Raw genomic sequence first — 55,031 nt, 5'->3', positions numbered from 1 at the left:
TCCACCTTCCAGCGCGCAAAAATTGACCGCGAGAGCCGAAACTTCGCGCCAGCGATTCTTGCAATCTGGAAAACCTCATCCGCCCGAGCAGTGGCATCAAAGGGGGATTCGAGATCCTTATGTCATGGAACTGTAGCACAAAAAGCGCGCATTTCAAAGCGCGGCGATTGCCACCTGCTTGACGCCCCCGGCATTCCGGGGCGCTTTGTCGCAGTCTTGCCGAAAAGTTACCGTTAGGTCAAGCGCCGCGGAGTGCGAATCGCGAACCTGCCCGGATCAGTCGCCTGCACCCGGTTTTTCCGAGAAGTACTTCTCAAGCTTGCCGGTCTCGCCGTCATATTTCTCGGCATCCGGCATCGGGTCTTTCTTCTGGGTGATAACCGGCCAGAGTTCCGAGTATTTCCGGTTGAACTCGACCCATTCATCCATGCCCGGCTCGGTATCGGGGCGGATCGCATCCGCAGGGCATTCCGGTTCGCAAACGCCGCAGTCGATGCATTCGTCGGGGTGAATCACCAGCGTGTTCTCACCCTCGTAGAAGCAGTCCACCGGGCAAACTTCGACGCAGTCGGTGTATTTGCAGGCGATGCAGTTATCGGTGACGACATAGGTCATGGGACAACCCCGGCTTGGAACGGTTTTGGGTTTCCTATCCGGGCTGGCGCGATCAATCAAGACATCGCGCGGCGGTAAGTCCCGGATGCGGCGATCTGGCCCGGTTTCAGGATGGCTGTTCGCCTGCTGCGTCCTCAGGCGAAACGCGGGTTTCACCGATTTCAACGTAGAGCGCCTGCGCCTCGCTCGCCGGCCCACGTCGCGCACCGCAGGCAAGGATGCGCAGCACGCGCGGATGGCCGCCAAAGGCGAAGGTCAGCACATCGCCCTCGCCCACCGCGCGGCCCGGCTTGTCGATGCGCTGGCCGTTCACGCGGACGCGCCCGGCCTGCACCATCTCGCTCGCCAGCCCGCGCGTCTTGCAGAAACGCGCGTGCCAGAGCCATTTGTCGATACGGATGCGCTCTTGCGCGTGGGTCACTTCTTGTCCTTGAGCGCCGCCAGCACGGCGAAGGGGTTGTCCGGATCAATCGGCTTTTCCTTGCGCGGCGGACGGGCCTCGAAGGCGCGCGGGCCCTCATTGTGCGGCTTGCCGCCCTTGCCCTTGGCGGGCTTGCCACGCGGCTTGCCGCCCTTGTTGCGCTCGGTCCGCTCACCACCCTTGCCCTCGGGGCGTGCAGGGCGTGCGCCGCGCGGACGCGGGGCCCAGGTAAAGGTGTAGAACACTTCGGTTTCGGCTTCGGCCGGAGCACCCTCGTCACTCGGGGTCGGCTCGGCTGCCGGGGCCTCGGGCGCCTCGGCCCCCTCGGTGGCAGCCGCTTCTTCCGGCGCCGGAGCGACCGGGCGCTGCTTCTCGCGTTCGCCCTTTTCAGCCTTATACCCAAGGCCCTGCATCAGGTCCGCGAATTGCTCAAGCGTCATGCCCGTGATCGAGAGCATATCCGGATTGGCCTCAAAGCCGCCCCGGCTGTCCTGCCCGCGCATCAGATCGGCGAGCCGTTCGAGCATGTCGATCCGGATCGCACGCGCGCCCGCCGGGCGATAGCCCGACAGCAGATAGGTCGCGGCGGGGATCGCCTCGATATTGGGGATCGTCACCAGACCGGGCGGCGGGCTTTCAGGGAATTCATCGGCCCCGTCCCAAAGCGAGGCCAGCACCAGCCGCAGGCGGGTCGGCGCGGGCTTCAGGAGTGCCGGCATGAAAATCGTGTATTGGCCAAAGCGCACACCATGCTTGCGCAGGCTACCGCGCGACTCCTGATCGAGGTCCTTGACCTCGGCGGCGACTTTCTCGCGCGCCACGATGCCCAGCTCTTCGACCAGGCGGAACGCAAAACCGCGCGCAAGACCCGTCAGCGCCTCGTCCCGGCCCATCGCCAGAAGCGGCTCGAACAGGGTCGCAACCTTGCGGTCGATGAAATGCTGCAAACGGCGTTTGACCTTCTCGGCCACATCCGCACCCGCCTCTTCGTCGACGAACGCCTCGACCGTGGGCTTGAGCGCATCGGCGCCCTTCACCAGCTTGCCGACAGCGATCTCACCCCACATCAGGCCACCCTGCTCGGTGAAGTCCATCTCGGTATCGGGCGCGTTGTAGAACCGGTCGGCCCGGAGGTTGAACTCGGGGCGCAGCGCCTCATAGGCCGCGCGCGCCAGCATTTTCGCCTCATCGGGCGAGCTGGTGCCGTCCTGTTGAAAACGGAACCCATCCAGACGGCCGGCGAATTCGCCCTCGACCATCACCTCACCCTTGTCGTTCACCTCGGCCACGAGGGTCTCCTTCTGCTTGAGCCGGCGCAACAGCACAGAGGTGCGCCGGTCCACAAATCGTTGGGTCAGAGCGCTGTGCAACGCATCCGACAGGCGGTCTTCTACCGCGCGCGTCTCTCCGCGCCAATGGCTTTCGTCATCGACCCAGCCCTTGCGCTGCGCCACATAGGTCCATGTGCGGATAAATGCCAATCTTTTGGACAGGGCGTCGATCCCGCCATGGGTCTTGTCGATCCGGGCGATCTGCCCCGCCAGCCAGTCACTTGGCACACCTTTACCCGCCTGCAGGAACCCGAAGATCCGCGCCAGAAGGGTCGCATGTTCAGCCTCGGAAATCGAGCGGAAATCGGGAATACGGCAGACATCCCACAGCAGGCGAACGTCGGAGGGATGGCGCACGCGGTCGATGATCTCCGGTATCTCCGAGAGCGTCTTGAGCGCGCGCAGGTCATCGGCCTCGCGCCCACGGGTCAGCCATTCGTTTTGCGGATTTTCTTCGAGCGACCGGATCAGCCGATGCATCGTGCCGAATTCAAGACGGCTGTTGCGCCATTGCAGGCGCTGGATTGGGGCAAAGCGGTGCCCCTCGATGGCGTCGATCACCTCTTGCGGGAGCGGGCGCGCCTCGCCGGTGACGCCAAAAGTGCCGTCCTGCGTGTGGCGGCCCGCGCGGCCTGCAATTTGCGCCAGCTCATGCGGGAAGAGCGCCCGCATCCGGCGCCCGTCGAATTTGGCCGTAGCGCCAAAGGCCACGTGCTCGATATCGAGGTTGAGCCCCATCCCGATGGCATCGGTGGCGACGAGATAATCGACATCGCCATTTTGATACATCTCGACCTGCGCGTTGCGTGTGCGCGGGCTGAGCGCCCCCATGACAACCGCGCATCCGCCCTTCTGGCGGCGGATCAGCTCGGCAACGGCATACACATTATCAACAGAAAACCCGACAATCGCACTGCGCGGAGGCATCCGGCTTGTCTTTTTCGAACCTGCATAGCGCAGTTCCGAAAACCGGTCGCGGCGGGTGAACTGCACCTTCGGCACCAGCGCGTTGATCGCCCCGCGCATCGTGTCCGAGCCCAGAAACAGCGTCTCATGAAGCCCGCGCGCCGACAGAAGCCGCTCGGTAAAAACGTGCCCGCGCTCGGGATCGGCACAAAGCTGGATCTCGTCCAAGGCGACGAAATCCGCGCCGATGGCATCGGGCATCGCCTCGGTGGTGCAGACCCAATATTGCGTGCGTTCCGGGACGATGCGTTCCTCCCCGGTCACGAGCGCGACGACGCTCGGCCCCCGAAGCGCGACAATCCGGTCATAGACCTCGCGCGCCAAGAGCCGCAGCGGCAAGCCGATCACGCCGGTGCGATGCGCCAGCATCCGTTCGATCGCGTAATGCGTCTTGCCGGTATTGGTCGGCCCCAAAACGGCCGTGATCCGCCCCTCTGCCATGCCGCCTGCCCTTGTTTTCCGGTCCGCGCCCGGACCTCAGATCGCCGTTCCCGCCAGCGTGGTTTCCAGCCGCGCAATCGCGTCTTTCACATCCTGCTGGTGCGGGTTCAAGGCAAAAGAGGCACGGAAGGCGTCGAGCGCTTCATCCTCGCGGCCCATTTCGTCAAGGATCATCCCCAACCCGGCCAGAGCGCCCCAATGGCGCGGCTCCAGGGTGAGCACACGGGCAATATCCGCCATCGAGGGCCCGTAAAGACCGGCGGCAAAATAGGCGGTCGCGCGCGCGTTCCACCCTTCGGCAAAATCAGGCGCGTGATCGGTCAGCGCGGTTAGATGCTCAATCGCGGCGTCGTAATCGCCCTCGTCGAGCGCGTCCTGCCCGCGCTTGAGCAGCAGGTCCATCCCCGGAGAGCCCGAGCGAGACCAAGCCCGGCGGATATCCGACTCGGCGCGCGCCCAGCCCTCGTAGTCAGGATCGGCCAGTTCCTCGAAATAGCGCTCGAGCCCGGCTGTCTCCGCCTGCGCGGTCCCATGGGCCAGCGTGCCCATCAGAATGGACAGAAGAAATGCCGTGACGGCACATTTGTTTATCGCCGGAGCCTCGCGCATAACTAAACTGTAACGCATGTGCCGGAGAAAGCGAGAGCCCGGCCATCACAATCGGAGGAACTCATGAGCGAAGTCATCGAAAAGGCCGTTGCCGCCCTGTCCGCGAAAATGCCGAACGGCTTTTCGTCCACCGCGAAATTCGTGATCGAAGACGAGGGCAGCATCATCGTCGATGAAAACGGCGTGCGGGCGGGCGACGACGATGCCGAGGTTACGCTGACCGCGAATGCCGAAACCTTCCAGGGCATGCTCGAAGGCGATGTGAACCCGACCGCCGCCTTCATGACCGGCAAACTCAAGGTGGACGGCTCGATGGGCCTGGCGATGCAGCTGGGCGCGGCGCTGGCCTGATGCGCGCAGCCCCGTTCCATGGCGACATGGCGCGTGGCCCCGAAGGGGGCGCGGCGATCTGGCTTCGAACGGAGGACGACAGACAACTCCGGCTCGGGCTCTGGCCCGGTCCGGACACTCCGCGCGGAACGGTGTTCATCCTGCCCGGGCGCAGCGAATATATAGAGAAATATGGCCCGGCCGCGACCCGCATGCAGGCCAGCGGCTATGCCAGCCTTGCCATCGACTGGCGCGGGCAAGGGCTTTCGGACCGGCTGCTGGATGACCCGGTCAAGGGGCACATCACCGATTATGCCGAATACCAGTGCGACCTGCGCGCCGTTCTCGATTATGCCCGCGCCCATGACCTGCCGCGCCCATGGCTGATGCTGGCCCACTCGATGGGCGGCGCGATCGGATTACGGCACCTGATGGGCACGCATGACTTCGCGGCCTGTGCCTTTTCCGCGCCGATGTGGGGCGTGCAGGTCCCGCGCGCGCTGCGCGGGATTCAACGTCAGATTGCCGACCGGGTCGACGGGCGCGCCATTGGTCGCAATTACGCGCCCGGCATGACCGCTGACACCTATGTCTATCGCGCGCCCTTTACCGACAACATGCTCACCCGCGATCCCGAAATGTGGGCCTTCATGATCGAACATCTGGCAAAAGAGCCAGGGCTGATCATCGCGGGCGCAACGCTGCAATGGGCGGCGGCCTCGATCCTCGTATGCGCGGAACTGGCGCAGATGCCCTCACCCGATCTGCCCTGCTATACCGGGATCGGCACGCATGAACGGATTGTCCTGCGCCCGCCGGTGATCGAGCGGATGGCCCGTTGGCCGCAAGGTCGGCTCGACGATATCGACGGGGCCGAGCACGAGCTGATGATGGAAATCGCGCCGGTGCGCGACCGCTTCTACGCTGGCTGCGCGGCGCTTTTCGAGCGCGTCACTCCGCAAGTCTGATCTGCGAAAATCCGTCCCGCAGCGCGTTCGACCAGGCTTCGGACATCCGCGCGAAATCCGGGTCCTTGGCTTCGATCCGCCGGCGGCTGGTGACCTGGCAGGCATCGCTCTCGATCACCGCAAGATCGAGCGGCATCCCGACCGACAGGTTGGAGCGCAGCGTCGAATCCATCGACAAAAGCACCGCCTTTTGCGCATCCTCCAGCGATGTATCCCGCGAGACGACCCGGTCGAGAATCGGCTTGCCGTATTTGTGCTCGCCGATCTGGAGGAAAGGCGTGTCCTCGGTCGCCTCGATGAAATTCCCCTCGGGATAGATCAGGAACATCCGCATCGCGCCGCCCTTGCGCTGCCCCGCGACGATCATCGACGCCGCGGTCGAGACCTTGGAGGCGTTCATCTTGTGGTCGATTTCCTGCCGCACGCCAGCAAGCGTGGCGCCGATGATTTCAGCCACCTGAAGCAATGTCGGCGCCAGCATGATCGAGCTTTGCGCGCTGGCCTCGGGGTCTTCGATCGCCTCGGTCAGCCGTGCGATGGTGGTTTGCGTCACCGAGAGCGAACCGGCGGTCAGAATGGTGATGACCCGCTCTCCCGGCTCCTCGAACGTGAACATCTTGCGATAGGTGGCAATGTTGTCGAGCCCCGCATTGGTGCGGGTATCCGACAGCAGGACCATCCCCGCATCCAGCAGCAACCCAACGCAATATGTCATCGCACCCTCTTGGCTCGGATCAACCGGCGCAGATTATTGCTGCACCGCGGCCAAGGCAACTGTGACATCAAGGTTCTCTTGCCCCGCGCCCAGCGCGATCCCCCGAATGGGGGCCGCGTCGCGCGCATCCATCCCCGACCCAAGCCGGATGTAGCGCTCATCCGGGCAGCAGCGATTGGCCGGATCGAAACCGACCCATCCCAACCCATCAAGATAGAGTTCAGCCCAGGCATGGGCCGCCTCATGCGGAGTGCCGTCCTCGGAGGCATAGAGATAACCCGAGACATAGCGCGCCGGGATGCCCTGCGCGCGGGCGGTGGCGATCAGCGCATGGGCATGATCCTGACAGACACCCTCCGCCAGCGCGAGCGCCTCGGCGGCGGTGGTATGGGCATGGGTCACACCGGGTCGGTAGGCGATGGCTTCGGCAATGGCGGCAGCCATCCGGTGCGCCGCATCGAGCGCCCCCCCGCTGCCCGCCAGCGCATCGGCTCCGATCTGGCGCAACGCATGATCGGCTTCGGTGGCGGCGGTGTCGCGCAGATAGGCCTCGGGGGCGATCATTTCGCGGTGACCGCGCAGCACACCGGCCAGATCCGCGGTCTCGACCTGCCCCTCGACGGTGACCACGACCTCGTTCAGCGGTCCACGCACCGACCAGCCTTCGACCTTGTCGCCCGCCCCATCGCGGAAACTCGCACCGCGCAACCCGTTTGCGACCTCGACCTGCCACGAGAGCACGTGCTGTCCCTCGAAGCGCGAAGGAAACAGGCGCAACGACTGCACAGCCGACCGCATCGGCATGTCGTAACGATAGATCGTCTTGTGCTGGACCGTCAGGAGCATCGCGCTTCTCCGCTCAGATAGCCGTCATGAACGAACGAGGAGACCACGCCAACCTCGCGGATGAACCGCGTAAGGAATTCATGCAGCCCCTCATTGAAAATGTCGCTCACACGGGTCTCGGCCAGATCACCGACGATCGCGCGGGCGCGCCGCTGGGCGGGGCCGGAATGGTGGTAGATGCGCCCAAGCGCATCGAGATGCGCCATCGCGGCCTCGGCCGAAGCGATGAGCGAGCGCGGGCTCTGGCGGTTCAGGATCAGGAAATCGGCGATCTTCGCCGCCGTGATCTCGCCGCCATAGGCCCAATGGAACGCCCGATGTGCCGAAAGAGCACGCAAGAGCGTCTGCCACTGGTAATTGTCCAGCTCCGAGCCGACCAGATCGACCGAGGGCAGCAGCACGAAGTATTTCACGTCGATCAGCCGCGCGGTGTTATCGGCCCGCTCCAGCGCCGATCCGAGATTGAGGAAATGGTAGCCGTCATTGCGCAGAAGCGTCGAATCCATCGCGCCGCGCACCATCGCGGTCTGGCGCACGACCCACTCCGTCAGTTCGGTCAACTCGATCTCGGAGCGCGGTTTGCGTTCCAGCGCGCGCAGCTCCTGATAGGCGGTGTTGAGCGCATCCCAGACCTGCCCGGTGAGGGCGGTCCGCACGATGCGGGCGTTCTCGCGGGCGCGTTCGAGACAGGACACGACCGAAGAGGGGTTGTCGCGGTCGAAGAACATGTAGCTCTCGATATTGCGCTGCACCGGGTCGCCATATTTGGCCTTGAACCCATCGGCCGTGCCCGACGCATGCAAGAGGCTCTCCCATTCGCTGCGATAGCCGTGGCCCGCCGAGGGGATCAGCGCGATCCGCGCCCCCACCTCAAGCAGCCGCGCCGTGGTTTCGGCGCGCTCCAGATAGCGCGCGATCCAGAACAGATTGTCAGCCGTCCGGCTCAGCATGTCATCACTCCGCCAGAACCCATGTATCCTTGACCCCCCCGCCCTGCGACGAGTTCACCACCAGCGACCCTTCGGTCAGCGCTACCCGCGTCAGCCCGCCGGGCACGAGCGAGACCTGCTCGCCGACCAGACAATAGGGCCGCAAATCGACATGACGCGGGGCGATCCCCTCCTCGACGAAGGTCGGCGTCGTCGAGAGCGCGAGCGTCGGCTGCGCGATATAGTTATCGGGGTCCATCTCGATCTTGGCGCGAAACGCCTCGATCTGATCCTTGGTGGATTTCGGCCCCACGAGCATCCCGTAACCGCCCGATCCATGGACCTCTTTCACGACCAGCTCACCCAGATTGTCGAGCACATATTTCAGGTCATCCGCCTTGCCGCATTGCCATGTCGGCACGTTTTGCAGGATCGGCTCCTCGTCCAGATAGAACCGCACCATCTCGGGCACGAAGGTATAGATCGCCTTGTCATCGGCAACGCCCGCGCCCGGCGCCGAAGCAATCGTCACCCCACCCGAGCGGTAGACATCCATCAGCCCCGGCACGCCCAGCATCGAATCCGGGCGGAAGCAGAGTGGATCGAGGAACGCATCGTCGATCCGTCGGTAGATCACATCGAGCTTCTTCGGGCCCTCGGTGGTGCGCATCCAGACAAACCCGCCCTCGACGAAAAGATCAGCGGCCTCGACCAGTTCGACGCCCATCAGATCGGCGAGGAAGCTGTGTTCGTAATAGGCCGAGTTGAAATGGCCCGGCGTGAGGATCGCGATGGTGGGCGCGCGGTCGCATTTCTCCGGCGCCACGCTGGCCAGCGTGCGGCGCAGCAATTCGGCATAGCCATCGACCGGTGCGATCCGGTTCTCGCGGAACAACTGCGGGAACATGCGCATCATGATCTCGCGGTTTTCGAGCATGTAGCTGACGCCCGACGGCGTGCGGCAGTTATCTTCCAGCACAAAGAACTCATCCGGCCCGGTGCGCACAAGATCGACGCCAACGATATGGCTGTAGATGCCCCGCGGCGGCGTGAAGCCGGACACCGCGTGCTCATAGGCCTCGTTCTGATAGACCAGCCGCGCCGGAATGCGGCCCGCACGCACGATCTCGCCACGCCCGTAGACATCGCGCAGGAAGGCGTTGAGCGCCCGCGCACGCTGCTTCACCCCGCGATCGAGTTTACGCCACTCATCCTGCGCAAAGACACGCGGAAACATATCGAAAGGAATGAGCCGGTCCGGGTCGCCGCCCTCGCCATAGACGGCAAAGGTGATTCCGATGCGGCGGAACAGCGCCTCGGCCTCGGCCTGTTTCATCTGCCGCAACTCGGCGGGCATGGACCGTATCCAGCTTTCCAGACCGGCATAAGGGGCGCGCACTGCGTCGCCCTCATACATCTCGTTGAAATACTGCGTCATCGCTGATGATTCCTCTCGCCTTGCTCAAAGGCTAGGCACCGCGCGGCGGAGTTGGAAGCGCAAGGGGAGCATAACGTGCGACACCAGAGGAATTTCGCACAAAAGTCGACCGTGCGCACATTTTTTAATCAACCTGTCATGACCGAACCCCGCCGCGCCGCAACCCGCCGCCCTTGCAACGCCCCCCTGCCTGCCCCTATCTCTGAAGCTCAACCGAAGAAGAGGATCTCATGCCCATTCGCCTGCCCCAGCCCGTTTTCGACGCCAACGCAACCGCCGGGGGATTTGGCGATCTGCCGGACTGGGATCTGAGCGATCTCTACACCGCCCCCGACGCGCCTGAATACGCGCGTGACATGACGTGGCTCGAGGAAGAATGCGCCCGCTTCGCCACCGATTACGAGGGCAAGCTGGCCACACTCGACGCGGCGGGCATGGGCGAGTGCATCCGCCGCTACGAGGCGATCGAGACCACGGCGGGCCGGATCATGTCCTATGCGGGCCTGCGCTACTATCAGAATACGGTCGATGCCGAACGCGCGCAATTCATGGCCAACGCGCAAGACAAGATCACCAATTTCACCACGCCGCTCGTGTTCTTCTCGCTCGAATTCAACCGGATCGAGGACGCGCATTATGAGGCGCTTTTCGCCGATGCGGCCATCGCGCGCTACAAGCCTGTCTTCGACCGGATGCGCGCGATGAAGCCGCACCAGCTCTCGGATGAGCTTGAGAAATTCCTGCACGATCAATCCGTTGTAGGGGCCGCCGCATGGAACCGCCTCTTTGACGAGACGACCGCCGCACTGGAATTCACCGTGCAGGGCGAGGTGTTGAACCTTGAAGCCACGACCACACTTTTGTCGGATCATGACCGCGCCCGCCGCGAGGCGGCCGCACATGAACTGGCCCGCGTCTTCCAGGACAAGATCAAGCTCTTCTCGCGCGTCCACAACACGCTCGCCAAAGAGAAAGAGGTCGAGGATCGCTGGCGCAAGATGCCGACCCCACAATATGGCCGGCACCTGTCGAACGATGTCGAACCCGAGGTCGTGGAGGCCCTGCGCAACGCCGTCGTCGCCGCCTATCCGCGCCTGTCGCATCGCTATTATGCGCTCAAGGCGAAATGGCTCGGCCTCGACAAGCTTCAGGTCTGGGACCGCAACGCGCCGCTGCCGACCGAAGCCCCGCGCACGATCCAGTGGGACGAGGCCCGCGACACGGTGATGACCGCCTACGCGGCCTTTGATCCGCGCATGGCCGAGATTGCCGAGCCGTTCTTCGACAAAGGCTGGATCGACGCGGGCGTGAAGCCGGGCAAGGCACCGGGCGCCTTTGCGCATCCTACGGTGACCACGGTCCACCCCTACGTGATGCTCAACTACCTCGGCAAACCGCGCGATGTGATGACCCTTGCGCATGAGCTGGGTCACGGCGTCCATCAGGTTCTGGCCGCAAAACAAGGCGAGATGCTGTCGTCCACGCCGCTGACGCTTGCCGAAACCGCATCCGTCTTTGGCGAGATGCTCACCTTCCGCAAGCTGCTGGAGGCCGCGAAAACCAAGGAAGAGCGCAAGACACTGTTGGCCGGCAAGGTCGAGGACATGATCAACACGGTCGTGCGCCAGATCGCCTTCTATGATTTCGAGTGCAAGCTCCACGCCGCGCGGCGCGAAGGCGAGCTGACCCCCGATCAGATCAACGAACTGTGGATGTCGGTGCAGGGCGAAAGCCTCGGCCCGGCCTTTGAATTCATGCCGGGTTACGAGACCTTCTGGGCCTATATCCCGCATTTCGTCCACTCGCCCTTCTACGTCTACGCCTATGCCTTCGGTGACGGGCTGGTGAACGCGCTCTACGCCGCCTATGAGGCCGCGCCTGAGGGCTTCCAGGACAAGTATTTCGCAATGCTGGAGGCGGGCGGCTCCAAACACCACAAGGCACTGCTCGCGCCCTTTGGCCTCGATGCCAGCGATCCGGCCTTCTGGGACAAGGGTCTGTCAATGATCGCGGGCTTCATCGACGAGCTGGAGGCGATGGAGGACTGATCCCTCCGCTGGATAGGATAAAGGGCGCGCCGGAACTCCCCCGCGCGCCCTTTTTCATGCGCCACAGCGCTTAGTCGAACAGATGCTCGACCTCGAACCGTGTCAGGCGCTGATGCGCGAGCGGCCCGAAGCCCGAGAGACCATGCATCTGCGGAAACAACCCCTCGAACAGCGAGAGCATCCGCGGGTCGATCATGCCCTCGATTCCTTCGCCGGGATGATAGCTCTCAACCTCTATCCCCATCACCCGGATCGCTGCCTGCCGTTCGAGCACGAGATGATAGGCACTCACCGGGGCTGCGGGCGTGACTTCGATCACGCTCACCCCATCCACAAAGGCGCGCGCCGGCACAAAGGCGGCATCCAGCCCGAATTGCCCTTGCAGGCGCGAGTCCCGCAGGCAGATCCGGGCACGCGGCCCCAGCACAAGATCGGGCATCGGACGCCCCGCCCCGAACGCGTCCGCGGTGATCCGCGTCAGAGTGACGGGTTTGTCGTCCGGCTCAGGCGAGTGACCAGGGTAGAGCGTCATAGAACCCACCCATGTCACAGCGACAAAGCTGCCATCGGCCACCAGCACACGCATACCCGGAACGACATCCTCGACCGCCACAGGCCCCATATCGCTTTGCAGCACCGCACCCCGCGCGAGAGCCGAAAATGCCTCTTCGAAAAGCGGTGTGGCCGGCGCGATTCGAACGGTCGAGTCGATGTCGCCATTGCGGCACAGCCACATCGCCTCATAGCGGCGCGTCAACGGCATGGAACGCGGCGGGCGACGGTCCGCCTCGGTGGGCAGATGGGGCGATTTGATCCGGGGCAACCTTGCGGGCAGCGGGGCCACGGTATCGGCCTCAGCGGGGGCAGAACCCACCGACGCGCGATGTAGATAGGACATGCGATCAGCCTTTCGGTCTGGTCACATCTGCAATGGCCCCCACCACGCGCAGACAGACACCCACAAGATGCCCGCATCAAAAGCGAAGGTCAAATTTTCAAAAGAAAATATAGGCTTATTGAGATCAATGCCCGACCAACCCCCATGATTGTTTCAGACCCCAGACCCATAATCGCGTTCTGCAATGCGAAAGCCACCGGGTGTGACGACTTACCGTCCGGAGATTCGGGGAATCATCTGGCCGGGGTTGGCAGCCCCCGGCCAAGTCCCTAGCCGCGCGCGCTCACTTGGGCGCGACGCGAAGGCTACGGACGATATTCGGAATGGATCAGGAAGCGCGCAGGGCGCGAGGCTTCTGGGCCTCTTCACGGCGCGCAATCGTTGCGGCGCGACGCGGACCGCGGGCCCAAGGCATCTGTACGTCGCATTTCGCGGCTTCGGCGATCACGTTGGTCATCCAGCGGCGGTTTTTCTTCGGGGTCATGGTCTGCTCCTGCCTAAAGGCGATTTCGGTTCGGGTCTGGCGCCCGTCTGACCCCTTTATCGCAACGCAATGCGGCACTGTTTTGGCAGATCGTTATTTTTCTGGAGCACCGTTTCGGAACGATTGTGACCGCGTCATTGTTTCCCAAACGGCTAAAATACGGGGATTGTGGGCGTCAACTTCGCGTTTCATTCATAATTGGGGCACAAACTGGGCACGGCAGATCGCAATCCCGCCCGAATCGCACGCGTGTGGCGCACACTCCGACTCAGAGCCGGATCACCGAGATCAGCCGACCGTAATCGGCCTCTTTCTGATGCGTGGTGCGGCGGTAGGAATAGAACCGGTCGGGGTCAGCATAGGTGCAGTGACGGATCCACTCCGCCGAGCCAACGCCAGCCTCGCGCAGACGATGCAGCCCGAAGGACGGAAGATCGAAGAGCGGCTTGTCATTCGGGCCTTGCGTGAAGAAACGCTGATAGTCCGGGTCCTCGACAGTGAATTGCTCCATGAAATCCCAGCCGACCTCATAGGCGCTCTGCGAGATGCAAGGTCCGATCACCGCCGCGATATTCGCGCGATCCGCGCCCAGCGCTTCCATCGCGTCGAGCGTGTTTTCCAGCACCCCGTCGAGCGCGCCCCGCCAACCCGCATGGGCCGCGCCAATCACGCCGGCCTCACGATCCGCAAACAGCACGGGCTGGCAATCGGCGGTGAGGATACTCAGCACCAGCCCCGGTGTGCGCGTCACCAGCGCATCCGCCTCGACGCGCCCCTCGAGCGGTGCATCGACCGTCACGACATCGGCGGAATGCGTCTGATACACGCCCACGAGCGCCTTGGGCTCCGAGTCCATCGCCGTTGCGACACGCTCGCGGTTGACGCTCACCGCCTCGGTCTGGTCGCTCGAACCATGCCCGCAATTCAGCCCAGCGAACACGCCAGAAGATGCCCCACCTCGCCGGGTGAAAAACCCGTGCCGCACGCCATCGAGCGCCGGAGAAGTCAGGATTTCGAGTGTCATCGGCATGATCGAACCCGTGGGTTAACTGGCGTCGAAGCCCGGCGGCAGCGGGGCATGTTCGGGGTAGATTGCGAGGCTTTTGAACAGGTGACCCATTTCTTCGGGATGGGTCAAGCGCCGATGCGCCGCGATATGAGATTGCAGGGCCTCACCGCTGAGCTTGCCCGCAAGCGCCTGCGCCCGCGCCGTGATTCCGAGCCGTTCCAGCACCACCCCTTGCGGCATGAGCGCCGACACCGCAGCCCCCGCGCTTTGGGCCGCCTGTGCCAGCGGCTCGAAATCGACATGGGCCGTGAGGTCCGCCTCGCCCGGATGGGCAAAGGGGTCTTCGGGCTGATGCCCGCGCAGCGCCTGAAACGTATCGCCAAGGCTGTGCCAGCCGCCATAATCGAAGATCAGCGCGACGCCGCCTGCGGCCGCGATCCGCCCACCGATCTGACCCGCGATCGGCGGGGCGGCCGGACAAATCTCGACGAAGCCACCATCCGGGGTGTCCAGCAGGCGGCCCTCCAGAGCGGCCAGCGCGGTCGGCGGCGCACGCCCCGGCACCAGCTTCCCCTCGACCAGACCGACCTGACGCTCGCACCACATCATGTCGATGCGCTCGAATTGCCGGATCGGCAGGGCGTCGAAGAACTCGTTCGCCACGACATAAAGCGGCCCGTCGGGCAGGGTCTCGATGCTGTCATGCCACTGCACCAGATGCCCCGATAGCCGCACTTCCTGAGCCGCGCCCAATGTGGGCGAGGCCTCGACCAGATGGATCTCCGCCGCGTCCAGCATCCCCGGAACGCCCCTCATCGCGCGCAGCATATCCGCCATCAACGTGCCGCGCCCCGGACCCAACTCCGCCAGCAAGAAATACGCGGGCCGCCCCTGATCGAGCCAGACCTGCGCAAGGCACAGCCCCAGCATCTCACCGAACATTTGACTGATTTCGGGGGCGGTGGTGAAGTCGCCCGCGTGCCCAAGCGGGTCGCGGGTCGTGTAATAGCCATGCGCGGGATGGAGCAGGCACTCGGCCATGTAATGGTCGAGCCGCATCGGCCCCTCGGACGCGATACGCCGCGCGAGGATATCGCCCAGCGGCGTCATATGCGTGCCCCTCGCAGCGCCCGGGCTGCGAACCAGATCCCTGCGGCAATCATCGGAAGCGACAGGATCTGCCCCATAGTCAGTCCGCCAGCACCGATCTGAAGCGCGTAGCCCATCGGATTATCAAGCGTAACGAATTGCGCATCCGCCTGCCGGAACAGCTCGACGAAAGCGCGCGACAAACCGTAGCCGATCAGGAATACACCGAGCAGCAGTCCCGGACGCCGCAATCCGCCCCGCGCAAGCAACACCCAAAGGATCGCGCCAAGAAGCAGTCCTTCCAGTCCCGCCTCATAAAGCTGCGAGGGGTGACGCGCGCAGGCACCGTCCACCTGCCCCGCGATGCCAAGACACATCTGCGCCTCGGGCACCGGGAAGATCACACCCCAAGGCGCGTCAGTCGGACGTCCCCAGAGTTCAGGCTTGATGAAATTGGCAATCCGTCCCAGCAAAAGCCCGATCGGCGCAACCAGCGCGAAGGCATCGGCAATCGCCAGCGGCGGGATCGCATTGCGGCGGGCAAACCAAAGCCCCGCCAGCACAACGCCCAGAAAACCACCATGGAAGGACATACCGCCCTCCCAGACCCTCAGGATCTCCAGCGGGTGCGACAGGTAATAGCCCGGCTGGTAGAACAGCACGAAGCCCAGCCGCCCGCCCAGGACGACGCCCACGATCACCGCCGTCAGCAAATCCTCGACCCGGCCCGGCTCCATTGGCGCCTGTCCGCCCCAAAGCGCAGGGCGCTTCATCAGGGCTACGATAATCCGCCAGCCCGCGATGAGCCCCGCAATATAGGCCAGCGCGTACCAGCGGATCGGCAGGTTCAGCACCGGGATCACAAAGGCATTCGGGTCGATATCGGGAAAGGGTATGGCCATGACGCTCCTCGTATCCGCGCGCAACACACATTGCGGCGCGGGCGAAGTCAACCTTGTCTCTGCCGCCCGCCCGGCCCATATAGGGCGAAACAGTTATTCCCGACCCGGAGGCCGCAGATGCAAGCGCCCAACAAATTTTTCGACGAGATGTCCAAGATCATGACCAATGCGATGGGCGTGGCGCAAGGTGCCAAGTCCGAAGCCGAAACCGCAATGAAATCTTGGATGGACCGCTGGCTGGCGGATCGCGACTTCGTCACCCGCGAGGAGTTCGACGCGGTCAAGGCGATGGCCCAGAAGGCCCGTGAGGAGAATGAGGCGCTGAAGGCCCGACTCGACGCGCTCGAAACCGAGGCTGCCCCGAAAAAGACGACCCGCGCGAAAAAAGACGCCTGATCGTCACGCTGCTCCAAATATCCCCGCCGGAGGCCTGCAACAGATATTGCGGGGGCCTCCGGCGGGGATATTTATTGGCAGACTGACAGATCAGTCGATCGGCACGGCCTTATGCAGCGCGCCGTTAGGCTTATAAAGACGCAGCTCGCCCTGATCGGTGAGCACAATCGTATAGTCGCGCGCGAAGGTGATCGCGGCGGGGGCCGCGCCTTCGGGGAGCGTGATCGCGTCGGGCAGCGCGGGCATCGGGGCTTGGCCCGGCAGGCGGATGACAAGGATCGCCACAATCGCTACAAGACCCGCAATCATCGTCGCGGTCAGCACCGTCACCAACAATTTGAGAAAGCGGATCTCGGGGACCGGGGTCTCGTCGGAAGGCATCATGTCGGACATGGAAGAGCGTATCCTTCGGGTGGTGATCGGGGAAAACCCGCCTGCCCGTCTTGATAAGGCCTTGGCGGCCCATGTGCCAGAGGAAGCGGCGCTGTCGCGCTCGCGCCTCGCCAAGCTGATCGCCGAAGGCTCGGTGCGCTGCAATGGTGCGCCGGTCACCGATCAAAAGTCCAAGGTTGCCGAAGGCGATGTGTTCGAGATCGAACTCGAAGCACCGCGCCCGGTCGAGACCGTCGCGCAAGACATCCCGCTGACCGTTCTGTGGGAGGACGAGGACCTGATCGTCATCGACAAGCCTGCGGGGATGGTCGTGCACCCTGCCCCCGGCACCAACGACGGCACGCTGGTCAACGCGCTTTTGCATCATTTCGGCGGCAATCTGTCTGGCATCGGCGGCGAGGCGCGCCCCGGTATCGTCCACCGCATCGACAAGGACACTTCGGGCCTCCTGGTTGTTGCGAAATCGGATCGCGCGCATCACGGGCTGGCCAAACAGTTCGAGAAACACACGGTGCATCGGCACTACCTAGCCGTCTGTCATGGCGTGCCGGACGCCGCCGACCCACGCCTGCGCGGCACCCGCGGTGTGAGCTTCGAGGCGGGCAATGTGCTCAAGGTCACCTCGCAACTCGCGCGGCATAAGACCGACCGCCAGCGTCAGGCGGTGATCTTCGATGGCGGGCGTCACGCGGTAACGCGCGCCCGCGTCGTCGAGGATTTCAACAGCGCGGCAGCCCTCATCGACTGCTGGCTGGAGACCGGGCGCACCCACCAGATCCGCGTCCACATGGCCCATGCCGGTCACGGGCTGATCGGCGATCAGACCTATGGCGGGCGGCGCAAGCTGCCGGCGAAACAGATTGGCGAGGCGGCGGCGCAGGCGGCGGCCAGCTTCCCGCGTCAGGCGCTCCATGCGGCAACGCTGGGCTTCGTGCATCCGGTGACCGGCGAGGAACTCTCCTTCTCGTCGCCCCTGCCCGATGACCTCGAAACGCTGATCGAGACGCTGCGCGCGGGATCGCCCAAAAGCTGAACCGTTTCGTTCAAAATTGCGTCAGCCGACCTTGTGCCGCGACGGAAAGCGCTTCATCATCCGTTCAGAACCCGTGTGCTAGGGAGTAGCGCCGAACCAAAGCGGGTCTGCCTGCGTTATGCTTGAAACGGACACAGGCAATCCCCATATCGCGCTGTCTCGATCAGGGAGAAAGGTCGACGATGACGAATTATACCAACCTGCCAGCCCCCAGTCCCGAACAGGGTCTGAACCGCTATTTGCAGGAAATCCGGAAGTTTCCGCTTCTGGAGCCGGAAGAAGAATACATGCTCGCCAAACGCTGGGTCGACCATCAGGACGCGGAAGCGGCGCATAAGATGGTGACCTCGCATCTGCGGCTCGCGGCCAAGATCGCCATGGGCTATCGCGGGTATGGCCTGCCTCAGGCCGAAGTGATCTCGGAGGCGAATGTCGGTCTCATGCAGGCCGTGAAGCGCTTCGATCCCGAAAAGGGTTTCCGCCTCGCAACCTATGCGATGTGGTGGATCCGCGCGGCCATCCAGGAATACATCCTGCGCTCGTGGAGCCTCGTGAAGCTCGGCACCACCTCGGCGCAGAAGAAGCTGTTCTTTAACCTGCGCAAGGCCAAGGCCAAGATCGGCGCCTACGAGGACGGGGATCTCCGCCCCGAGAACGTGGCACAGATCGCCAAGGACCTGAACGTCACCGAGGAAGAGGTCATCTCGATGAACCGGCGCCTGTCGGGCTCGGACGCCTCGCTCAACGCGCAGGTCGGCTCGGCCGATGGTGAAAGCGCCGCGCAATGGCAGGATTGGCTCGAGGACGAGGACGCGGATCAGGCCGAAGCCTACGCCGAGGCCGATGAGCTGGAGGCGCGGCGTGAGATGCTGCTCGCGGCGATGACGGTGCTCAACGACCGCGAAAAGGACATCCTGATGCAGCGCCGCCTGCGCGACGATCCGGTCACGCTCGAAGACCTGTCCTCGCAATATGGTGTCTCGCGCGAGCGCATCCGCCAGATCGAAGTGCGCGCCTTCGAAAAGCTGCAGGAAGAAATGCGCAAGCTTGCCAAGGAAAAGGGCATGACCATTCCGGCGTGACGCCACGCTGCGCAGACTGACACGCAGGCGGGTCCCGTTGGGGCCCGCCTTTTCATCTGAGCTTTCAAAACGCACCCCTTGCCCAAGCGCCGAGCCTGCCCCTATGGTAGCGCTCACACAAGGGAGGGCCCCATGAAACCGCTCAATTTCGGCATTCTCGGCGCGGCGAAATTCGCGCTCGAACATATGGGGCCCGCGATTCACGCCGCGAAAGGTGCGCGGCTCACAGCCCTTGCGACCAGCTCCGAGGAGAAGTTCGCAGCCTTCCAAAGCTTCGCCCCCGATCTGCGCCGCCACGACAGCTACGAAGCCCTGCTCGCCGATCCCGAGATCGAGATCGTCTACATCCCCCTGCCCAACGCGCTTCATATCGAATGGGCCAGCAAGGCTCTGGAAGCGGGCAAGCACGTGCTATGCGAAAAGCCGCTCGCGCTTAACGCTGCGGATATCGACCCGCTGATCGCGCTCCGCGACAAGACCGGTCTCTTCGCTGCCGAGGCCTATATGATCGTGCATCACCCGCAGTGGAAACAGGTCCGCAAATGGCTCGACGCGGGCGCGATCGGCACGCTGCGCCACGCTGATGTCGCCTTCAGCTTCAACAACCCCGACCCCGAGAACATCCGCAACCGACCCGAAACCGGCGGCGGCTCGATCCCTGATATCGGCGTCTATGCCTATTCCTCGGTGCGCTACGCCGCGCGGGCCGAGCCGACCAAGCTGCATTCGATCATCCACCGTGAGAACGGCGTGGACGTCTTCGCTCAAGTCATTGGCGAGATGCAGGGCCCCAAGGGCAGCTTCACCTATGGCGCGATGACCTCCACCCGCATCGCGCCGCGCCAGCAAGTCGTCTTCCAAGGCGATGCCGGGCTGATCCGTGTCGTGACCCCGTTCAACGCGGGCGTCTTCCGCGAGGCCGAGATTCAACTCGAACGCATGGGCGAACCGACACAGACCATCCGCTACCCGATGGCAAACCAATATGTCCTGCAAGTCGAAAACGTCGTCCGCACGATCCGCGAGGGCGCGCCCTACCCTTGGACGCTCGAAGACGCTCGCGCCGGGCAGGCCATGATCGATCAGGTCTTCGCCAGCGAGATCTGATCGTCAGTCTGCCGCAAATATCCTCGGGGGTGAATGGCCGCAGGCCAGAGGGTGCAGACAGCCCCCTGCCTAGCCTCAGGCCAGTTTGGCAAGACGCTCTTCAAGCACCTCGAACGGCACGCCCGGCTCATCCTTGGCGCAGCGGATCACCAGCGAGGTCTTGACGCTCGCCACATTCTCGGCGGCGGTCAGTTCACTGGTCAGGAAGCTCTGGAACGAGCTCAGATCGGGGGCCGCGCATTTCAGCACGAAGTCGATCTCGCCATTGAGCATGTGGCATTCACGGACGAGCGGCCAATTGCGGCAGCGCTCCTCAAAGGCCGAGAGATCGCTCTCGGCTTGGCTGTGCAGCCGAACCATGGCGAAAACCTTGACTTCGAAGCCCAGCTCGCGCGGGTTAACATCGGCATGATAGCCGCGAATATAACCCGCCTCCTCCAGCGTGCGCACCCGGCGCAAACAGGGCGGCGCGGAGATGCCTACGCGTTTGGCCAACTCGACATTGGTCATGCGACCGTCGGCTTGGAGCTCGGCCAAAATCTTGCGGTCGATTTCGTCAAGCTTGGTGCTGGCCATGTCATCCTCTCTGAACCTGTGGCGGAACTTACCCGCCACTGAGATCATGCGCAATAATATTTCGCCCAGCTTGCCGCAAGAGCAATTCTGCCGCGGACATGGGGGCTTCCCCCGCCGTTCCGCTCTGACTATATCGCTAGAGACAAATTCAGGAGGCGCGCCATGAGCGAGACGAAAAAGACCAAGGTTCTGATCATCGGGTCCGGACCCGCCGGCTACACGGCGGCTGTCTATTCTGCGCGCGCCATGCTTGAACCCGTTCTGGTGCAGGGCCTGCAACCGGGGGGCCAGCTCACCATCACCACCGAAGTCGAGAACTGGCCGGGCGAGACCCACGTTCAGGGCCCCGATCTCATGGTCAAGATGGAGGAGCACGCCCGCGCGATGGGCGCCGAGATCATCTCGGACTATATCAGCGCGCTCGACCTCTCGAAGCGCCCCTTCACCGCTCAGGGCGATTCGGGCACCGTTTATGAGGCCGATGCCGTGATCCTTGCGACCGGCGCACAGGCGCGCTGGCTCGGCCTGCCCTCCGAAGAGAAATTCAAAGGCTTCGGCGTCTCGGCCTGCGCGACCTGCGACGGGTTCTTCTACCGCGGCAAGGAAGTCGTCGTGATCGGCGGCGGCAATACCGCCGTCGAAGAGGCGCTGTTCCTGACCAACTTCGCCACCAAGGTCACGCTGATCCACCGCCGCGACAGCCTGCGCGCCGAAAAGATCATGCAGGACCGCCTGTTCAAGAACCCCAAGGTCGAAATCCTCTGGCACAACACGGTCGAGGAAGTGCTGGGCACCGAGGCACCGCTCGGTGTCACCGGCGTGCGTGCGAAGAACGTCAATACCGGCGAGGAAACCATCGTGCCTTGCGACGGTTTCTTCGTGGCGATCGGCCACGCGCCCGCCTCCGAACTGGTCAAGGATCAGCTCGAGCTGCATCACGGCAATTACGTCAAGGTCGAGCCGGGCACGACCCGCACCTCGATCCCCGGCGTCTTTGCTGCGGGCGACCTCACCGACCACGTCTATCGGCAGGCCGTCACCTCGGCGGGCATGGGCTGCATGGCCGCGCTCGACGCCGAACGTTGGCTGGCCGAACAGGACGACTGATCCCGGGACGGAGCCGGGGCGAACAGACGCCGCGGATTCTCCGGACATACAGGACAAAACCTTCACCAACCGCTCCGAGAGGCAAAAACTTGCCCAAGATAGATGCTGCGGCGCGGCATCATGGGCTTTTTTGGTCTGATTGACCGTGTTCTGCTTGAATTTCGACACATATGCGGGCTAAGCCGCCCCAAGCCCCCCTGGGGTGTATGGTAAAGCACGCAAAGAGTCAGGTTCCCGTTATGCCGCAAAGCAATCTCGCTCCCGTCCCGGAGCTGTATGTCTCTCATGAATCCGCCCTGAAACTGAAAGACGAGGCCGGCAACCTGCCCTCCTGGGACCTGACCCCGCGTCAGATCTGCGACCTCGAACTGCTGATGAATGGTGGCTTCAACCCGCTCAAGGGTTTCCTGAGCGAAGCCGATTACGACAATGTCGTCGAAAACATGCGCCTCGCCGATGGCGCGCTCTGGCCGATGCCGATCACGCTCGACGTGTCGGAGAAGTTCGCCGAAGGGCTTGAACCCGGCCAGGACATCGCGCTGCGCGATCAGGAAGGCGTCATCCTCGCGATCCTCTCGGTCACCGACAAATGGGTGCCGAACAAGGCCCGCGAAGCCGAGAAAGTGTTTGGCGCGGATGACCTCGCCCACCCGGCGGTGAACTATCTGCACAACGTGGCCGGCCCCGTCTATCTGGGTGGTCCGATCACCGGCATCCAGCAGCCTGTCCACTACGACTTCAAAGGCCGCCGCGACACCCCGAACGAGCTGCGCGCCTATTTCCGCAAGCTCGGCTGGCGCAAGGTCGTGGCGTTCCAGACCCGCAACCCGCTGCACCGCGCCCACCAGGAACTGACCTTCCGCGCCGCGCGCGAAGCCCAGGCCAACCTGCTGATCCACCCGGTCGTCGGCATGACCAAGCCGGGCGACGTCGACCACTTCACCCGCGTGCGCTGCTACGAGGCGGTGCTCGACAAATACCCGCAATCGACGACGACCATGTCGCTGCTGAACCTTGCGATGCGCATGGCTGGCCCGCGTGAGGCCGTCTGGCACGGGCTGATCCGCGCGAACCACGGCTGCACCCATTTCATCGTCGGCCGCGACCACGCAGGCCCGGGCAAGAACAGCCAAGGTCAGGATTTCTACGGCCCCTACGACGCGCAAGAGCTGTTCAAACAGCATGCGGACGAGATCGGCATCGAAATGGTGGACTTCAAGCACATGGTCTATGTGCAAGAGAAAGCCCAGTATTTCCCGGTTTCCGAGGTTCCCGAAGGCGACACCGTGCTCGATATCTCGGGCACCGAACTGCGCCGCCGCCTGCGCGAAGGTCTGGAGATCCCGGAATGGTTCTCCTTCCCCGAGGTGGTGCAGGAACTGCGCCGCACCTCGCCGCCGCGCGCCAAGCAGGGCTTCACCGTGTTCTTCACCGGCCTCTCCGGCTCGGGCAAATCGACCATCGCCAACGCGCTCATGGTCAAGCTGATGGAGATGGGTGGCCGCCCGGTGACGCTGCTCGATGGCGACGTCGTCCGCAAGCATCTGTCCTCGGAACTCGGCTTCTCGAAAGAGCACCGTGACATCAACATCAAGCGCATCGGCTATGTCGCCTCCGAGATCACCAAGAACGGCGGCATCGCGATCTGTGCGCCGATCGCGCCCTACACCGCGACCCGTCGTGCTGTGCGCGAGATGATCGAGGCCTATGGCGCCTTCGTCGAGGTCCATGTCGCAACCTCGATCGAGGAATGCGAAGCGCGTGACCGCAAGGGGCTCTACAAGCTCGCCCGCGAAGGCAAGATCAAAGAGTTCACCGGCATCTCGGACCCCTACGAGGCACCGACCGCGGCCGAGCTGGTCGTCGACACCAAGGACGTCGATGTCGACCACTGCGCCCATCAGGTGATCCTCAAGCTCGAGGCGATGGGGCTCATCAAGGCCTGATCGCACGACCGCGAAACAAGAACGCCCCGGAAAGGTCCGGGGCGTTTTCCATTTGTGGGATGGCTCTGCGATCGGTCAGTGCACGCTCACGGGCGCGAGATCATTCTGCCGGGCCAGCACAAAGGCCAGACCGCGATCCTTGACCAGCGCGAGCCGCTCGCCATTCGTGTCATGCACCGCATAGAGCCGGTCCACCCCACCCAGCTGCGACTGCAACTCCTCTGGCAGATCGGCCACCGCGACGGGGCGCACATAGACAATGCGCTCTTCGCCGGTTTCCGGCCCAAAATCATATTTCACATCCATGGTGTGCCTCCTTACCTGCGCCGGATCGGGATCGTCTGCACGACCGGATCGGGCTGCGCGCGTTTCAGGTCGATATGCAGCAAGCCGTTCTCAAGGCCCGCCCCCGCGACCTCTACGCCTTCGGCAAGCACGAAGCTGCGTTGAAAGGCGCGCGCCGCGATCCCGCGATGCAGGAACACCCGCTCGCCCGTTTCCTCGGCCTGCCGTCCCCGGATGACCAACGCACGGTCTTCCATAGTGATGGCCAGATCGCCCTCGGCGAAACCGGCCACCGCGAGCGTGATGCGGAAGGCATCGGACGCGGATTGTTCGATATTGTAAGGGGGATAGGCATCGGAGCCGGACTTGGCCGTCCGCTCGACAAGACGCTCCAACTGGTCAAAGCCCAGCAGGTAGGGATGTGCGCCAAAGCTCAATTTCGTCATCAGGCAAGCCCTTGATCTAAGCGACATTGCTCATATCGGGCCCCGACCATCGGCGGCCCGTTAACGCCAATATGGGAAGCCTGACTTCCCGCCGCAAGAGGTGCGCGCATCGGGCGCAGCGATGATTTTCCCCCCGCAAGGGCCCGATTTTGTTATATTCGTTTCATGCCGCCGCGACTCAGGCGGCCTGTCTTGAAATCGGAAGCCCGGATATGAACGCCCATATCGAAATGGACCCGGAAGAGGTGCTCCGTGTGAAACTCGAAGTCCTGCGCCGCGAGCACCGCGACCTCGACGAAGCGATCCATGCGCTGATGGAGGCCCGCCACCCCGATCAGTTGCGGCTGGTGCGGCTCAAGAAGCACAAACTCGTTCTCAAGGACGAGATCGCGCGGATTGAGGACAAGCTGACCCCCGACATCATCGCCTGAGCCACAGCGCCGCGCGTTTTGCCCAACACCACTTGCCGTTGCGGCCCGTGCGCCTATAGTGCGCGCTCCATTTGAAGGGGACGAAAATGGCCGTCAAAGTCGGAATCATCATGGGCAGCCAGTCGGATTGGCCGACGATGCGCGAAGCGGCCCTGATCCTGGAAGAGCTGGGCATTGCCTATGAGAAAAAGATCGTCTCGGCGCACCGCACGCCCGACCGGCTTTGGGACTACGGCAAGACGGCTGCGGATCGCGGGCTGCATGTGATCATCGCAGGCGCGGGCGGCGCGGCCCACCTTCCCGGAATGATGGCGTCGAAAACCCGTGTGCCGGTGATCGGCGTTCCGGTCCAGACCCGTGCGCTTTCCGGTGTGGACAGCCTCTATTCCATCGTGCAGATGCCCAAGGGCTTCCCGGTCGCCACCATGGCCATCGGTGCGGCAGGGGCGGCCAATGCGGGGCTGATGGCGGCGGGGATCCTTGCAATCTCCGACCCAGAGCTTGCGGCGCGTCTCGATGACTGGCGCGCGGCGCTTTCGGCCTCGATCCCGGATGAACCGCAGGATGAATGAGATGCTTAACCCCGGCGCGACGATCGGTATTCTGGGCGGTGGCCAGTTGGGCCGTATGCTCTCGGTCGCGGCTGCCCGCCTCGGTTTCAAGACCCATATCTTCGAACCCGGTGCGAACCCGCCCGCAGGCCATGTCGCAGAGCGCGTGATCACCGCCGCCTATGAGGACGAAGAGGCGCTGCGCCGCTTTGCCGACGGCGTCGATGTCATCACCTATGAGTTCGAGAACATCCCGACCTCGGCGCTCGACCTGCTAGAAAGCCTGCGCCCGATCCGCCCCAACCGCAAAGCGCTGGCGGTCAGTCAGGACCGGCTGGTCGAAAAGGCCTTTCTGAACGAACTGGGTCTGGCAACCGCACCCTTCGCGGCTGTGGATGACGCCACCGATCTGGCCGAGGCGATTGCCGAGATCGGCTGCCCCGCGATCCTCAAAACGCGCCGCTTCGGCTATGACGGCAAAGGCCAGGTACGTCTGAAAAGTGAAAGCGACGCGGAAACCGCGCTGGCCGACATGGCGGGCGCGCCCTCGATCCTCGAAAGGTTCGTGGATTTCACCGCCGAGATTTCCGTGATCGCGGCTCGCAACCCCTCGGGCGAAGTGGCCTGCTTCGATCCGGGCGAAAACGTGCATAAATCCGGCATTCTGCACACCACCACCGTGCCCGCGCGCATCACCGAGGCGCAACGCACGGATGCCGTCCTGATGGCTGCCAAGATCCTGAATAAGCTGGACTATATCGGCGTGATGGGCGTGGAGCTTTTCGTCACGCCGAAGGGGCTGATCGTCAACGAGATAGCGCCGCGTGTTCACAATTCCGGACATTGGACCCAAGCAGGCTGCACCGTCGATCAGTTTGAGCAGCATATCCGCGCCGTGGCGGGTTGGTCCTTGGGCGACGGCGCGCGTTATGCCGATGTCGAGATGCTGAACCTGATCGGCGACGATGTTGAAAAACTGCAAGATCTGGCGAAGCAGCCGCGCACGCAAATCCATCTTTACGGCAAGAGCGAAGCGAAGCCCGGTCGCAAGATGGGCCATGTGAACCGCGTCCTCTGAACTCGGATGGGGGGGGCACCGCCCCCCCCGGGCCTGCCCCGCGCCGCAGTATTTCGAGATTCAGGAAGGTCAGCCGCGCTTGAGCGAAAGCGCAATGCCGCCGAGTACCAGCGCCGCCGAAAGCCAGAACCGCGCCTCCGGAATTTCAGCAAGGATCACCGCCCCGCCCAGCGCAGCAATGATCGGCACGGAAAGCTGTGCGATGGCGGCGAGGCTTGCGGGGATCTGCGGTAGCACGCGATACCAGAGCGCATAGCCCAGCCCCGAAGTGATCGCGCCAGAGGCCAGCGCGGGCCAGATGCCCCAAGTCTCTCCCTGACCCTGATCCTGCGCAACCGCCAGCCAGATGAAGGCGAGAGGTGTTGCCAGCGCGAAGTTGAGCGCCGTGGCCGCCAGCGGGTCGCGGCTGCGACGACCGTTGAGTGAGTAAAGACCCCAGCCGATCCCGGCCAGCGCCATCAGGCCAAATCCGCGCGGGTCAATCGGCCCGCCACCCGCTGGCAAGAGGAGCAGCGCCAAGCCCGAGAGCGCCAGCCCCGCACCGATCCAGCGCCAGCGCGAGATCGGTTCGCGCATCACCAGCGCCCCGGCGAGCATCGTGATCTGCACAGAGCCAAACAATGTGAGCGCCCCCACGCCCGCGTCGATAAGCCCCGACGCAATCGAGAAGCCGAAGATATAGAGGAACAGCGTCGCCACCCCGACCCCGACGACCGAAGGCGCGAGCCGCAGGGTCTTGGCTCCCCGCAGCGCCAGCGTCAGCAGCAGAAGCACCGCCGCCCCCGAGCCAAGCCTAAGAACCGCCACATAGGCCGGCCCCAGCCCCGCCCCAAACACGGCCCAGCGGTTCAGGACCGAATTCGCCGCGAAGGCCACCATGACGAGAGCTGTGAGCAAAACCAGACGCATCCCGGCACAGTGACCGCCCCGCCAGTCCGGCGCAATCGCAACTTTGGTGGAATTCAGCGTGTGGTCAGCGCCTTGAACGCCGCGCCCCAGCTCATTTCTGGTACAAAGGCACCGCTGTCGAGGAAGGCGATGGTCTCCACGATCACGCGCGGGTCATTCATCATCCAGGTATGCGTCACCGGCAGCGTGATGTGGTCGCTCATCCCCGCGATCCGCGTATTCTCGACCGAGACCTTACCATCGTCCGTGCCTTCGATCATCGCCGAGGTGATCGGATTGACGGTCTGGTTCCCGGCAATCACCCCAAGGTCAAAAGTGACTTCAGGCAGTTGTGCCGGAATGTCCTCGGACGAGGTCCCAAGTCGCACACCCGCTGGGCCGTTGAACCACTCGAACCATGCCTGTTCACCAAAGATATCGACGATCTCCGAGCCGCCATTGGGCGGGGCCAGCATCACCACGCGTCCCATGCGTTCAGGATGGGACAGCGCCCAAAGCTGCACGAGAATGCCGCCCATCGAATGTGTCACGAAATCAATGCGGTCAACCTCGCCGCAGCTCGCGACGGCCGGGTCGATATAGCCCACAAGCGTGCCGAGCCCGGCCTCGGTCGAGGGATAGCCCGCGTTGATCACGGACCCGCCCCGTGCCTTCAGCGCGGTTTCCATCAACAGGAGGGAATTCGGCGAGCGGGCAAGCCCGTGCAACAGCACGGTGCAGTCGGCCTGCGCAGGCAGACCAGAGAGAAACAGGAAACCTAAAGCGCGCAACCACATGGCCGGAAGATAGCGCATCCTCCGGCCGGGGCCAGCGGCTTATTTCGTGGAATACATGCCTTCGTAGATCGGCGTCAGCGTGTCGGTCTCAAAGAGCGAACTGACAGAGGTGCCCGACCACGTATTCAAGATGGCCTGCGCAAACATCGGTGCGGTCGGCACGATGCGGATGTTCTTGCAGCCGAGCACGGCTTCGGTCGGCTGGATCGAGTCGGTGATGACCAGGGATTTCATGACCGAGTTGGAAATCCGCTCGACCGCCGGACCGGAGAGCACGCCATGGGTGATGTAGGAATGAACCTCGGTCGCGCCGTTCTCGATCAGCACCTCTGCCGCTTTGCACAGCGTGCCCGCGGTGTCGCAAATATCGTCGACGATGATACATTTCTTGCCGGTCACGTCCCCGATCACGGTCATGCCCGCGACCTCGCCCGCCTTCTCGCGGCGCTTATCGACGATGGCGAGGGGTGCATTGATCCGCTTGGCAAGCTCGCGTGCCCGCGCCACGCCGCCCACGTCGGGCGAAATGACCATGACGTCTTCGAGCTGCCCTTTGAAATGGTGCAGGATGTCGAGCGCGAAGACCGGGCTCGCATAGAGGTTATCCACCGGGATGTCGAAAAAGCCCTGGATCTGCGCCGCGTGCAGGTCGAGAGTCAGGATGCGGTCCACGCCCGCTTCGGTCAGAAGGTTCGCCACCAGCTTGGCCGAGATCGGCGTGCGGGCCTTGGCGCGACGATCCTGCCGCGCATAGCCGAAATAGGGGATCACGGCGGTGATGCGATCCGCCGAAGACCGGCGCAGCGCGTCGGTGATAATCAGCAGTTCCATCAGGTTGTCATTGGCCGGGTTCGAGGTCGGCTGGATCACATACATATCCTCGCCGCGCACGTTCTCGTAGACTTCGACGAAGATCTCCTGGTCGTTGAAGCGCTCGACGCGGGCATCGACCAGCCCCACCGACATGCCACGATGCATCGACATCCGCCGCGCGATGGCTTGGGCGAGCGGTTTGTTCGCGTTGCCGGAAATCAGTTTCGGTTCGGTCATGGCAGGCATCGGGCAGCTTCCTTGAGGGGGCGGGACGCAGCGTCCCGGAGGGATTCGCAAGATTGCACCCCGATTAGCACCGGGCTAGCGTGGTCGCAAACGTCACGCGCGCGCGAGGGGTGCCCAATGACCCATATTGATTACTTTTTCTCCGTTTTCTCGCCATGGACCTATCTGGCTGGGCTGCGGCTAGAGGAAATTGCTTCGCGGCACGGGGCCGAGGTGACTTACAAACCGCTCGACCTGATGGCGCTCTTTGACCGGACATCCGGGGTGCGCCCTGCACAGCGGCATCCGAACCGGATGACCTACCGGATGCAGGAATTGCAGCGTTGGGCCGCACATCTGGGCATGGAGATGAATTTCACCCCCACGATCTATCCGCCCAACCCGGCGCCTGCCTCTTACGCGATCATTGCCGCGCAAAAGGCCGGCGGCGGCGATGTCGGGGGCCTCGTGCATGGCATCGCCCGCGCACTCTGGGCCGAGGACAAAGACATTGCGCAGGACGAGGTGCTGCGCGCCTGTCTGGAGGCGAACGGTTTCGATCCGAACCTCGTGGCGACGGGCCTCTTCGACGGTGCCATCGCATACGAGAAAAACCTCGACGAGGCGGTGGAGCGCGGGGCCTTCGGCTCGCCCTTTTACATCGTGCGCGAAAGCGATCAGCGGTTCTGGGGACAAGACCGCCTGTCCTTCCTCGACGAACATCTCGGGAGCCTCTGATGCCGCTTGATACCCGCTTGGGCCAGGAGATTTTCTGGCAGCAGATCGGTCATGGCCCGCGCCCGGCGCTGGCGATCCATTGCACGCTCGGCGCGAGCCAGCTTTGGGCCCCGGTGCTGGAGCCGTTGGGCGATCAGATCACCGCGACGCTCTTCGATCAGCCCAATCACGGGCGGAGCGCCGGTTGGGACGCGACAGAGGCCGAGGCCGGAGCCTTCCAGCGCCTCGTGACGCAGATCGCTGCCAGCTTCATCGACCGCCCGGTGGACCTCTTGGGGCACAGCTTCGGCGCTTCGGTCGCGCTGCGGATCGCGGTCGCCGCCCCCGAAGCGGTGCGCAGCCTGACCCTTGTCGAGCCAGTGCTCTTCGCAGCCCTCCCCGACACCCATCCCGAATGGCAGGCCTTACGCGCAAAGCAGGACCATCTGGAACAGATGATCGCCGAGGGCAATCTGGAACGCGCCGCCGCCGCCTTCATGCATGACTGGGGCGCAGGCGCGCCATGGGAAACCCTGCCCGAGCATCAGCGCGCGCGGTTCATCCAGCAGATGCCGATGGTCGGCAATATTTCGAGCGCGAATTTCGAAGACCCCGGCGGCATCGCGCGCGAGGGGGGCATGGAGACGATCGACGCGCCGGTTCTGATCGTGCATGGCGACAGCTCGCCGCCGATCATGCCCCATGTCGCTGAAGCCATCGCCGCGCGCCTTCAGGATGTCGGCACAGCCTGTGTGCCGGGGGCGGGACATATGTTGCCCGTCACGCATCAGGCGCAACTGACGGAGCTGATCGCGCTTAATCTGGAACGCAGCTAGGCGCGCTCAGGTCAGCGGCGGGATGATGTAATCTTCCCAGTCTTCCTCGGGAATTTCCGCCTCGGAGACGGTCCAGCCGCGCACCGACTCGCCCGCCTCATGCACGCTCTCGTGCGAGCCGGAAATCAGGTAGTGCCATTCGGGCAGCTTCTCGCCATCGAAGCGCAGCCGATACGCGCAGGTCTCGGGCATCCAATAGGCGATGTCGTCGATATTGCGCGGGCTGAGGCTCACACATTCGGGGACATATTTGTGCCGGGTCTCGTATTTGAGACAACGGCACGCCTCGCCATCGAGCAGCTTGCACGCGACGCGGGTAAAGGCCAACTCGCCCGTATCCTCATATTCCAGCTTGTTGAGACAGCACTTCCCGCAGCCATCGCAAAGCGCCTCCCACTCGGCGGGCGTCAGCTCGGCAAGGGGCAATTCCCAGAATTTCGGACGCAGCGCGCTCATGCCGAGAGGATCTCACGCGCGCGGGCGCAATCCGCAGTCATCTGCGCGACCAGCGCGTCCAGCCCGTCGAATTTGCCCTCGGGGCGCAGATATTCGACCAGCGCGACGGACATGTGTTGCCCGTACAGATCGCCCTCGAAATCGAAGATATAGGTCTCGAGGCTCGGCTTGCGGCCATCGAACATCGGCGAGATACCCAGATTGGCCGCGCCGATATAGCTTCCGGCCTGCGGCCCCGTCAGGACATCGCATTTGACCGCGTAAACGCCCTGACGCGGCAGATGCAACCCGTCGAGCGCCATATTCGCGGTCGGGAACCCGAGTTCACGGCCCTTCTTGTGACCGTGCAGCACCTCGCCCTCAAGCCGGTGCAGGTGGCCCAGCATCGCCGCCGCATCGCCCGGGCGGCCTTCGGCCAGCGCGTTGCGGATCGCCGTCGAGGAAACCTCGACCCCTTCCACATGCAGAAGCGGCGCGATGGTGACGTCAAAGCCAAAGGCCTTGCCCATCTCGATCAGTTCCGCCGTGCCCGCCGCGCGTCCCTTGCCGAAACGGAAATCGCCGCCGACCGCGACATGGGCAACGCCCAATCCCTCGGCCAAAACCTCGCGGACGAATTGCTCCGGGTCCATCCCAGCCAGTTCCGCCCCAAAGGGCAGCTCATAAAGCTCCGCGACGCCCAGCTTCTCAAGCCGGTTGGCCCGTGCTTCGGGGTTCATCAGCCGGAAGGGCGGCGCGTCGGGTGCGAAATACTCCCGCGGGTGAGGCTCGAAGGTGATGATGCCCAAGGGCGCGCCATGCCCGCGCGCCAGATTGATCACCGATTGATGGCCCAGGTGCACCCCGTCGAAATTGCCCATGGCGACAGAGGCGCCTTTCGACGCCTCGGGCAGACCCTTCCAATGGGTATGGATGCGCATCCGATGATCCTCGCCGCACCGGCGAGGCCGCCGGTCAGTTCACGCCCGCGACGGCGCCAGAACCTGCGCCTCGCCCTTGATGACCACCGTATCGCCCACCGAGCACAGGGTTTCAAGGGTGACACGACGCCGCTTGGGGTCGACCTCAAGAACCTTCACCTCGGCCAGCACCTCATCGCCCGGACGCACCGGCGCGAGGAACTTGAGGCTCTGGCCCATATAGATCGTGCCATGGCCCGGAAGCTGCTCACCAATCACCGCCGAAATCAGCCCCGCACTCAGCATGCCATGCGCGATGCGGCCCTTGAACATGGTCGCACTGGCGTAGGCATCATCGAGATGCACCGGGTTCCGGTCCGTCGAGACCTGCGCGAACATCTCGATATCCTCGTCCGTGATGACCTTGCGCAGGCTGCGCACCATCCCGACTTCGAGATCCTCGACATAAATCGTGCCAACTTGCGGTGTATCAAGCGTCATGACTGATCCTGAACGATGTTTCGTGTTGCCGCGCGCTTAGCATGCACCGCGCCTGAATCGCAAGTGACCGCGCAACTTATTTGCCAAAAATGACCATAACGTCGCAATAAAGTTGCGAGGCCGTCGCGTGCCTTCAGCGCAGCCGCCCGATCGAATAGAGCGGGTCCTGCTGGCGGGCGGCCAGCCAACTGCGCAACAATTCGGCGTCAGGCGCGTCGATATCCGATCCGAACTGGTCATGCGCAAGCCCTCCGGTCACGAACAGCGTGTCGATCCCCTCACCCACGGCCCCCGAGATATCGGTGTTGATCCCATCGCCCACCGCCAGAATGCGCCCCTCATCCGCGCCACCCAGCGCGCTCAGCCGGCGCCGCGCGAGATCGTAGATCGGCGGGTGCGGCTTGCCGAAGTAGAGCGCCTCGCCCCCCATCTCTTCATAGAGCGCGGCCAGCGCTCCCGCGCAGTAGATACGGCGGTCGCCCAGATCGACGACGATATCGGGGTTGGCGCACAGCATCGGCAGGCCGCGCGTCTTGGCGGCAAGGAATTTCGGACGGTAATCCTCGGGCACTTCATTGATCTCATCGAACGGCCCGGTGCAGACGATGCCCTCGGCCTCGTCAAAGCTCACGCGCTCCACGTCGGCTTGCCCTTGCCATTCTTCCGGCACCTGCGTGAAGAACCCGTTGTCTTTCTCCGGCCCCAGATGCCAGACCTTGCGGCCCACAGCACCCGCGAACATCGCGTCCTGCGCCGCATCGCCCGAAGACACGATCAGGTCATAGGCATCCTGCGGCACGCCCATCTTGTCGAGCGTCGCCTTGACGAAAGGCGCGGGCCGCGGGGCGTTGGTCAAGAGAACCACGCGCCCACCCTTGGCCCGGAACGCCTGTAGCGCCGCTACCGCCTCGGGGAACGGCGCCACACCGTTATGCAGGCACCCCCACAAATCGCAGAACAACGCGTCATAAGGCGCGGAAATCTCGGCAAGCGAAGAGATGATCGTGGTCATGGCGGCTCCCTCGGATCGAAATGGCGGACACCCGCCCCGTCGCTTTATGTCGCCCCGGGCCGCGAAGCGCAACGGCCCGCCCCTTTCCTCAAACCCGAAATACGCCGGGGATGAATGGGTCCTGGCCCACAGGGCGGCAACGCCCCCCACGCCCCCCATAGAAAAAGGGGCGCGGGTTGCCCCACGCCCCTCGATCATTCAGGCGATCCCGGCTCAGGCCTTGAGGTTCGGGATGATCTGCTTCTTGCGCGACATGATGCCCGGCAGAACGACGGTATCGCCCGACACCGAGCAACCGAAGGACGCCTCGGCAATCTGCTTCACGGTGTCGTTCGGCACCAGCAAAGTCGCCTCTTCGTTCAGGATGTCGACCACGAAGAGCAGCACTTCATGTGCGCCATCTTCTTTCGCAACGCCCGGCATCGCCGCCATCAGCGCATCCTTGCGGTCGAGGATCATCTTCGGCGCAGTGGTTTCGAGAACCGAGACACGCAGATCGGTCGCGCCGACGGTGTATTCCTTGGAGTCCATGCGCAGCAGTTCGGCCTCGGAGAAGGCCGAGACATCCGACTTCGCCTCGAACATCGCGGTGGCAAGCTCACCCATATCGACGCCAAGATCCTTGGCCAGCGCTTCGCAAACGGCCTTGTCGTGATCGGTGGTGGTCGGCGAACGGAATTCCAGCGTGTCCGAGAGGATGCACGACAGCATCGCACCCTTGATACCGCGCGGCGCCTTGGCCACGTCATCGCCCATCAGGTCATACATGATGGTGGCGGTGCAGGCGAGCGGGCGGATGGTGATGTCGATCGGGCCCTTGGTCTCGAGACCGCCGACCAGCTTGTGGTGGTCGATAATCGCGGTGATGTCGGCGCCGTTGATCCCTGCGGGCAGTTCGGCGGGGTTGTTGGTGTCGACGATGACGACTTTCTCACCCTCGGACACGTCTGAGATGATCGCGGGCTTCGGCAGGTCCCAGTGCTTGAGAACGAAGGCGGCTTCGGTGTTGGGCTCACCCAGCAGCACGGCCTCGGCGGGCACGCCTTTGACTTCGTTCAGATACCACGCCCAGACAATCGGCGAGCCGGTGGAGTCGGTATCGGGGGCCTTGTGGCCGAGAACCTTGGTGGTCATGTCAAACCTCGGAAATTGCGGTAATTGCGGATTCCGGGCGCTTATAGGCCCAAGCGCGCCTGTTGTCATGCCCCTTTCGCGCTTGCAGAAAAGCGCCTCTCACTCCAGCGGACGAACCTCCCAGCCCCGCTCCGCCAAGAGGTTCAGCACGCCCTCCTCTCCCGGCATGTGAAGCGCGCCCGCCGCAACGACCAAAGGCCCCTCGGACGCCGCCTCCTCGATCACCGCAATCCACGCCCGATTGCGCGCGAGCACCAGCTCTTCCTCGGCCTCGGCACTCATCGCGTCGAACTCGGCCTCGGTGAACATCGCGCCCGCGTCGAGGCGACCGAAATACTGCCCTAACTCCCAGATCAGCTGGATATCTTCGTCGAAATAGCTCTCGACCATGGTGTGGGTCATGTCATCCCCGCGCGCCGCATTGACCAGCGACATGCGCAGCGCGATCAGTTCCTCTTCGGGCGTCATATCAAGGAACAGGTGAAACAGCGTGTCATAGGGCTCCAGCGCGCGCACCTGCACCCCCGCCCCAAGCGCCGCCTGCATCACCAACTTGTCGAGCCCAAGCTGCCCGGCTTGCAATTCCTGCATCACGCAGGGGCTGAAGGCGAGCATCATCGACAGGAACCAAGGCTGCATCTTGGCGGCGAGGAACGGCGGAAAGCCGCGCGCCTCGGCCGCCTGCGAGAGCGCCAGCCACTCAGCCTCGGTCAGACGCTCGGGCAATGTCGGCCCCGCCGTCTTGAACATCATGTCCGGTTGCGTCGTCATCGCGGATTGCAGCGCGGCCTCTTCCTCGGGACCGGCCTCGACCAACAGCGTCTGCGCCGAGCCGATCGCGGACTGCAACCGATCCAGCACCGCCTCGTGGCGCGAGTCGGGCAGATGCAGCGTCCCGACAAAGGTCACGACCTGATTGCCCTTCGTCGCTTGCCACAAGATCCCCCGCGCATAGGGCACGGCCTCGGCCTGCGCGCGCAGTGACGCGCTTTGATCCGGGGTCAACTCCGCACGCAGATCGGCCCCCACACATTCGGCCTGAAGCGAACCGGCAAGCCCGAGCACAGCGACAACGACAACTAAGAAACGAACGAACATGAAACCTCCGAGGCTTTGCCGCACAGTGCCACGCGCGCCGCTCCCGGTAAACACCGGCCCGCCCATGCTGCGCCGCAGCGAATTTTTCGCAAAATTTTCGCGGTTCCGGGTGTTGACACCTGCGGGGGGCAGTGACTAACTCCCCCGTCGTTAGCACTCACCCCATATGAGTGCTAAAACCCACAAACCTGGAACCTTAGGGAGTGACCCAGATGGCATTCAAACCGCTTCATGACCGTGTGCTGGTCAAGCGCGTCGAGAGCGAAGAAAAAACCAAGGGCGGCCTGATCATCCCCGATAGCGCCAAGGAAAAACCGGCAGAGGGCGAAGTCGTCGCCACCGGCGAAGGCGCACGCAAGGATTCGGGCGAGCTGATCGCACCGTCCGTCAAGGCGGGTGATCGCGTGCTCTTTGGCAAATGGTCGGGCACCGAAGTGACCCTCGACGGCCAAGAATACCTCATCATGAAAGAAAGCGACATCATGGGCATCATCGGCTGAGCCGATCCCCACTGACACGCTGAACTTCCAACGAAATACCAAGTCAGGAGCCAAAAATCATGGCAGCCAAGGACGTCAAATTCTCGACCGATGCCCGCGATCGCATGCTCAAGGGCGTGAACATCCTCGCCGATGCGGTCAAGGTCACGCTCGGCCCGAAAGGCCGCAACGTCGTCATCGAAAAATCCTTCGGCGCACCGCGCATCACCAAGGACGGTGTGTCGGTTGCGAAGGAGATCGAACTTTCGGACAAGTTCGAAAACATGGGCGCGCAAATGGTGAAAGAAGTCGCCTCGCGCACCAATGACGAGGCTGGCGACGGCACCACCACCGCGACCGTGCTCGCGCAAGCGATCGTCAAGGAAGGCATGAAAGCCGTGGCCGCGGGCATGAACCCGATGGACCTCAAGCGCGGCATCGACATGGCAACCACCAAAGTCGTCGAGGCCATCAAGGCCGCCGCCCGTCCGGTGAAAGACTCGGACGAAGTCGCCCAGGTCGGCACCATCTCGGCCAACGGCGAAGCCACCATCGGCCGCTTCATCGCAGACGCGATGCAGAAAGTCGGCAACGAGGGTGTCATCACCGTCGAAGAAAACAAAGGCATGGAAACCGAGGTTGAAGTCGTCGAAGGCATGCAATTCGACCGCGGCTACCTCTCGCCCTACTTCGTGACCAACCCCGACAAGATGGTCGCGGAACTCGAAGACTGCCTCATCCTGCTGCACGAGAAGAAACTCTCGTCGCTCCAGCCGATGGTCCCGCTGCTCGAGTCGGTCATCCAGTCGAACAAGCCGCTGCTGATCATCGCGGAAGACGTCGAAGGCGAAGCGCTCGCGACCCTCGTGGTCAACAAGCTGCGCGGCGGCCTGAAGATCGCAGCCGTGAAAGCACCGGGCTTCGGCGATCGCCGCAAGGCCATGCTGCAGGACATCGCGATCCTGACCGGCGGTCAGGTGATCTCGGAAGACCTCGGCATGAAGCTCGAAAACGTCGGCATGGACATGCTTGGCACCGCCAAGAAAGTTCAGATCACCAAAGAAAACACCACCATCGTGGACGGTGCCGGTGACAAGGCCGAGATCGAAGCGCGCGTCGCTCAGATCCGCACGCAGATCGAAGAAACCACCAGCGATTACGACCGCGAGAAGCTGCAAGAGCGTGTTGCGAAACTCGCAGGCGGCGTGGCCGTGATCCGCGTTGGCGGCATGACCGAGGTCGAAGTGAAAGAGCGCAAAGACCGTGTGGACGACGCTCTGAACGCAACCCGCGCCGCTGTCCAAGAGGGCATCGTCGTGGGCGGTGGCGTCGCTCTGGTGCAAGGCGGCAAGGCTCTGGCCGACCTGACCGGTGCGAACTCGGATCAGGACGCTGGTATCGCCATCGTGCGCCGCGCCCTCGAAGCGCCGATGCGTCAGATCGCAGAGAACGCCGGTGTGGACGGTGCGGTCGTGGCCGGCAAGGTCCGCGAATCGGCCGACCTGAGCTTCGGCTTCAACGCGCAAACCGAAGAATATGGCGACATGTTCAAGTTCGGCGTCATCGACCCGGCCAAAGTGACCCGCACCGCGCTTGAAGACGCGGCATCGGTTGCTGGCCTGCTGATCACCACCGAAGCGATGGTGGCCGAGAAGCCGGAACCCAAAGGCGCAGCCGGCGGCATGCCCGACATGGGCGGCATGGGCGGCATGGGCGGCATGATGTAATCAGCCGCTCCCGCGACGGGACTGGGAAGGGCGCCTCTCGGGGCGCCCTTTTCCATGGGAGGCGGGCTCTCTTGCGCTCGCCCCTGCCCCATGCTCAGATTTGCATTCACACGGAGCGGGCCGACCGCTCCACCACGAAGAGGTATCCGGTGTTCGATCTCGTCATTTTCGACTGCGATGGCGTGCTCATCGATTCCGAGATCATCAGCGCCCAGATGCTGGTCGAAGAACTCGCGCCGCTCGGCGTGCGGATCGACCTCGACTATGTCGCGCGGCATTTCCTCGGGCGCTCCTATCCGATCGTGATGAAACAGATCCGCTACGAGTTCGGCCTCGACCTGCCCGAGAGTTTCGAGACCCGCTACCGCGCCCGGCTCCTCGATCGGTTCGAGACCGAATTACGGGTCATGCCGGGCGTCACCGAAGTGCTTGACCGGCTTCGCGTGCCGTGGTGCGTGGCCACCTCGTCGAGCCGTCCGCGCGCTGAGCGCTCGCTTGAAATCGCAGGCCTCCGGGGCCGCGTGGGCCAGCGGCTCTACACCGCAAGCCAGGTCGCGCATGGCAAACCTGCGCCCGACCTCTTCAACCTCGCCGCCCATGAAATGCGTGCCGATCCAGAGCGTTGCCTTGTGATCGAAGACAGCCTGAACGGCATCCGCGCGGGGCTTGCGGCAGGGATGCAGGTCTGGCGCTTTACCGGCGGCAGCCACCTTCAGGGGCGCGATCTCAGCCCCCCCGACAACGCCCGCCCCGCACGGGAATTTGCGTCTTTCGAAAAATTCTTCCAGATTGAGCCAAGCCTCGGGAGAATGGCATGAACGGTGTGATCAAGGTCGAAGCGACGCCTCAGGATGAGGCCGCCCGCGCCGGGTGGCTCTACTATGTGGGCGGGCTGACGCAGGATCAGATCGCCGCCGAGATGGGGGTGTCCCGGCAGCGCGCACAGCGGCTCGTGAGCCGCGCGACCGCCGATGGGCTGGTCCATGTGCGCCTCGAACACAAGATCACCGCCTGCCTCGAATTGGAAACCGCGCTGTGCAAACGTTTCGGGCTGCGGATCTGCCGCGTGGCGCCCTCGCTTCCCGACGGGAGCGACCCGGCCCGCGCCTTCGCACCGCTCGCCGCCGCGCTCGTCGAACAGGTCCTCGCCCGCCCCGATCCACAGGTCATCGCCTTCGGCACAGGCCGCGCGTTGAGCGTCATGGTCGAGGAACTGACGCCCACCCCTGCGAGCCAACACAAGATCGTCTCACTGATCGGCAACATCGCCCCCGATGGCTCGGCGAGCTTCTACGATGTCATCATGCGCATCGCCGACAAGCTTCAGGTGCCGCATTACCCGATGCTCGTCCCGGTCATCAGCGAAACGCCCGCCGAGCGCGCGCTCTTCAACCGCCTGAAGCCCGTGCAATCGGTGTTGCAACTCGCGGGCGACGCCGACGCGACCTTTGTCGGCGTGGGCCAGATGGGTGACGACGCGCCGCTTTTCAAGGATGGGTTCATCACCCGCGCCGAATTGAGCGATCTGCAAAAGGCAGGCGCCGTGGGCGAGGTCGTGGGCGGCGTATTCGACGCACAGGGGCGTTACATCGACACCGAGACCACGGCCCGGATCGGCTCGATCCGGCTGGAACCCGGCCGCGCCGCAAGCGTGATCGGAATCGCGGGCGGCGCGGCCAAGCTGGCCGCGATTCGGGGCGCGATCACGGGGCGGCTCATCAACGGGCTCGTCACCGACGAACGCACAGCGCGCGCATTGCTCGCACAGGACTGAAAGAAATCAGAACGATAGCCCTAAGCCCCGCCCTCCCGCGCGGGGCTTTCGCAGCTGTGAGGACCCTTCCGCAGGTCTGGCAAAATTCCATGTTGACTCCCCGCCTCGGATTTTGTGAGTATTTGCCCACAGGATGAGCAAACGCCCATCCCAATGGGAGGATACCATGACTATGACGATCCGGGCGCTTATGGGCGCCTGCGCCTTTGGCGCATTTGCCGCCGTGGCCGGCGCAGAAACCATCACCGTGGCCACCGTGAACAACGGTGACATGATCCGCATGCAAGGCATGATGGATGCCTTCAACGCGAAATATCCCGACATTCAGGTCGAGTGGGTGACCCTCGAAGAAAACGTGCTGCGTCAGCGCGTCACCACCGACATCTCGACCAAGGGCGGCGCTTTCGACGTCATGACCATCGGCATGTATGAAACCCCGATCTGGGGTGCCAATGGCTGGCTCGTGCCGCTCAACGACCTGTCCGCTGACTACGACGCCGGTGACATCCTGCCCGCGATGGCTGGCGGTCTGAGCCATGACGGCACGCTCTATGCCGCGCCTTTCTACGGCGAAAGCTCGATGATCATGTATCGCACCGACCTGATGGAAAAGGCCGGTCTGGAAATGCCCGAAGCGCCGACCTGGACCTTCATCCGTGAGGCGGCAGCCGCGATGACCGACCGCGCCAATGACATCAACGGCATCTGCCTGCGCGGCAAGGCCGGCTGGGGCGAAGGCGGCGCCTTCATCACCGCCATGTCGAACTCCTTCGGGGCGCGCTGGTTCGACATGGACTGGAATGCCCAGTTCGACACCCAGCCGTGGAAAGACACGCTCGAGTTCTTCGTCGGCATGATGAGCGAATCCGGCCCGGCCGGCTACGCCACCAACGGCTTCAACGAGAACCTCTCGCTGTTCCAGCAAGGCAAGTGCGGCATGTGGATCGACGCGACCGTCGCGGCGTCCTTCGTGACCAACCCCAACGACTCGACCGTGGCTGACAAGGTCGGCTTCGCGCTCGCACCCGATAACGGGCTTGGCAAGCGGTCGAACTGGCTCTGGGCATGGGCTCTGGCGATCCCCGCCGGCACCCAGAAAGAGGCGGCGGCCAAGACCTTCATCGAATGGGCGACCTCGAAAGAATATATCGAGCTCGTGGCCGAGAAAGAGGGCTGGGCGAACGTGCCTCCGGGCGCACGCACCTCTCTCTACGAGAACCCGAACTACATGGAAGTCCCCTTCGCCAAGATGACGCTGGACTCGATCCTGTCGGCTGACCCGAACAATTCCACCGTCGAACCCTCGCCCTATGTCGGCGTGCAGTTCGCGGCCATCCCGGAATTCGCGGGCATCGCTTCGGAAGTGAGCCAGGAATTCTCGGCGGTCTATGCCGGCCAGCAAACGGTCGACGAAGCACTGGCCAAGGCGCAAGCCATCACCAATGACGCCATGGAAGCAGCGGGTTACCGCTAAGCTCCTCCCGGGGCCGGAGGGCGGCGTCTCGCTGCCCCCCGGTCTTCGTTAGTTCCTTTACGATAAGCGACACGGCCGAATTGCGGCCCCGAAACGCGAGCCCCGCAATCCTAGGGAGGGTGAAGTCATGGCGACCCAACAGTCGCGGTCCGCAGCCAGATTGATGATGGCCCCGGCGGTCATTCTGCTTCTGGGCTGGATGCTGGTTCCGCTCATCATGACGCTGTATTTCTCGTTCAAGAAATACCTGCCCCTGCGCGGTGGCGATCTGGGCTGGGTCGGCTTTGACAACTATGTCAGCTTCGTCACCTCAAGCTCTTTCTGGCCGAGCATCCAGACCACGCTGATCATCGTCGGCGGCGTGCTCGTCATCACGCTGGTGCTTGGCGTGCTGCTCGCGATCCTGCTCGATCAGCCGATGTGGGGGCAGGGCATCGTCCGCATCCTCGTCATCGCGCCGTTCTTCGTGATGCCGACCGTGTCGGCGCTGGTCTGGAAGAACATGTTCATGGACCCGATCAACGGCATTCTCGCCCATCTGTGGCGCTTTTTCGGCGCGCAACCGGTCGAGTGGCTGAGCCAGGCGTCGATGCCGTCCCTGATCATCATCATCAGCTGGCAATGGCTGCCCTTCGCGACGCTGATCCTGCTGACCGCGATCCAGTCGCTCGACTCCGAGCAGCTTGAGGCCGCCGAGATGGACGGTGCGCCAGTGCTCAAGCGGTTCTGGTTCATCACCCTGCCGCACCTGAGCCGCGCAATCACCATCGTGATCCTGATCCAGACGATCTTCCTTTTGGGGATCTTCGCAGAGATCTTTGTGACCACCGGTGGCGCCTTCGGCACCCGGACCCTGTCCTACCTGATCTTCCAGCGCGTGCTGGAGAGCCAGAATATCGGCCTGGGCTCCGCAGGCGGCGTCTATGCCATCATCCTCGCCAACATCGTTGCCATCTTCCTGATGCGCATCGTTGGCAAGAACCTCGACGCGTGAGGAGGATCTGACCATGGCCCGCGCCACTACCCCCCGCCGCAAGTCGATCAACACCGCCCTCGCATGGGCCGTGGGGCTGCTGATCTTCTTCCCGATCCTCTGGACGATCCTGACCAGCTTCAAGATCGAGGCGCAGGCTATCAACGACCCGCCACTCTTCCTGTTCTTCGACTGGACGCTGGAAAACTACGCCGTCGTGCAAGAGCGCTCGGACTACATGCGCTACCTGTGGAACTCGATCATCATCGCGGGCGGCTCGACGCTGCTCGGCCTGATCGTCGCCGTGCCCGCCGCATGGTCGATGGCCTTCGTCCCCTCGAAGCGCACCAAGGACATCCTGATGTGGATGCTCTCGACCAAGATGCTGCCCGCCGTGGGCGTGCTCTACCCGATCTATCTGCTGTTCATCAAACTGGGCCTTCTCGACAGCCGCATCGGCCTTGTGATCGTGCTCATGCTGATCAACCTGCCGATCATCGTCTGGATGCTCTACACCTATTTCCGGGAGATCCCGGGCGAGATCCTCGAAGCCGCGCGGATGGATGGGGCCACGCTCAAGGAGGAAATCCTCTACGTCCTGACCCCCATGGCGGTGCCGGGCATTGCCTCGACGGTGCTGCTCAACATCATCCTCGCCTGGAACGAAGCGTTCTGGACGCTGAACCTCACGGCAGCCAAGGCCGCGCCGCTCACGGCCTTCATCGCCAGCTATTCGAGCCCCGAAGGGCTGTTCTACGCAAAACTGTCCGCCGCCAGCACGATGGCCATCGCACCGATCCTGATCCTTGGCTGGTTCAGCCAGAAACAGCTCGTGCGTGGCCTGACCTTCGGCGCGGTGAAATAAGGGAGCCCGAGAGATGGGACAGATTGAACTCAAGGGCGTGACCAAACGCTTCGGCGAAGTCGAAGTGATCCCGCCGCTCGACCTCAAGATCGACGAGGGCGAATTCGTGGTCTTCGTCGGCCCCTCGGGCTGCGGCAAATCCACGCTCCTGCGCCTGATCGCCGGGCTCGAGGATGTCTCGGGCGGCGTGATCGAGATCGACGGCACTGAGGCGACCACCCTCCCCCCGGCCAAGCGCCGCCTTGCGATGGTGTTCCAAAGCTACGCGCTCTACCCGCATATGTCGGTGAAGAAGAACATCGCCTTCCCGCTGAAGATGGCGAAAACCGATCCAAAGGTCATCGAGGAAAAGGTTGCGAATGCGGCGAGCATCCTCAACCTCACCGACTATCTGGACCGGCGTCCGGGGCAGCTCTCGGGTGGTCAACGCCAGCGGGTCGCCATCGGCCGCGCCATCGTGCGCGAACCGGCCGCCTTCCTCTTCGACGAACCACTCTCGAACCTCGACGCGGCGCTGCGGGTGAACATGCGGCTCGAAATCTCGGAACTGCACCAGTCGCTCGGCACGACGATGATCTACGTGACCCACGATCAGGTCGAGGCCATGACCATGGCCGACAAGATCGTCGTGCTGCAAGCGGGCCGCATTGAGCAAGTCGGCAGCCCCCTCGAACTCTACCGCGCGCCGCGTAACCGCTTCGTCGCGGGCTTCATCGGCTCGCCCAAGATGAACTTCGTCGAAGGCGAAGAGGCTGCCAAGCACAATGCCCACGCCATCGGCATCCGCCCCGAGCATATCGAGGTCTCGACCACCGAGGGGCTCTGGCAGGGCAAGGTCGGCGTGGCCGAACATCTGGGCTCCGACACCTTCCTGCACGTGACCACCGCGCATGGCGTGATCAATGTCCGTGTCGGCGGCGAAATGGGGCTGCGCCACGGCGATACCGTCTGGCTCACACCCGATGCGAGCCAGATGCACCGCTTCGACGCGAAAGGCTTGGCACTGGCATGAGGCTCAAGGGGAAACGCGCGCTGATCACCGGGGCCGCACGCGGCATCGGGCGCGCTTTTGCCGAAAGCTACCTCCGCGAAGGCGCAGAGGTCGTGATCGGTGACATCGCCATCGAGGCCGCCCGCGCCACCGCCGCCGAAATCGGCGCGGAGGCCGTTGCGCTCGATGTCACCGACAAAGCCAGCATCGACGCGGCAATGGCCCATATGGCCGAGACCGGCGGCATCGACATCCTGATCAACAACGCCGCCATTTTCTCGCTGGCCCCGCTGACCGAGATCACACGCGACGACTACGACCGCGTCTTTGCGATCAATGTCGAAGGCACGCTCTTCATGATGCAGGCCGCGGCCAAGCAGATGATCGCGCAGGGCCGCGGCGGCAAGATCATCAACATGGCCAGCCAGGCCGGACGGCGCGGCGAAGCGCTCGTCGCGGTCTATTGCGCCTCGAAGGCCGCCGTCATCAGCCTCACGCAATCGGCGGGGCTGAACCTGATCGGGCACGGCATCAACGTGAACGCCATCGCGCCCGGCGTGGTCGATGGCGCGCACTGGGACGGCGTGGATGCGCTGTTTGCGAAATACGAGAACAAACCTCTCGGCCAAAAGAAGAAAGAGGTCGGCGCCGCCGTCCCCTTTGGTCGGATGGGCACAGCCCAGGACCTGACCGGCATGGCCGTTTTCCTGGCCTCCCCCGAGGCCGATTACATCGTCGCACAGACCTACAATGTGGACGGTGGGAACTGGATGAGCTGAGATGAAACTGACGAACGCCACGCTGGGCCAACTGCCCGAAACCGTCGCCAAACCCGGCTATGACCGCGCCCGGCTCAGTCCCGGCATCGTCCATATCGGCTGCGGCAATTTCCACCGCGCGCATCAGGCGGTCTATCTCGACGACCTCTTCGCGCTGGACGAGGGCCATGACTGGGCACTTCTCGGCGCGGGCGTGCGCGAGGGCGATGCCCGGATGCGCGAGACCCTTCTGGAGCAGGACGGCCTGTACAGCGTGATCGAACTGGCCCCCGGTGCGCACAGCGCCCGCGTCATCGGCGCGATGACCGGCTTTGTCGAAGTGGCTCCGGGGAACGCCGCGCTCATCGCCGCGATGCGTGACCCGGCGATCCGCATCGTCTCGTTGACCGTGACCGAGGGTGGCTATTACATCGACCCGAAGACCAACACCTTCAGCCCCGATCACCCCGACATCCAGCGCGACGCCGCCAACCCGGACACGCCCGACACGGCCTTCGGCGCCATCGTCGCCGCGCTCCGCGCCCGCCGCGCGGGCGGCCACGTTCCCTTCACCGTGATGTGCTGCGACAACGTCCCCCATAACGGCCATGTCACCCGCGACGCGGTGGTGGGCCTCGCGCGGCTCAGCGATCCCGAACTGGCCGCATGGATCGAAGCCGAGGTCGCCTTCCCGAACTCCATGGTCGACCGCATCACCCCAGCCACCGGCCCGCGCGAACGCGAGATGGCCGCGCGCTTCGACATCGAAGACGCCGCCCCCGTCACCTGCGAGCCGTTCCGCCAATGGGTGATGGAGGACACTTTCCCCGCCGGACGCCCTGCGCTCGAAAAGGTCGGCGTGACCTTCACCCCCCATGTCGACAAGTTCGAGACGATGAAGATCCGCATCCTCAACGGCGGCCACGCGATCATCGCCTATCCGGGCGGGCTGCGCGACATCCACTTCGTCCATGAGGCGATGGCCGATCCGCTGATCCGCGCCTTCCTCGACAAGATCCTGACCGACGAGGTCCTGCCGATCGTGCCCCCCGTCCCCGGCCAGGACCTCACGGATTACAAACAGCTGATCATCGAGCGCTTCTCGAACCCCGAGGTCGCCGACACCGTGCGCCGCCTCTGCCTCGATGGCTCGAACCGACAGCCGAAGTTCATCATCCCCTCGATCCGTGACCGGATCGCGCAAGGGGCCAGCTATGACGGGCTGATCCTGCTCTCTGCGCTCTGGTGCCGCTATTGCTTTGGCACCACCGAGAGCGGCCACAAGACCGAGCCGAACGACCCGAACTGGGATCGGCTGACCGCTCAGGCGGCTCTGGCGAAAGCCCGGCCCGCCGCTTGGCTCGAAATGAAGGAGATCTACGGCGATCTGGGCGACAATGCCGAACTGGTCGCGGTCTTCACCGACGCGCTGAATGCGGTCTGGAAAGACGGCTCTGAGGCGGCAATCGCGCGCTATCTCGCAGGCTGAGTGACGGCGCGGCGGGAACCCCGCCGCGTGCCTCCCTCAATACACGTCCCAATCGTCCTCATGGCCGATCGGACCGATGGCCAGCCAGTCCGCCCGCACCCGCGCGACGCGCGTGTCGCCCCATGTGCGGAACACGATCACGAAGCCTTCTTCGGTGACCATATCGGCAGAGATATCCATGCGCGGATTGTGCTTCTGGTCGATGTCCCACATCGAGAGAGAGACCTGCACCACGGGCGGCACCTGAAACGGCTCGGAAAACTCCACGAGCTTGCGCAGCTCGCGCGGCCCCTCTCCGGTCCACATCACGCCCCCGTCCTGATAATCCGAGAACAGGACCAGCGACCCCCGCATGACCCCAACCCTGTTGCCGTTCATCTTCAGCATGCGCATTTCCCGTCTTGCCTGATACAGATTTACGCGCCCCGGTTGAAAAGAAAAAGCCCCGGCGCGATGGCCGGGGCTTTTCCTGTTTCTGGCTGGGCTCAGAGGCTCATATGGGTGCCAAGGGCTTCCATATCGGCGAGCATCTTGGTCGCCGCATCCGCCACCGACGGATGGGCTTCTTCGACGGTCTTCTTGGCCTCTGCCATCATCTCCGCATGGATCGCCGCGGTCAGCTCTGCCTTGGGCAGGCCGCGCTCTGCGAGCACGGTGACGCCCGAAGCATCGACCTGAACGAAACCACCGGTCACGGCGTAGTCCTCGGTGCCATTCGGCCCGACGACAACAAGGATGCCCGGCCGCAGCGTTGCGATGAGGGGCGCGTGGCCCGCCATCACGGTCAGGTCGCCATCGGCGCCCGGAACCCGGACCTCGGTCACCTGTGCGGAAGCGAGCTTCCGTTCAGGCGAGACGAGATCGAATTGCATCGTATCGGCCATTGGTCAGCCTCCTTACGCCGCAGCGGCGAGTTTCTCGGCCTTGGCGATCACCTCGTCGATGCCGCCAACCATGTAGAAGGCTGCTTCCGGCAGGTGGTCGTATTCGCCAGCCACAACCGCCTTGAACGAGCGGATCGTGTCTTCCAGCGGAACCTGAACGCCGTCCGAGCCGGTGAACACTTTCGCAACGTCGAACGGCTGCGAGAGGAAACGCTGGATCTTACGGGCGCGGGCCACGGTGAGTTTGTCTTCTTCCGACAGTTCGTCCATGCCGAGGATGGCGATGATGTCCTGCAGCGACTTGTAGCGCTGAAGGATACCCTGGACGTCACGCGCAACGTTGTAATGCTCTTCGCCGACGATGGCCGGGTCGAGAATACGCGAGGTCGAGTCGAGCGGGTCCACGGCCGGGTAGATGCCGAGTTCCGAGATCGCACGCGACAGAACGGTGGTTGCGTCGAGGTGGGCGAACGAGGTTGCCGGCGCAGGGTCGGTCAAGTCGTCGGCCGGAACGTAGATGGCCTGCACCGAGGTGATCGAGCCAGCTTTGGTCGAGGTAATACGTTCCTGAAGCGCACCCATGTCGGTGGCCAGCGTCGGCTGGTAGCCCACGGCCGAAGGAATACGGCCCAGAAGTGCCGAAACCTCGGAACCTGCCTGGGTGAAGCGGAAGATGTTGTCCACGAAGAACAGAACGTCGGTCCCCGACTGGTCGCGGAACTGTTCTGCGAGGGTCAGACCCGACAGAGCCACGCGCATACGTGCGCCCGGCGGTTCGTTCATCTGACCGTAGACCAGGGCCACTTTCGACTCTTCGAGGTTGTCCGGAACGATAACGCCCGACTCGATCATCTCGTGGTAAAGGTCGTTCCCCTCACGGGTCCGCTCACCCACACCCGCGAACACCGAGAAGCCCGAGTGCACTTTTGCGATGTTGTTGATGAGTTCCATGATGAGAACGGTTTTACCCACGCCTGCACCACCGAACAGACCGATCTTACCACCCTTCGAGTAGGGCGCGAGAAGGTCGATCACCTTGATGCCGGTTGCGAGGATTTCCGAAGCGGTCGACTGCTCGGCGAAGTCCGGTGCCGGCTGGTGGATCGCGCGGTGCTCAGACGCGTTGACCGGGCCCTTTTCGTCCACCGGCTCGCCGATGACGTTCAGGATGCGGCCCAGCGTCGCGTTGCCGACCGGAACCGAGATCGGTGCGCCCGTGTCGGTCACGACCGCGCCACGGACGAGACCTTCGGTCGCGTCCATTGCGATGGCGCGAACGGTGTTCTCGCCAAGGTGCTGCGCCACTTCAAGCACGAGCGGCTTGTCGTTGTTCACGGTTTCCAGTGCGTTGAGAATCGCGGGGAGCCCGCCGTCGAACTGAACGTCGACGACGGCGCCGATGACCTGGGTCACTTTGCCTTTGATTGCCATATTCGTTTCTCCGATTTCGTCAGAGCGCCTCGGCGCCCGAAATAATTTCGATGAGCTCGTTGGTGATCACGGCCTGACGCGAGCGGTTGAACTCGATCGTCAGCTTGTCGATCATTTCGCCCGCGTTGCGGGTTGCGTTATCCATTGCCGACATCTGGGCGCCATTGAACGAGGCGTTGTTTTCCAGAAGCGCGGCAAAGATCGCCGTTGCCACACCACGCGGCAGAAGATCTGCCAGGATCTCTTCCTCGCTCGGCTCGTAGTCGTAAACCGCCGAGGCACCAGCCTCTTCGGACGCTTCGAACTGCGCGGGAATGATCTGTTTCGCGGTAGGCACCTGGCTGATCACGCTTTCGAACTCCGAGTAGAAGATCGTCGCGACATCGAACTCACCCGCTTCGAAACGGGTCAGCAGATCGCGTGCGATGTCCTGCGCATTGGCATAGCCGATACGCTTGACCTCGGAGAGATCGACGTGACCAACGAAATACTGGCCATAGTCGCGGCGCATCGCGTCGCGGCCTTTCTTGCCGACGGTGAGGATCTTCACCGTTTTGCCGGCTGCCAGCAGTTCATTGGCACGGGCGCGGGCCAGTTTCGCGATATTGGCGTTGAAGCCACCGCAAAGGCCGCGCTCGCCGGTCATCACCACCAGAAGGTGGGTCTGATCCGAGCCCGTCCCGGCAAGGAGCCGGGGCGCGCTGTCGGAACCGCCCACCGAGGCTGCGAGCCCCGACATGACGGCGGTCATGCGCTCGGCGAAGGGCCGGGCGCTTTCGGCGGCTTCCTGGGCGCGGCGCAGTTTTGCTGCCGCGACCATCTGCATCGCCTTCGTGATCTTCCGAGTGTTCTTAACACTCTCGATCCGGTTTTTTAGGTCCTTAAGGCTGGGCATTTCCCTGTCCTTTCAGGCGCTTACGCGAAGGTCTTGGCGAATTCTTCGATCGCAGCCTTGAGCTTGTCGGCAGCGTCGCCCTTGATCTTCGGGTCCTCGTTGGTGAGCCAGTCGAGGATGTCCTTGCGGTTCGAACGCAGATGCGCCAGCAGACCGGCTTCCCAACGACCCACTTCCTTCACCGGGACGTTGTCCAGGTAACCGTTGGTGCCCGCGAAGATCACGGCAACGATTTCGGCGTTGGTCAGCGGCGAGTATTGCGGCTGCTTCATCAGCTCGGTCAGACGCGCACCGCGGTTCAGCAGTTTCTGGGTTGCGGCGTCGAGGTCCGAACCAAACTGTGCGAAGGCGGCCATCTCGCGGTACTGTGCGAGTTCGAGTTTCACCGGGCCTGCAACCGACTTCATCGAGTTGGTTTGAGCCGACGAACCCACGCGCGACACCGACAGACCGGTGTTAACGGCCGGACGGATACCTTGGTAGAACAGTTCGGTTTCGAGGAAGATCTGACCGTCGGTGATCGAGATCACGTTGGTCGGAATGAAGGCCGACACGTCGCCGCCTTGGGTTTCGATGACCGGCAGAGCGGTCAGCGAGCCGGCGCCGAAGTCCTCGTTCAGCTTCGCCGAACGCTCCAGCAGGCGGGAGTGCAGGTAGAAAACGTCGCCCGGGTAAGCTTCGCGGCCCGGCGGGCGGCGCAGCAGCAGCGACATCTGACGGTAAGCCACAGCCTGTTTCGACAGGTCATCATAGATGATGAGAGCGTGGCGGCCCGAGTCGCGGAAGTATTCGGCCATTGCGGTTGCCGAATAGGGCGCGAGGAACTGCATCGGCGCGGGGTCCGAAGCGGTCGCGGCGATAACGGTGGTGTATTCCATCGCGCCGGTTTCTTCGAGCTTCTTCACCAGCTGCGCAACGGTCGAGCGCTTCTGGCCAACTGCGACGTAGAAGCAGTGCAGCTTGTTCGCCGGGTCCGCGTCGTTATACGACTTCTGGTTCAGAATGGTGTCGAGCGCGATCGCGGTCTTGCCGGTCTGACGGTCGCCGATGATGAGCTCGCGCTGGCCGCGGCCAACGGGGATCATGGCGTCAACCGACTTGAGGCCGGTTGCCATCGGTTCGTGAACCGATTTCCGCGGGATGATGCCCGGAGCTTTGACGTCTGCGACCGAACGCTTCTCGGCCTTGATCGGGCCTTTGCCGTCGATCGGGTTGCCGAGGCCGTCCACGACGCGGCCGAGCAGGCCTTCGCCCACCGGAACGTCCACGATGGCCTTGGTGCGCTTGACGGTGTCACCTTCTTTAATGTCACGGTCCGAGCCGAAGATAACGACACCGACGTTGTCGATCTCGAGGTTCAGCGCCATCCCGCGGATGCCGCCCGGGAATTCGACCATCTCACCCGCTTGGATGTTGTCGAGCCCGTGCACACGCGCGATACCGTCACCGACGGAGAGCACGCGGCCCACTTCGGCGACTTGGGCGTCCTGCCCGAAGTTCTTGATCTGCTCCTTGAGGATAGCAGAGATCTCAGCTGCTTGGATGCCCATTATCCGACCTCTTTCATGGCGTTCTTGAGGGAAGCGAGTTTCGAAGCGACCGAGGTGTCGATCATCTTCGAGCCCAGCTTGACGATCATGCCGCCGATGAGGGTCTCATCGACTGCAACGTTGAGTTTGACGGTCTTGCCCGTCTGTTTCTTGAGCGTGGCCGCCAGTTTGTCGGCCTGTGCCTTCGAAAGTTCAGCGGCCGAAGTCACCTCTGCGGTCACTTCGCCCTTCTCTTCGGCGATGGCCTCGGCCAGCGCGTTCAGCAGTTGCGGCAGCGCGAACAGACGACGCTTTTGCGCCATCAGTTGAAGCCCGTTCGCGAGCGGGCCGGAAAGACCCATCTTCTTCGCGATGGCTGCAACGGCATCGGCCTGAGCTTCGCGCGAGTAGAGCGGCGAGGCGATCAGGTCGCGCAGATCGGCCGAGCCGTCCAGCGCGGCGCCCAGCGCCTCAACGTCTTTCTCGAGCGGGCCAAGACCTTTGGCATCGCGTGCAAGTTCGAAAATTGCCGTCGCATAGCGACCGGCTACGGCTGCGGAAATCGAAGCTGGTTCGGACACGTCCACCCTTCCGATGCTGTGCCTCTGCCAAGACGGGGATGTCGCGGCCAGAGGTCTCCCCCGACGCGAAGGACCTCTCCTCCACATCGCAATATCGGGCCTGCGTGTAGCAGAGCAATCCCCCCCTCGCAACCGTCTTGCACAACGGAATGTGAACGAAAAAGCGCATTTTGCGCTGACCAATGCCGCAGGGCGGAAAAGTCCATCGAAGTTAGGGCGCTAACGTTGAAATCAGCAGGTTGACGCGCGGGTCAGGCGACAGAATCGCTCATTCCCGAGGCACCCGGCGCAACGAAGTGATTCATCTCCACCCTGTCGGGCCACGGATCGGAGGTCAGATCGGACCGGCCACGGGTTTGGGCACCCCCTCGAGGATCGAAAGCGGTCGGCGCACCCGTTCGCCCAGTCCGGGGCGGCGCGGCGCATGGACCTGCTTCGACACTTCCAGCAAGATCACCCCCGCCGCGAGCAGCCCCGAAACGCGCTGCCCCATCCGCTCCCAGAGCGGGGCGGAGCGCAGCCAGAAGCGCCGATGGCTCGGCGGAATATAAAGCGCCGCCGCATGGCGCTCGGGCACGAACCCCGCCCGCCGCGCCATCTGGTCGAGCTGCGCCATCGTGTAGGGCCGCCCGAACCCGAACGGCGTGGTCTCCCGCGGGGCCCAGAGCCCGGCGCGGTTCGGCACGATGAACAGCGCCTTGCCCCCCGGGCCCAGCACCCGCCAGCATTCGGCCATCAGCGCCTCCGAGTGATCCGAGGTCTCCAGCCCGTGCATCACCACCAGCCGGTCCACCAGCCCGGTCTCCAGCGGCCAGCGCGCCTCCTCGCAGAGCACCGAGACATTCGGCATCCCCGCGGGCCAGGGCATCACGCCCTGCTGCGCCGGCATCAGCCCGATCACGCGCCGCGCGGGCTCCAGATAGGGCCGCAACAGCGGCACCGCGAAACCGAACCCCGCCACCGTCTGCCCGGCCATCTCCGAGGGCGTTGCGGGCCACAGCTCGGTCACCCGGTCGCGGATCGCGCGCTGTGCCGCGCGCCCAAGCTGGGTGCGATAATAAAAATTGCGCAGGTCGAGCACATCAAGATGCATTGCGCGTCACGTCTCCTTGGGCGAAGCTGTGTCAGAATACAAACCGAGACGAAAAACGCCATGGCCGTTGAACTGCTTATCATCCCCTGCCTTGCCGACAATTATGCCTATGTCGTGCATGACGCCGCCACCAACACGACCAGCATCGTGGACGTGCCCGAGGCCGCGCCCGTGCTGAGCGCACTTGGCGAGCGGGGGTGGAAACTGCACAATATCCTCATCACCCACCATCACAACGACCATATCGACGGGGTAAAGGCGCTGGCCGCCGCGACCGGGGCCAAGGTGATTGGCGCGCGCGCCGATGCCCACCGCCTGCCCCCCCTCGACCAGGAGGTCCATGGCGGCGAGACCCTGCTTCTCGGCCTCGAAGAAGTCGAGGTGATCGACGTGCCGGGCCACACGGTCGGCCATATCGCCTATTACTTCCCCGACTCGGGGCTTCTGTTCTCGGGCGACAGCCTGATGAGCTGGGGCTGCGGGCGCCTGTTCGAGGGCAGCCCCGCCCAGATGTTCGACAGTCTCTCGCGGCTCGCACAGCTTCCGGGCGACACGCTGATCTGCTCGGGCCACGAATATACCGAGGCCAACGGCCGCTTCGCACTAAGCCTCGAACCCGAGAACCCCGCGCTTCTCGCCCGCATGGAAGAGGTCCGCGCGCTGCGTGCCCAGGGCCGCCCGACCGTGCCCGCGCCGCTCTCGCTCGAAGCCGCGACCAACCCCTTCCTGCGCGGCACCGACAAGGCGCTCCGCGCGGCCCTCGGCCTGCCACCCGCCGCCACGCCCCTCGACACCTTCACCGAGGCCCGCGCCCGCAAGGACCGTTTCTGAACGCGCCCAGCCAGAGTTATCCGTGCCAATGCCCCTATCCCGCCTCCTGACCCCGACCCTGCGCCGCCAGATCGGGCGCTTCGGTCCGCAGATGGGGCGCAGGCGCTGGATCGACATCCTGCGCGCGGCCTCGGGCGCGGGGATCGGCATCCTGATCACCACGCTGATCGTCGCCACCCTGCCCCATTCCGAGGCCGCCGGCATCTATCTCGTCTCCAGCTTCGCCTCGACCGCGGTGCTCCTGTTCGTGCTGCCCAACTCGCCGCTCGCACAGCCCTGGTCCGCGCTGGTCGGCATGATGGTGTCCGCCCTCGTGCCGATCGCGGTCCTGAGCGTGGTGCCGCCGCCCTGGGCGGATGGGCTTGCCGTGGCGGGGGCGATCATGGCGATGATGGCGCTGCGCGCGCTGCATCCGCCCGCCGCCGGGATCGCGCTGCTTGCCGTGCTCGAATTCGAGGCCGACAATCCCCTCGATTTCAGCTTCGCGCTGATGCCCGTCGCGGCCCTGACCGCCGTTCTGATTGTCTTTGCGATGCTCTGGAACCGGCTCTTCGGCATCCCCTACCCCTCGCGCCCGCTCCTTGCGGGTCAGGCCCCGGGCGCGAGCCTGCCCGGCAACCGCACGCCGCTGACCGAGGACGATCTCGACAAGCTGCTGCTTGAATTCCAAGCCTCCGCCAACCTCGGCGCGGCCGATCTCGCCCGCCTCGTCGCGGCCGCCGAACATCGCGGCGCCGAAGCGCTGATGCAGCACACCACCGTCGGCGACATCATGAGCGCGAACCCGATCTCGGTCCCGCCCGAGGCGCCGCTGAGCGAAATCGTCCGCAAGATGGAGGCGACCGGTGTCAAGAACCTGACCGTGACCGACAGCGAGGGCCGCTTCCTCGGCGTCGTCGATCAGACCCGCGCGATGGCCCGCCTCGCCAGCGACCTCGAAAAACTGCGCCGCCCGTTCCGCCTGCGCGCCGCCCCCCCCGAGGCCGAGGCCCGTGCCCTGATGAACCCCGATGTGCGCCCGGTCAGCCGCGCCACCCCGGTCTGGACCCTCATCGAACGTCTCTCCGCCCATGACGCGCGCATCATCCCGGTGATTGAGGCCGGACGCCTCGTCGGCGTGGCCTCACGGCGCGATCTGGTGCGGCTGTTTCTCGAACACGCCCCCAAACCCGAAAGCGCCCCGCCCTCCGAACCGCCTTCGGAAACCGCTTCCACCCCCCCCACGGCACCAGACCCCTGATCACAATTCGGGCAGTTTGCGTGTCAAGCGCGAAATTCATGCATTGGGGGCTTGAAGCGAAGCGATTTCCACCGAAGTTTAACTATATGCGGTCAGGATCGGGGTCAGTCATCGCAAGACCTCGGTAGTCTAGGAAAGGAGCACCTGATGCCTTCGTTTTCGACCACGCTC

At 63.8% G+C, this 55,031-nt stretch carries 60 protein-coding genes (1 of these 60 cut by a window edge); 27 read left to right on the top strand and 33 right to left on the bottom strand.

The genetic code is table 11. The annotated features are described in order from the left end of the window. Window positions 1-276 precede the first annotated feature (276 nt). The 4 genes from fdxA to P0X85_RS11055 all read right to left on the bottom strand — a co-directional run bounded on the left by fdxA (window position 277) and on the right by P0X85_RS11055 (window position 4,323). Window positions 277-615 (bottom strand): ferredoxin FdxA, encoded by a 339-nt coding sequence (fdxA, locus tag P0X85_RS11070; RefSeq protein ID WP_275812916.1) that lies wholly within the window; start codon window positions 613-615, stop codon window positions 277-279. A 106-nt stretch (window positions 616-721) separates the two neighbouring features. Then, window positions 722-1,036, bottom strand: coding sequence for an RNA-binding S4 domain-containing protein (locus P0X85_RS11065; RefSeq protein WP_275812913.1), 315 nt, complete (start codon window positions 1,034-1,036; stop codon window positions 722-724). After that, window positions 1,033-3,774 (bottom strand): helicase-related protein, encoded by a 2,742-nt coding sequence (locus P0X85_RS11060; RefSeq protein WP_275812909.1) that lies wholly within the window; start codon window positions 3,772-3,774, stop codon window positions 1,033-1,035. The genes P0X85_RS11065 and P0X85_RS11060 overlap by 4 nt, the downstream gene beginning before the upstream one ends. Window positions 3,775-3,810: 36 nt before the next feature. Further along, a complete protein-coding gene (locus P0X85_RS11055) occupies window positions 3,811-4,323 on the bottom strand; it encodes a tetratricopeptide repeat protein (protein WP_275812906.1) in 513 nt (170 codons plus the stop codon). A gap of 123 nt (window positions 4,324-4,446) precedes the next feature. On the opposite strand from P0X85_RS11055, the gene P0X85_RS11050 reads away from it, so the two are divergent. After that, on the top strand, window positions 4,447-4,734 hold the full coding sequence (locus P0X85_RS11050) for an SCP2 sterol-binding domain-containing protein (protein WP_275812902.1): 288 nt from the start codon (window positions 4,447-4,449) through the stop codon (window positions 4,732-4,734). Then, entirely contained in the window at window positions 4,734-5,681 is a 948-nt protein-coding gene (locus P0X85_RS11045; protein ID WP_275812899.1) for an alpha/beta fold hydrolase, read from the top strand. The genes P0X85_RS11050 and P0X85_RS11045 overlap by 1 nt, the downstream gene beginning before the upstream one ends. Here P0X85_RS11045 and P0X85_RS11040 read toward each other — a convergent pair. The 4 genes from P0X85_RS11040 to P0X85_RS11025 are packed head-to-tail and all read right to left on the bottom strand — an operon-like array spanning window position 5,665 to window position 9,609. Then, window positions 5,665-6,396 carry a proteasome-type protease gene (locus tag P0X85_RS11040; RefSeq protein WP_275812896.1) on the bottom strand — a complete coding sequence of 244 codons (732 nt, stop codon included), beginning with the start codon at window positions 6,394-6,396 and terminating at the stop codon, window positions 5,665-5,667. The two genes, P0X85_RS11045 and P0X85_RS11040, sit on opposite strands and share 17 nt — an antisense overlap. 33 nt (window positions 6,397-6,429) lie before the next feature. After that, window positions 6,430-7,242, bottom strand: a complete 813-nt coding sequence (locus P0X85_RS11035) for a transglutaminase family protein (protein WP_275812893.1) — start codon at window positions 7,240-7,242, stop codon at window positions 6,430-6,432. Next, a complete protein-coding gene (locus tag P0X85_RS11030) occupies window positions 7,233-8,192 on the bottom strand; it encodes an alpha-E domain-containing protein (protein ID WP_275812890.1) in 960 nt (319 codons plus the stop codon). Before P0X85_RS11030 ends, P0X85_RS11035 begins: the two co-directional genes overlap by 10 nt. Before the next feature lie 4 nt (window positions 8,193-8,196). Further along, entirely contained in the window at window positions 8,197-9,609 is a 1,413-nt protein-coding gene (locus P0X85_RS11025; protein WP_275812887.1) for a circularly permuted type 2 ATP-grasp protein, read from the bottom strand. Window positions 9,610-9,839: 230 nt separating this feature from the next. On the opposite strand from P0X85_RS11025, the gene P0X85_RS11020 reads away from it, so the two are divergent. Then, window positions 9,840-11,657 carry a M3 family oligoendopeptidase gene (locus tag P0X85_RS11020; RefSeq protein WP_275812884.1) on the top strand — a complete coding sequence of 606 codons (1,818 nt, stop codon included), beginning with the start codon at window positions 9,840-9,842 and terminating at the stop codon, window positions 11,655-11,657. Between the two features lie 70 nt (window positions 11,658-11,727). On the opposite strand, the gene P0X85_RS11015 is transcribed toward P0X85_RS11020, so the two are convergent. The 5 genes from P0X85_RS11015 to lgt all read right to left on the bottom strand — a co-directional run bounded on the left by P0X85_RS11015 (window position 11,728) and on the right by lgt (window position 16,039). Next, window positions 11,728-12,555: a Hint domain-containing protein gene (locus P0X85_RS11015; protein WP_275812881.1), complete on the bottom strand. Its 828-nt coding sequence runs from the start codon at window positions 12,553-12,555 to the stop codon at window positions 11,728-11,730. 328 nt (window positions 12,556-12,883) lie between these two features. Further along, entirely contained in the window at window positions 12,884-13,039 is a 156-nt protein-coding gene (locus P0X85_RS11010; protein ID WP_275812878.1) for a hypothetical protein, read from the bottom strand. 268 nt (window positions 13,040-13,307) lie between these two features. Then, entirely contained in the window at window positions 13,308-14,063 is a 756-nt protein-coding gene (gene pgeF / locus P0X85_RS11005) for a peptidoglycan editing factor PgeF (RefSeq protein ID WP_275812943.1), read from the bottom strand. Window positions 14,064-14,084: 21 nt separating this feature from the next. Then, window positions 14,085-15,158: a class I SAM-dependent methyltransferase gene (locus tag P0X85_RS11000; protein WP_275812874.1), complete on the bottom strand. Its 1,074-nt coding sequence runs from the start codon at window positions 15,156-15,158 to the stop codon at window positions 14,085-14,087. Next, entirely contained in the window at window positions 15,155-16,039 is an 885-nt protein-coding gene (lgt, locus tag P0X85_RS10995) for a prolipoprotein diacylglyceryl transferase (protein WP_275812871.1), read from the bottom strand. Before lgt ends, P0X85_RS11000 begins: the two co-directional genes overlap by 4 nt. A gap of 117 nt (window positions 16,040-16,156) precedes the next feature. Here lgt and P0X85_RS10990 point away from each other — a divergent pair, with 117 nt between their 5' ends. After that, on the top strand, window positions 16,157-16,435 hold the full coding sequence (locus P0X85_RS10990) for an accessory factor UbiK family protein (protein ID WP_275812867.1): 279 nt from the start codon (window positions 16,157-16,159) through the stop codon (window positions 16,433-16,435). 90 nt (window positions 16,436-16,525) lie between these two features. Here the strand turns inward: P0X85_RS10990 and P0X85_RS10985 are convergent, their stop codons facing one another. Further along, on the bottom strand, window positions 16,526-16,828 hold the full coding sequence (locus P0X85_RS10985; protein WP_275812864.1) for a DUF6476 family protein: 303 nt from the start codon (window positions 16,826-16,828) through the stop codon (window positions 16,526-16,528). Between P0X85_RS10985 and P0X85_RS10980 the strand changes: the two genes are divergently transcribed. The 3 genes from P0X85_RS10980 to P0X85_RS10970 all read left to right on the top strand — a co-directional run bounded on the left by P0X85_RS10980 (window position 16,827) and on the right by P0X85_RS10970 (window position 20,050). Further along, window positions 16,827-17,861 (top strand): RluA family pseudouridine synthase, encoded by a 1,035-nt coding sequence (locus P0X85_RS10980; RefSeq protein ID WP_275812940.1) that lies wholly within the window; start codon window positions 16,827-16,829, stop codon window positions 17,859-17,861. The genes P0X85_RS10985 and P0X85_RS10980 overlap by 2 nt on opposite strands. Window positions 17,862-18,043: 182 nt before the next feature. Further along, window positions 18,044-18,943 (top strand): RNA polymerase sigma factor RpoH, encoded by a 900-nt coding sequence (gene rpoH, locus P0X85_RS10975; RefSeq protein WP_275812861.1) that lies wholly within the window; start codon window positions 18,044-18,046, stop codon window positions 18,941-18,943. Window positions 18,944-19,075: 132 nt separating this feature from the next. After that, window positions 19,076-20,050, top strand: a complete 975-nt coding sequence (locus P0X85_RS10970; RefSeq protein WP_275812858.1) for a Gfo/Idh/MocA family protein — start codon at window positions 19,076-19,078, stop codon at window positions 20,048-20,050. Between the two features lie 75 nt (window positions 20,051-20,125). On the opposite strand, the gene P0X85_RS10965 is transcribed toward P0X85_RS10970, so the two are convergent. Further along, window positions 20,126-20,626, bottom strand: coding sequence for an Lrp/AsnC family transcriptional regulator (locus P0X85_RS10965; RefSeq protein WP_275812855.1), 501 nt, complete (start codon window positions 20,624-20,626; stop codon window positions 20,126-20,128). Window positions 20,627-20,788: 162 nt separating this feature from the next. Between P0X85_RS10965 and trxB the strand changes: the two genes are divergently transcribed. Together trxB and P0X85_RS10955 are read left to right on the top strand one after the other, a co-directional pair. Continuing rightward, window positions 20,789-21,733, top strand: coding sequence for a thioredoxin-disulfide reductase (gene trxB / locus P0X85_RS10960; RefSeq protein ID WP_275812852.1), 945 nt, complete (start codon window positions 20,789-20,791; stop codon window positions 21,731-21,733). A gap of 239 nt (window positions 21,734-21,972) precedes the next feature. After that, window positions 21,973-23,679, top strand: a complete 1,707-nt coding sequence (locus P0X85_RS10955) for a bifunctional sulfate adenylyltransferase/adenylylsulfate kinase (protein WP_275812849.1) — start codon at window positions 21,973-21,975, stop codon at window positions 23,677-23,679. Between the two features lie 75 nt (window positions 23,680-23,754). Here the strand turns inward: P0X85_RS10955 and P0X85_RS10950 are convergent, their stop codons facing one another. Next, window positions 23,755-23,985 carry a DUF1150 family protein gene (locus P0X85_RS10950; RefSeq protein ID WP_275812846.1) on the bottom strand — a complete coding sequence of 77 codons (231 nt, stop codon included), beginning with the start codon at window positions 23,983-23,985 and terminating at the stop codon, window positions 23,755-23,757. Between the two features lie 11 nt (window positions 23,986-23,996). Continuing rightward, a complete protein-coding gene (locus P0X85_RS10945; RefSeq protein WP_275812843.1) occupies window positions 23,997-24,410 on the bottom strand; it encodes an Hsp20 family protein in 414 nt (137 codons plus the stop codon). A gap of 212 nt (window positions 24,411-24,622) precedes the next feature. On the opposite strand from P0X85_RS10945, the gene P0X85_RS10940 reads away from it, so the two are divergent. The 3 genes from P0X85_RS10940 (at window position 24,623) to P0X85_RS10930 (ending at window position 26,470) form a co-directional block, all read left to right on the top strand. Continuing rightward, window positions 24,623-24,841 (top strand): YdcH family protein, encoded by a 219-nt coding sequence (locus P0X85_RS10940; protein WP_275812840.1) that lies wholly within the window; start codon window positions 24,623-24,625, stop codon window positions 24,839-24,841. 86 nt (window positions 24,842-24,927) lie between these two features. After that, the gene (gene purE, locus P0X85_RS10935; protein ID WP_275812837.1) at window positions 24,928-25,413 is read left to right on the top strand and encodes a 5-(carboxyamino)imidazole ribonucleotide mutase; all 486 of its coding nucleotides are present in this window, start codon (window positions 24,928-24,930) and stop codon (window positions 25,411-25,413) included. Next, window positions 25,406-26,470: a 5-(carboxyamino)imidazole ribonucleotide synthase gene (locus P0X85_RS10930; protein WP_275812834.1), complete on the top strand. Its 1,065-nt coding sequence runs from the start codon at window positions 25,406-25,408 to the stop codon at window positions 26,468-26,470. The genes purE and P0X85_RS10930 overlap by 8 nt, the downstream gene beginning before the upstream one ends. A 69-nt stretch (window positions 26,471-26,539) precedes the next feature. Here P0X85_RS10930 and P0X85_RS10925 read toward each other — a convergent pair whose 3' ends face one another. The 3 genes from P0X85_RS10925 to P0X85_RS10915 all read right to left on the bottom strand — a co-directional run bounded on the left by P0X85_RS10925 (window position 26,540) and on the right by P0X85_RS10915 (window position 29,214). Next, window positions 26,540-27,367: a DMT family transporter gene (locus tag P0X85_RS10925; protein WP_338030529.1), complete on the bottom strand. Its 828-nt coding sequence runs from the start codon at window positions 27,365-27,367 to the stop codon at window positions 26,540-26,542. 65 nt (window positions 27,368-27,432) lie between these two features. After that, window positions 27,433-28,173, bottom strand: a complete 741-nt coding sequence (locus tag P0X85_RS10920) for an alpha/beta fold hydrolase (protein ID WP_275812828.1) — start codon at window positions 28,171-28,173, stop codon at window positions 27,433-27,435. 21 nt (window positions 28,174-28,194) lie between these two features. After that, window positions 28,195-29,214: a ribose-phosphate pyrophosphokinase gene (locus P0X85_RS10915; protein ID WP_275812825.1), complete on the bottom strand. Its 1,020-nt coding sequence runs from the start codon at window positions 29,212-29,214 to the stop codon at window positions 28,195-28,197. Between the two features lie 117 nt (window positions 29,215-29,331). Here P0X85_RS10915 and P0X85_RS10910 point away from each other — a divergent pair, with 117 nt between their 5' ends. Beyond that, window positions 29,332-29,931 (top strand): 2-hydroxychromene-2-carboxylate isomerase, encoded by a 600-nt coding sequence (locus tag P0X85_RS10910; RefSeq protein ID WP_275812822.1) that lies wholly within the window; start codon window positions 29,332-29,334, stop codon window positions 29,929-29,931. Further along, the gene (locus P0X85_RS10905; protein ID WP_275812820.1) at window positions 29,931-30,746 is read left to right on the top strand and encodes an alpha/beta fold hydrolase; all 816 of its coding nucleotides are present in this window, start codon (window positions 29,931-29,933) and stop codon (window positions 30,744-30,746) included. The genes P0X85_RS10910 and P0X85_RS10905 overlap by 1 nt, the downstream gene beginning before the upstream one ends. A gap of 6 nt (window positions 30,747-30,752) precedes the next feature. Here the strand turns inward: P0X85_RS10905 and P0X85_RS10900 are convergent, their stop codons facing one another. From P0X85_RS10900 to P0X85_RS10875, 6 genes are all read right to left on the bottom strand, one after another. Continuing rightward, window positions 30,753-31,202 (bottom strand): YcgN family cysteine cluster protein, encoded by a 450-nt coding sequence (locus tag P0X85_RS10900; protein ID WP_275812817.1) that lies wholly within the window; start codon window positions 31,200-31,202, stop codon window positions 30,753-30,755. After that, window positions 31,199-32,122: a bifunctional riboflavin kinase/FAD synthetase gene (locus P0X85_RS10895; RefSeq protein WP_275812814.1), complete on the bottom strand. Its 924-nt coding sequence runs from the start codon at window positions 32,120-32,122 to the stop codon at window positions 31,199-31,201. The genes P0X85_RS10900 and P0X85_RS10895 overlap by 4 nt, the downstream gene beginning before the upstream one ends. Window positions 32,123-32,161: 39 nt before the next feature. Next, window positions 32,162-32,602 carry a MaoC family dehydratase gene (locus tag P0X85_RS10890; protein WP_275812812.1) on the bottom strand — a complete coding sequence of 147 codons (441 nt, stop codon included), beginning with the start codon at window positions 32,600-32,602 and terminating at the stop codon, window positions 32,162-32,164. A 133-nt stretch (window positions 32,603-32,735) separates the two neighbouring features. Then, a complete protein-coding gene (locus tag P0X85_RS10885; RefSeq protein ID WP_275812809.1) occupies window positions 32,736-33,614 on the bottom strand; it encodes a TIGR01459 family HAD-type hydrolase in 879 nt (292 codons plus the stop codon). Between the two features lie 213 nt (window positions 33,615-33,827). After that, window positions 33,828-34,748, bottom strand: coding sequence for a manganese-dependent inorganic pyrophosphatase (locus tag P0X85_RS10880; RefSeq protein WP_275812806.1), 921 nt, complete (start codon window positions 34,746-34,748; stop codon window positions 33,828-33,830). Window positions 34,749-34,847: 99 nt separating this feature from the next. Then, window positions 34,848-35,846 carry a TraB/GumN family protein gene (locus P0X85_RS10875; protein ID WP_275812803.1) on the bottom strand — a complete coding sequence of 333 codons (999 nt, stop codon included), beginning with the start codon at window positions 35,844-35,846 and terminating at the stop codon, window positions 34,848-34,850. A gap of 212 nt (window positions 35,847-36,058) precedes the next feature. Here P0X85_RS10875 and groES point away from each other — a divergent pair, with 212 nt between their 5' ends. From groES to P0X85_RS10825, 10 genes are all read left to right on the top strand, one after another. Continuing rightward, window positions 36,059-36,346, top strand: a complete 288-nt coding sequence (groES, locus tag P0X85_RS10870) for a co-chaperone GroES (RefSeq protein WP_275812800.1) — start codon at window positions 36,059-36,061, stop codon at window positions 36,344-36,346. 59 nt (window positions 36,347-36,405) lie between these two features. Next, on the top strand, window positions 36,406-38,052 hold the full coding sequence (gene groL, locus P0X85_RS10865; RefSeq protein WP_275812795.1) for a chaperonin GroEL: 1,647 nt from the start codon (window positions 36,406-36,408) through the stop codon (window positions 38,050-38,052). Window positions 38,053-38,201: 149 nt separating this feature from the next. Then, window positions 38,202-38,870: an HAD family hydrolase gene (locus tag P0X85_RS10860; protein ID WP_275812792.1), complete on the top strand. Its 669-nt coding sequence runs from the start codon at window positions 38,202-38,204 to the stop codon at window positions 38,868-38,870. Next, a complete protein-coding gene (locus P0X85_RS10855) occupies window positions 38,867-39,826 on the top strand; it encodes a sugar-binding transcriptional regulator (RefSeq protein ID WP_275812789.1) in 960 nt (319 codons plus the stop codon). The genes P0X85_RS10860 and P0X85_RS10855 overlap by 4 nt, the downstream gene beginning before the upstream one ends. A 172-nt stretch (window positions 39,827-39,998) precedes the next feature. Then, complete coding sequence (locus P0X85_RS10850; RefSeq protein WP_275812937.1) at window positions 39,999-41,300, top strand: ABC transporter substrate-binding protein; 1,302 nt, start codon at window positions 39,999-40,001, stop codon at window positions 41,298-41,300. A gap of 127 nt (window positions 41,301-41,427) precedes the next feature. Next, entirely contained in the window at window positions 41,428-42,294 is an 867-nt protein-coding gene (locus P0X85_RS10845) for a carbohydrate ABC transporter permease (RefSeq protein WP_275812786.1), read from the top strand. 13 nt (window positions 42,295-42,307) lie between these two features. Beyond that, window positions 42,308-43,138: a carbohydrate ABC transporter permease gene (locus tag P0X85_RS10840; protein WP_275812783.1), complete on the top strand. Its 831-nt coding sequence runs from the start codon at window positions 42,308-42,310 to the stop codon at window positions 43,136-43,138. 13 nt (window positions 43,139-43,151) lie between these two features. Further along, entirely contained in the window at window positions 43,152-44,150 is a 999-nt protein-coding gene (locus tag P0X85_RS10835) for an ABC transporter ATP-binding protein (protein ID WP_275812780.1), read from the top strand. Then, window positions 44,147-44,908, top strand: a complete 762-nt coding sequence (locus P0X85_RS10830; RefSeq protein ID WP_275812777.1) for an L-iditol 2-dehydrogenase — start codon at window positions 44,147-44,149, stop codon at window positions 44,906-44,908. The genes P0X85_RS10835 and P0X85_RS10830 overlap by 4 nt, the downstream gene beginning before the upstream one ends. A gap of 1 nt (window position 44,909) precedes the next feature. Then, on the top strand, window positions 44,910-46,376 hold the full coding sequence (locus P0X85_RS10825; RefSeq protein ID WP_420851825.1) for a mannitol dehydrogenase family protein: 1,467 nt from the start codon (window positions 44,910-44,912) through the stop codon (window positions 46,374-46,376). Between the two features lie 36 nt (window positions 46,377-46,412). On the opposite strand, the gene P0X85_RS10820 is transcribed toward P0X85_RS10825, so the two are convergent. The 7 genes from P0X85_RS10820 to P0X85_RS10790 all read right to left on the bottom strand — a co-directional run bounded on the left by P0X85_RS10820 (window position 46,413) and on the right by P0X85_RS10790 (window position 52,789). Next, complete coding sequence (locus P0X85_RS10820; RefSeq protein ID WP_275812774.1) at window positions 46,413-46,763, bottom strand: H-type lectin domain-containing protein; 351 nt, start codon at window positions 46,761-46,763, stop codon at window positions 46,413-46,415. 98 nt (window positions 46,764-46,861) lie between these two features. Next, the gene (locus P0X85_RS10815; protein WP_275812771.1) at window positions 46,862-47,260 is read right to left on the bottom strand and encodes a F0F1 ATP synthase subunit epsilon; all 399 of its coding nucleotides are present in this window, start codon (window positions 47,258-47,260) and stop codon (window positions 46,862-46,864) included. Between the two features lie 12 nt (window positions 47,261-47,272). Further along, window positions 47,273-48,691, bottom strand: a complete 1,419-nt coding sequence (atpD, locus tag P0X85_RS10810; RefSeq protein ID WP_275812768.1) for a F0F1 ATP synthase subunit beta — start codon at window positions 48,689-48,691, stop codon at window positions 47,273-47,275. Between the two features lie 19 nt (window positions 48,692-48,710). Beyond that, the gene (locus P0X85_RS10805; protein WP_275812765.1) at window positions 48,711-49,586 is read right to left on the bottom strand and encodes a F0F1 ATP synthase subunit gamma; all 876 of its coding nucleotides are present in this window, start codon (window positions 49,584-49,586) and stop codon (window positions 48,711-48,713) included. Window positions 49,587-49,606: 20 nt separating this feature from the next. Next, entirely contained in the window at window positions 49,607-51,136 is a 1,530-nt protein-coding gene (atpA, locus tag P0X85_RS10800; RefSeq protein ID WP_275812762.1) for a F0F1 ATP synthase subunit alpha, read from the bottom strand. After that, window positions 51,136-51,696, bottom strand: coding sequence for a F0F1 ATP synthase subunit delta (locus P0X85_RS10795; RefSeq protein ID WP_275812759.1), 561 nt, complete (start codon window positions 51,694-51,696; stop codon window positions 51,136-51,138). Before P0X85_RS10795 ends, atpA begins: the two co-directional genes overlap by 1 nt. A 334-nt stretch (window positions 51,697-52,030) precedes the next feature. Further along, window positions 52,031-52,789, bottom strand: coding sequence for a class I SAM-dependent methyltransferase (locus P0X85_RS10790; protein ID WP_275812756.1), 759 nt, complete (start codon window positions 52,787-52,789; stop codon window positions 52,031-52,033). A gap of 60 nt (window positions 52,790-52,849) precedes the next feature. Here P0X85_RS10790 and gloB point away from each other — a divergent pair, with 60 nt between their 5' ends. The 3 genes from gloB to clpA all read left to right on the top strand — a co-directional run. Beyond that, window positions 52,850-53,620, top strand: a complete 771-nt coding sequence (gloB, locus tag P0X85_RS10785; protein ID WP_275812754.1) for a hydroxyacylglutathione hydrolase — start codon at window positions 52,850-52,852, stop codon at window positions 53,618-53,620. A gap of 28 nt (window positions 53,621-53,648) precedes the next feature. Further along, on the top strand, window positions 53,649-54,860 hold the full coding sequence (locus P0X85_RS10780; protein WP_275812751.1) for an HPP family protein: 1,212 nt from the start codon (window positions 53,649-53,651) through the stop codon (window positions 54,858-54,860). A 147-nt stretch (window positions 54,861-55,007) separates the two neighbouring features. Then, on the top strand, window positions 55,008-55,031 hold the start of the coding sequence (gene clpA, locus P0X85_RS10775) for an ATP-dependent Clp protease ATP-binding subunit ClpA (RefSeq protein ID WP_275812747.1). 2,301 nt of this gene lie beyond the right edge of the window; only the first 24 of its 2,325 coding nucleotides appear in the window; its start codon is at window positions 55,008-55,010; the stop codon falls past the right edge of the window.

Source organism: Pseudothioclava nitratireducens (genome assembly GCF_029210495.1).
In the GTDB taxonomy this organism is placed as follows: Bacteria; Pseudomonadota; Alphaproteobacteria; order Rhodobacterales; family Rhodobacteraceae; genus Pseudothioclava; species Pseudothioclava nitratireducens.
Note: the sequence above shows the minus strand (reverse complement) of the source record. Positions and strands in the feature narration are given on the sequence as shown.

Coding starts and splice junctions, on each gene's coding strand:
- fdxA (WP_275812916.1), bottom strand. CDS start 615: ATGACCTATGTCGTCACCGATAACTGCATCGCCTGCAAATACACCGAC.
- P0X85_RS11060 (WP_275812909.1), bottom strand. CDS start 3,774: ATGGCAGAGGGGCGGATCACGGCCGTTTTGGGGCCGACCAATACCGGC.
- P0X85_RS11055 (WP_275812906.1), bottom strand. CDS start 4,323: ATGGGCACGCTGGCCCATGGGACCGCGCAGGCGGAGACAGCCGGGCTC.
- P0X85_RS11050 (WP_275812902.1), top strand. CDS start 4,447: ATGAGCGAAGTCATCGAAAAGGCCGTTGCCGCCCTGTCCGCGAAAATG.
- P0X85_RS11045 (WP_275812899.1), top strand. CDS start 4,734: ATGCGCGCAGCCCCGTTCCATGGCGACATGGCGCGTGGCCCCGAAGGG.
- P0X85_RS11040 (WP_275812896.1), bottom strand. CDS start 6,396: ATGACATATTGCGTTGGGTTGCTGCTGGATGCGGGGATGGTCCTGCTG.
- P0X85_RS11035 (WP_275812893.1), bottom strand. CDS start 7,242: ATGCTCCTGACGGTCCAGCACAAGACGATCTATCGTTACGACATGCCG.
- P0X85_RS11030 (WP_275812890.1), bottom strand. CDS start 8,192: ATGCTGAGCCGGACGGCTGACAATCTGTTCTGGATCGCGCGCTATCTG.
- P0X85_RS11025 (WP_275812887.1), bottom strand. CDS start 9,609: ATGACGCAGTATTTCAACGAGATGTATGAGGGCGACGCAGTGCGCGCC.
- P0X85_RS11020 (WP_275812884.1), top strand. CDS start 9,840: ATGCCCATTCGCCTGCCCCAGCCCGTTTTCGACGCCAACGCAACCGCC.
- P0X85_RS11015 (WP_275812881.1), bottom strand. CDS start 12,555: ATGTCCTATCTACATCGCGCGTCGGTGGGTTCTGCCCCCGCTGAGGCC.
- P0X85_RS11010 (WP_275812878.1), bottom strand. CDS start 13,039: ATGACCCCGAAGAAAAACCGCCGCTGGATGACCAACGTGATCGCCGAA.
- pgeF (WP_275812943.1), bottom strand. CDS start 14,063: ATGACACTCGAAATCCTGACTTCTCCGGCGCTCGATGGCGTGCGGCAC.
- P0X85_RS11000 (WP_275812874.1), bottom strand. CDS start 15,158: ATGACGCCGCTGGGCGATATCCTCGCGCGGCGTATCGCGTCCGAGGGG.
- lgt (WP_275812871.1), bottom strand. CDS start 16,039: ATGGCCATACCCTTTCCCGATATCGACCCGAATGCCTTTGTGATCCCG.
- P0X85_RS10990 (WP_275812867.1), top strand. CDS start 16,157: ATGCAAGCGCCCAACAAATTTTTCGACGAGATGTCCAAGATCATGACC.
- P0X85_RS10980 (WP_275812940.1), top strand. CDS start 16,827: ATGGAAGAGCGTATCCTTCGGGTGGTGATCGGGGAAAACCCGCCTGCC.
- P0X85_RS10985 (WP_275812864.1), bottom strand. CDS start 16,828: ATGTCCGACATGATGCCTTCCGACGAGACCCCGGTCCCCGAGATCCGC.
- rpoH (WP_275812861.1), top strand. CDS start 18,044: ATGACGAATTATACCAACCTGCCAGCCCCCAGTCCCGAACAGGGTCTG.
- P0X85_RS10970 (WP_275812858.1), top strand. CDS start 19,076: ATGAAACCGCTCAATTTCGGCATTCTCGGCGCGGCGAAATTCGCGCTC.
- P0X85_RS10965 (WP_275812855.1), bottom strand. CDS start 20,626: ATGGCCAGCACCAAGCTTGACGAAATCGACCGCAAGATTTTGGCCGAG.
- trxB (WP_275812852.1), top strand. CDS start 20,789: ATGAGCGAGACGAAAAAGACCAAGGTTCTGATCATCGGGTCCGGACCC.
- P0X85_RS10955 (WP_275812849.1), top strand. CDS start 21,973: ATGCCGCAAAGCAATCTCGCTCCCGTCCCGGAGCTGTATGTCTCTCAT.
- P0X85_RS10950 (WP_275812846.1), bottom strand. CDS start 23,985: ATGGATGTGAAATATGATTTTGGGCCGGAAACCGGCGAAGAGCGCATT.
- P0X85_RS10945 (WP_275812843.1), bottom strand. CDS start 24,410: ATGACGAAATTGAGCTTTGGCGCACATCCCTACCTGCTGGGCTTTGAC.
- P0X85_RS10940 (WP_275812840.1), top strand. CDS start 24,623: ATGAACGCCCATATCGAAATGGACCCGGAAGAGGTGCTCCGTGTGAAA.
- purE (WP_275812837.1), top strand. CDS start 24,928: ATGGCCGTCAAAGTCGGAATCATCATGGGCAGCCAGTCGGATTGGCCG.
- P0X85_RS10930 (WP_275812834.1), top strand. CDS start 25,406: ATGAATGAGATGCTTAACCCCGGCGCGACGATCGGTATTCTGGGCGGT.
- P0X85_RS10920 (WP_275812828.1), bottom strand. CDS start 28,173: ATGCGCTATCTTCCGGCCATGTGGTTGCGCGCTTTAGGTTTCCTGTTT.
- P0X85_RS10915 (WP_275812825.1), bottom strand. CDS start 29,214: ATGCCTGCCATGACCGAACCGAAACTGATTTCCGGCAACGCGAACAAA.
- P0X85_RS10910 (WP_275812822.1), top strand. CDS start 29,332: ATGACCCATATTGATTACTTTTTCTCCGTTTTCTCGCCATGGACCTAT.
- P0X85_RS10905 (WP_275812820.1), top strand. CDS start 29,931: ATGCCGCTTGATACCCGCTTGGGCCAGGAGATTTTCTGGCAGCAGATC.
- P0X85_RS10900 (WP_275812817.1), bottom strand. CDS start 31,202: ATGAGCGCGCTGCGTCCGAAATTCTGGGAATTGCCCCTTGCCGAGCTG.
- P0X85_RS10895 (WP_275812814.1), bottom strand. CDS start 32,122: ATGCGCATCCATACCCATTGGAAGGGTCTGCCCGAGGCGTCGAAAGGC.
- P0X85_RS10890 (WP_275812812.1), bottom strand. CDS start 32,602: ATGACGCTTGATACACCGCAAGTTGGCACGATTTATGTCGAGGATCTC.
- P0X85_RS10885 (WP_275812809.1), bottom strand. CDS start 33,614: ATGACCACGATCATCTCTTCGCTTGCCGAGATTTCCGCGCCTTATGAC.
- P0X85_RS10880 (WP_275812806.1), bottom strand. CDS start 34,748: ATGACCACCAAGGTTCTCGGCCACAAGGCCCCCGATACCGACTCCACC.
- P0X85_RS10875 (WP_275812803.1), bottom strand. CDS start 35,846: ATGTTCGTTCGTTTCTTAGTTGTCGTTGTCGCTGTGCTCGGGCTTGCC.
- groES (WP_275812800.1), top strand. CDS start 36,059: ATGGCATTCAAACCGCTTCATGACCGTGTGCTGGTCAAGCGCGTCGAG.
- groL (WP_275812795.1), top strand. CDS start 36,406: ATGGCAGCCAAGGACGTCAAATTCTCGACCGATGCCCGCGATCGCATG.
- P0X85_RS10855 (WP_275812789.1), top strand. CDS start 38,867: ATGAACGGTGTGATCAAGGTCGAAGCGACGCCTCAGGATGAGGCCGCC.
- P0X85_RS10850 (WP_275812937.1), top strand. CDS start 39,999: ATGACGATCCGGGCGCTTATGGGCGCCTGCGCCTTTGGCGCATTTGCC.
- P0X85_RS10845 (WP_275812786.1), top strand. CDS start 41,428: ATGGCGACCCAACAGTCGCGGTCCGCAGCCAGATTGATGATGGCCCCG.
- P0X85_RS10840 (WP_275812783.1), top strand. CDS start 42,308: ATGGCCCGCGCCACTACCCCCCGCCGCAAGTCGATCAACACCGCCCTC.
- P0X85_RS10835 (WP_275812780.1), top strand. CDS start 43,152: ATGGGACAGATTGAACTCAAGGGCGTGACCAAACGCTTCGGCGAAGTC.
- P0X85_RS10830 (WP_275812777.1), top strand. CDS start 44,147: ATGAGGCTCAAGGGGAAACGCGCGCTGATCACCGGGGCCGCACGCGGC.
- P0X85_RS10825 (WP_420851825.1), top strand. CDS start 44,910: ATGAAACTGACGAACGCCACGCTGGGCCAACTGCCCGAAACCGTCGCC.
- P0X85_RS10820 (WP_275812774.1), bottom strand. CDS start 46,763: ATGCTGAAGATGAACGGCAACAGGGTTGGGGTCATGCGGGGGTCGCTG.
- P0X85_RS10815 (WP_275812771.1), bottom strand. CDS start 47,260: ATGGCCGATACGATGCAATTCGATCTCGTCTCGCCTGAACGGAAGCTC.
- atpD (WP_275812768.1), bottom strand. CDS start 48,691: ATGGCAATCAAAGGCAAAGTGACCCAGGTCATCGGCGCCGTCGTCGAC.
- P0X85_RS10805 (WP_275812765.1), bottom strand. CDS start 49,586: ATGCCCAGCCTTAAGGACCTAAAAAACCGGATCGAGAGTGTTAAGAAC.
- atpA (WP_275812762.1), bottom strand. CDS start 51,136: ATGGGCATCCAAGCAGCTGAGATCTCTGCTATCCTCAAGGAGCAGATC.
- P0X85_RS10790 (WP_275812756.1), bottom strand. CDS start 52,789: ATGCATCTTGATGTGCTCGACCTGCGCAATTTTTATTATCGCACCCAG.
- gloB (WP_275812754.1), top strand. CDS start 52,850: ATGGCCGTTGAACTGCTTATCATCCCCTGCCTTGCCGACAATTATGCC.
- P0X85_RS10780 (WP_275812751.1), top strand. CDS start 53,649: ATGCCCCTATCCCGCCTCCTGACCCCGACCCTGCGCCGCCAGATCGGG.